At 70.5% G+C, this 56,212-nt stretch carries 51 protein-coding genes and 1 tRNA gene; 26 read left to right on the top strand and 26 right to left on the bottom strand.

Features of this window, described 5'->3' with window-relative positions; all coding sequences use genetic code 11:
• Positions 1-65: 65 nt before the first annotated feature.
• From ACIA5G_RS48245 to ACIA5G_RS48235, 3 genes are read right to left on the bottom strand one after another with little or no spacing between them, the layout of a single operon-like run.
• Positions 66-266: a hypothetical protein gene (locus ACIA5G_RS48245; protein WP_285484913.1), complete on the bottom strand. Its 201-nt coding sequence runs from the start codon at positions 264-266 to the stop codon at positions 66-68.
• 7 nt (positions 267-273) lie between these two features.
• Positions 274-1,383 (bottom strand): fatty acid desaturase family protein, encoded by a 1,110-nt coding sequence (locus tag ACIA5G_RS48240; RefSeq protein WP_395936255.1) that lies wholly within the window; start codon positions 1,381-1,383, stop codon positions 274-276.
• A gap of 11 nt (positions 1,384-1,394) precedes the next feature.
• The gene (locus ACIA5G_RS48235; protein ID WP_395936253.1) at positions 1,395-2,465 is read right to left on the bottom strand and encodes a ferredoxin reductase; all 1,071 of its coding nucleotides are present in this window, start codon (positions 2,463-2,465) and stop codon (positions 1,395-1,397) included.
• Between the two features lie 91 nt (positions 2,466-2,556).
• Between ACIA5G_RS48235 and ACIA5G_RS48230 the strand changes: the two genes are divergently transcribed.
• The 5 genes from ACIA5G_RS48230 (at position 2,557) to ACIA5G_RS48210 (ending at position 6,867) form a co-directional block, all read left to right on the top strand.
• Positions 2,557-3,210 carry a TetR family transcriptional regulator gene (locus tag ACIA5G_RS48230; RefSeq protein WP_395936251.1) on the top strand — a complete coding sequence of 218 codons (654 nt, stop codon included), beginning with the start codon at positions 2,557-2,559 and terminating at the stop codon, positions 3,208-3,210.
• A 123-nt stretch (positions 3,211-3,333) separates the two neighbouring features.
• The gene (locus tag ACIA5G_RS48225) at positions 3,334-4,446 is read left to right on the top strand and encodes a Re/Si-specific NAD(P)(+) transhydrogenase subunit alpha (RefSeq protein ID WP_395936249.1); all 1,113 of its coding nucleotides are present in this window, start codon (positions 3,334-3,336) and stop codon (positions 4,444-4,446) included.
• Positions 4,443-4,754, top strand: a complete 312-nt coding sequence (locus ACIA5G_RS48220) for an NAD(P) transhydrogenase subunit alpha (RefSeq protein WP_284746529.1) — start codon at positions 4,443-4,445, stop codon at positions 4,752-4,754. The genes ACIA5G_RS48225 and ACIA5G_RS48220 overlap by 4 nt, the downstream gene beginning before the upstream one ends.
• On the top strand, positions 4,751-6,139 hold the full coding sequence (locus tag ACIA5G_RS48215) for an NAD(P)(+) transhydrogenase (Re/Si-specific) subunit beta (protein ID WP_395936247.1): 1,389 nt from the start codon (positions 4,751-4,753) through the stop codon (positions 6,137-6,139). The genes ACIA5G_RS48220 and ACIA5G_RS48215 overlap by 4 nt, the downstream gene beginning before the upstream one ends.
• Positions 6,136-6,867, top strand: a complete 732-nt coding sequence (locus ACIA5G_RS48210; RefSeq protein ID WP_395936245.1) for a lipoate--protein ligase family protein — start codon at positions 6,136-6,138, stop codon at positions 6,865-6,867. The genes ACIA5G_RS48215 and ACIA5G_RS48210 overlap by 4 nt, the downstream gene beginning before the upstream one ends.
• Positions 6,868-6,949: 82 nt before the next feature.
• Here ACIA5G_RS48210 and ACIA5G_RS48205 read toward each other — a convergent pair whose 3' ends face one another.
• On the bottom strand, positions 6,950-7,414 hold the full coding sequence (locus tag ACIA5G_RS48205) for a histone-like nucleoid-structuring protein Lsr2 (RefSeq protein ID WP_395936243.1): 465 nt from the start codon (positions 7,412-7,414) through the stop codon (positions 6,950-6,952).
• A gap of 138 nt (positions 7,415-7,552) precedes the next feature.
• Here ACIA5G_RS48205 and ACIA5G_RS48200 point away from each other — a divergent pair, with 138 nt between their 5' ends.
• Entirely contained in the window at positions 7,553-8,947 is a 1,395-nt protein-coding gene (locus ACIA5G_RS48200) for a dihydrolipoyl dehydrogenase family protein (protein WP_395936241.1), read from the top strand.
• A gap of 1 nt (position 8,948) precedes the next feature.
• On the opposite strand, the gene ACIA5G_RS48195 is transcribed toward ACIA5G_RS48200, so the two are convergent.
• Positions 8,949-10,985: a hypothetical protein gene (locus tag ACIA5G_RS48195; RefSeq protein ID WP_395936239.1), complete on the bottom strand. Its 2,037-nt coding sequence runs from the start codon at positions 10,983-10,985 to the stop codon at positions 8,949-8,951.
• Between the two features lie 273 nt (positions 10,986-11,258).
• Between ACIA5G_RS48195 and ACIA5G_RS48190 the strand changes: the two genes are divergently transcribed.
• On the top strand, positions 11,259-11,762 hold the full coding sequence (locus tag ACIA5G_RS48190) for a DUF3145 domain-containing protein (protein WP_395936237.1): 504 nt from the start codon (positions 11,259-11,261) through the stop codon (positions 11,760-11,762).
• A 70-nt stretch (positions 11,763-11,832) separates the two neighbouring features.
• Positions 11,833-12,426, top strand: a complete 594-nt coding sequence (locus ACIA5G_RS48185) for a hypothetical protein (protein ID WP_395936235.1) — start codon at positions 11,833-11,835, stop codon at positions 12,424-12,426.
• A 51-nt stretch (positions 12,427-12,477) separates the two neighbouring features.
• Here the strand turns inward: ACIA5G_RS48185 and ACIA5G_RS48180 are convergent, their stop codons facing one another.
• The 5 genes from ACIA5G_RS48180 to ACIA5G_RS48160 form a co-directional block, all read right to left on the bottom strand.
• Positions 12,478-13,728 carry a beta-ketoacyl-[acyl-carrier-protein] synthase family protein gene (locus tag ACIA5G_RS48180; RefSeq protein ID WP_395936233.1) on the bottom strand — a complete coding sequence of 417 codons (1,251 nt, stop codon included), beginning with the start codon at positions 13,726-13,728 and terminating at the stop codon, positions 12,478-12,480.
• 29 nt (positions 13,729-13,757) lie between these two features.
• Entirely contained in the window at positions 13,758-14,003 is a 246-nt protein-coding gene (locus tag ACIA5G_RS48175; protein WP_037820481.1) for an acyl carrier protein, read from the bottom strand.
• 77 nt (positions 14,004-14,080) lie between these two features.
• Entirely contained in the window at positions 14,081-15,064 is a 984-nt protein-coding gene (locus ACIA5G_RS48170; protein WP_395936231.1) for a beta-ketoacyl-ACP synthase III, read from the bottom strand.
• The gene (locus ACIA5G_RS48165; protein WP_395936229.1) at positions 15,061-15,984 is read right to left on the bottom strand and encodes an ACP S-malonyltransferase; all 924 of its coding nucleotides are present in this window, start codon (positions 15,982-15,984) and stop codon (positions 15,061-15,063) included. The genes ACIA5G_RS48170 and ACIA5G_RS48165 overlap by 4 nt, the downstream gene beginning before the upstream one ends.
• A gap of 183 nt (positions 15,985-16,167) precedes the next feature.
• Positions 16,168-17,379 carry a PucR family transcriptional regulator gene (locus tag ACIA5G_RS48160; RefSeq protein ID WP_395936227.1) on the bottom strand — a complete coding sequence of 404 codons (1,212 nt, stop codon included), beginning with the start codon at positions 17,377-17,379 and terminating at the stop codon, positions 16,168-16,170.
• Positions 17,380-17,499: 120 nt separating this feature from the next.
• On the opposite strand from ACIA5G_RS48160, the gene ACIA5G_RS48155 reads away from it, so the two are divergent.
• The 5 genes from ACIA5G_RS48155 to ACIA5G_RS48135 all read left to right on the top strand — a co-directional run bounded on the left by ACIA5G_RS48155 (position 17,500) and on the right by ACIA5G_RS48135 (position 22,190).
• Positions 17,500-18,408 carry an ABC transporter ATP-binding protein gene (locus ACIA5G_RS48155; RefSeq protein WP_395936225.1) on the top strand — a complete coding sequence of 303 codons (909 nt, stop codon included), beginning with the start codon at positions 17,500-17,502 and terminating at the stop codon, positions 18,406-18,408.
• On the top strand, positions 18,405-19,625 hold the full coding sequence (locus ACIA5G_RS48150; protein ID WP_395936223.1) for an ABC transporter permease: 1,221 nt from the start codon (positions 18,405-18,407) through the stop codon (positions 19,623-19,625). The genes ACIA5G_RS48155 and ACIA5G_RS48150 overlap by 4 nt, the downstream gene beginning before the upstream one ends.
• Before the next feature lie 305 nt (positions 19,626-19,930).
• Positions 19,931-20,707, top strand: a complete 777-nt coding sequence (locus ACIA5G_RS48145) for a hypothetical protein (protein WP_395936221.1) — start codon at positions 19,931-19,933, stop codon at positions 20,705-20,707.
• Between the two features lie 75 nt (positions 20,708-20,782).
• The gene (locus ACIA5G_RS48140) at positions 20,783-21,496 is read left to right on the top strand and encodes an MOSC domain-containing protein (protein ID WP_395936219.1); all 714 of its coding nucleotides are present in this window, start codon (positions 20,783-20,785) and stop codon (positions 21,494-21,496) included.
• A gap of 55 nt (positions 21,497-21,551) precedes the next feature.
• The gene (locus tag ACIA5G_RS48135; protein WP_395936217.1) at positions 21,552-22,190 is read left to right on the top strand and encodes a nicotinamide riboside transporter PnuC; all 639 of its coding nucleotides are present in this window, start codon (positions 21,552-21,554) and stop codon (positions 22,188-22,190) included.
• Here the strand turns inward: ACIA5G_RS48135 and ACIA5G_RS48130 are convergent.
• Entirely contained in the window at positions 22,171-23,787 is a 1,617-nt protein-coding gene (locus ACIA5G_RS48130; protein ID WP_395936483.1) for an L-lactate permease, read from the bottom strand. The genes ACIA5G_RS48135 and ACIA5G_RS48130 overlap by 20 nt on opposite strands.
• Before the next feature lie 257 nt (positions 23,788-24,044).
• Positions 24,045-24,635, bottom strand: coding sequence for a TetR/AcrR family transcriptional regulator (locus ACIA5G_RS48125; protein WP_395936215.1), 591 nt, complete (start codon positions 24,633-24,635; stop codon positions 24,045-24,047).
• Between the two features lie 83 nt (positions 24,636-24,718).
• On the opposite strand from ACIA5G_RS48125, the gene ACIA5G_RS48120 reads away from it, so the two are divergent.
• Positions 24,719-25,462 (top strand): SDR family oxidoreductase, encoded by a 744-nt coding sequence (locus ACIA5G_RS48120; RefSeq protein ID WP_395936213.1) that lies wholly within the window; start codon positions 24,719-24,721, stop codon positions 25,460-25,462.
• Between the two features lie 10 nt (positions 25,463-25,472).
• Here ACIA5G_RS48120 and ACIA5G_RS48115 read toward each other — a convergent pair whose 3' ends face one another.
• The gene (locus ACIA5G_RS48115; RefSeq protein ID WP_395936481.1) at positions 25,473-26,684 is read right to left on the bottom strand and encodes an alpha-hydroxy-acid oxidizing protein; all 1,212 of its coding nucleotides are present in this window, start codon (positions 26,682-26,684) and stop codon (positions 25,473-25,475) included.
• Positions 26,685-26,765: 81 nt separating this feature from the next.
• Positions 26,766-29,561: a pyruvate dehydrogenase (acetyl-transferring), homodimeric type gene (aceE, locus tag ACIA5G_RS48110; RefSeq protein ID WP_395936211.1), complete on the bottom strand. Its 2,796-nt coding sequence runs from the start codon at positions 29,559-29,561 to the stop codon at positions 26,766-26,768.
• 418 nt (positions 29,562-29,979) lie between these two features.
• Between aceE and ACIA5G_RS48105 the strand changes: the two genes are divergently transcribed.
• The 3 genes from ACIA5G_RS48105 (at position 29,980) to ACIA5G_RS48095 (ending at position 31,066) form a co-directional block, all read left to right on the top strand.
• The gene (locus ACIA5G_RS48105) at positions 29,980-30,411 is read left to right on the top strand and encodes a DUF3052 domain-containing protein (protein ID WP_395936209.1); all 432 of its coding nucleotides are present in this window, start codon (positions 29,980-29,982) and stop codon (positions 30,409-30,411) included.
• 72 nt (positions 30,412-30,483) lie between these two features.
• Positions 30,484-30,945: a peroxiredoxin gene (locus ACIA5G_RS48100; RefSeq protein ID WP_395936207.1), complete on the top strand. Its 462-nt coding sequence runs from the start codon at positions 30,484-30,486 to the stop codon at positions 30,943-30,945.
• 46 nt (positions 30,946-30,991) lie between these two features.
• Positions 30,992-31,066, top strand: a tRNA-Val gene (locus tag ACIA5G_RS48095).
• Between the two features lie 23 nt (positions 31,067-31,089).
• Here ACIA5G_RS48095 and ACIA5G_RS48090 read toward each other — a convergent pair.
• On the bottom strand, positions 31,090-32,616 hold the full coding sequence (locus ACIA5G_RS48090; protein ID WP_395936205.1) for a GMC oxidoreductase: 1,527 nt from the start codon (positions 32,614-32,616) through the stop codon (positions 31,090-31,092).
• Positions 32,617-32,667: 51 nt separating this feature from the next.
• A complete protein-coding gene (locus tag ACIA5G_RS48085) occupies positions 32,668-34,137 on the bottom strand; it encodes an MFS transporter (protein ID WP_395936203.1) in 1,470 nt (489 codons plus the stop codon).
• Between the two features lie 111 nt (positions 34,138-34,248).
• Here ACIA5G_RS48085 and ACIA5G_RS48080 point away from each other — a divergent pair, with 111 nt between their 5' ends.
• Positions 34,249-34,830, top strand: a complete 582-nt coding sequence (locus ACIA5G_RS48080) for a short chain dehydrogenase (protein ID WP_395936201.1) — start codon at positions 34,249-34,251, stop codon at positions 34,828-34,830.
• Here the strand turns inward: ACIA5G_RS48080 and ACIA5G_RS48075 are convergent, their stop codons facing one another.
• The gene (locus tag ACIA5G_RS48075) at positions 34,831-35,307 is read right to left on the bottom strand and encodes a carboxymuconolactone decarboxylase family protein (protein WP_395936479.1); all 477 of its coding nucleotides are present in this window, start codon (positions 35,305-35,307) and stop codon (positions 34,831-34,833) included.
• A gap of 125 nt (positions 35,308-35,432) precedes the next feature.
• On the opposite strand from ACIA5G_RS48075, the gene ACIA5G_RS48070 reads away from it, so the two are divergent.
• Positions 35,433-35,897 (top strand): MarR family winged helix-turn-helix transcriptional regulator, encoded by a 465-nt coding sequence (locus ACIA5G_RS48070; protein ID WP_395936199.1) that lies wholly within the window; start codon positions 35,433-35,435, stop codon positions 35,895-35,897.
• On the opposite strand, the gene ACIA5G_RS48065 is transcribed toward ACIA5G_RS48070, so the two are convergent.
• Both ACIA5G_RS48065 and ACIA5G_RS48060 read right to left on the bottom strand, forming a co-directional pair.
• Positions 35,894-36,310, bottom strand: a complete 417-nt coding sequence (locus ACIA5G_RS48065; RefSeq protein ID WP_395936197.1) for a cupin domain-containing protein — start codon at positions 36,308-36,310, stop codon at positions 35,894-35,896. The two genes, ACIA5G_RS48070 and ACIA5G_RS48065, sit on opposite strands and share 4 nt — an antisense overlap.
• A gap of 14 nt (positions 36,311-36,324) precedes the next feature.
• Positions 36,325-37,815, bottom strand: a complete 1,491-nt coding sequence (locus tag ACIA5G_RS48060; protein WP_395936195.1) for an AMP-binding protein — start codon at positions 37,813-37,815, stop codon at positions 36,325-36,327.
• Between the two features lie 79 nt (positions 37,816-37,894).
• Here ACIA5G_RS48060 and ACIA5G_RS48055 point away from each other — a divergent pair, with 79 nt between their 5' ends.
• The gene (locus ACIA5G_RS48055; RefSeq protein WP_395936193.1) at positions 37,895-38,845 is read left to right on the top strand and encodes an SDR family NAD(P)-dependent oxidoreductase; all 951 of its coding nucleotides are present in this window, start codon (positions 37,895-37,897) and stop codon (positions 38,843-38,845) included.
• Here the strand turns inward: ACIA5G_RS48055 and ACIA5G_RS48050 are convergent.
• Positions 38,829-39,440 (bottom strand): TetR/AcrR family transcriptional regulator, encoded by a 612-nt coding sequence (locus ACIA5G_RS48050; protein WP_395936191.1) that lies wholly within the window; start codon positions 39,438-39,440, stop codon positions 38,829-38,831. The genes ACIA5G_RS48055 and ACIA5G_RS48050 overlap by 17 nt on opposite strands.
• A 67-nt stretch (positions 39,441-39,507) precedes the next feature.
• Here ACIA5G_RS48050 and ACIA5G_RS48045 point away from each other — a divergent pair, with 67 nt between their 5' ends.
• Positions 39,508-39,984: a DUF1453 domain-containing protein gene (locus ACIA5G_RS48045; RefSeq protein ID WP_395936189.1), complete on the top strand. Its 477-nt coding sequence runs from the start codon at positions 39,508-39,510 to the stop codon at positions 39,982-39,984.
• On the opposite strand, the gene ACIA5G_RS48040 is transcribed toward ACIA5G_RS48045, so the two are convergent.
• A complete protein-coding gene (locus ACIA5G_RS48040) occupies positions 39,981-41,150 on the bottom strand; it encodes an aminotransferase class V-fold PLP-dependent enzyme (RefSeq protein ID WP_395936187.1) in 1,170 nt (389 codons plus the stop codon). The two genes, ACIA5G_RS48045 and ACIA5G_RS48040, sit on opposite strands and share 4 nt — an antisense overlap.
• Positions 41,151-41,195: 45 nt before the next feature.
• On the opposite strand from ACIA5G_RS48040, the gene ACIA5G_RS48035 reads away from it, so the two are divergent.
• Positions 41,196-41,828 carry a GntR family transcriptional regulator gene (locus ACIA5G_RS48035; RefSeq protein ID WP_395936185.1) on the top strand — a complete coding sequence of 211 codons (633 nt, stop codon included), beginning with the start codon at positions 41,196-41,198 and terminating at the stop codon, positions 41,826-41,828.
• The gene (locus ACIA5G_RS48030) at positions 41,825-42,577 is read left to right on the top strand and encodes a metallophosphoesterase (protein WP_395936183.1); all 753 of its coding nucleotides are present in this window, start codon (positions 41,825-41,827) and stop codon (positions 42,575-42,577) included. The genes ACIA5G_RS48035 and ACIA5G_RS48030 overlap by 4 nt, the downstream gene beginning before the upstream one ends.
• Here ACIA5G_RS48030 and ACIA5G_RS48025 read toward each other — a convergent pair.
• From ACIA5G_RS48025 to ACIA5G_RS48005, 5 genes are all read right to left on the bottom strand, one after another.
• Positions 42,567-44,192 (bottom strand): CocE/NonD family hydrolase, encoded by a 1,626-nt coding sequence (locus tag ACIA5G_RS48025; RefSeq protein WP_395936181.1) that lies wholly within the window; start codon positions 44,190-44,192, stop codon positions 42,567-42,569. The genes ACIA5G_RS48030 and ACIA5G_RS48025 overlap by 11 nt on opposite strands.
• Positions 44,193-44,266: 74 nt before the next feature.
• Positions 44,267-45,658 carry an aspartate ammonia-lyase gene (locus ACIA5G_RS48020; RefSeq protein ID WP_395936179.1) on the bottom strand — a complete coding sequence of 464 codons (1,392 nt, stop codon included), beginning with the start codon at positions 45,656-45,658 and terminating at the stop codon, positions 44,267-44,269.
• A complete protein-coding gene (locus ACIA5G_RS48015) occupies positions 45,658-46,578 on the bottom strand; it encodes an asparaginase (protein WP_395936177.1) in 921 nt (306 codons plus the stop codon). The genes ACIA5G_RS48020 and ACIA5G_RS48015 overlap by 1 nt, the downstream gene beginning before the upstream one ends.
• On the bottom strand, positions 46,575-47,993 hold the full coding sequence (locus tag ACIA5G_RS48010; protein ID WP_395936175.1) for an amino acid permease: 1,419 nt from the start codon (positions 47,991-47,993) through the stop codon (positions 46,575-46,577). Before ACIA5G_RS48010 ends, ACIA5G_RS48015 begins: the two co-directional genes overlap by 4 nt.
• Positions 47,990-48,637, bottom strand: coding sequence for a FadR/GntR family transcriptional regulator (locus ACIA5G_RS48005; protein ID WP_395936477.1), 648 nt, complete (start codon positions 48,635-48,637; stop codon positions 47,990-47,992). Before ACIA5G_RS48005 ends, ACIA5G_RS48010 begins: the two co-directional genes overlap by 4 nt.
• Before the next feature lie 475 nt (positions 48,638-49,112).
• Here ACIA5G_RS48005 and dnaE point away from each other — a divergent pair, with 475 nt between their 5' ends.
• The 3 genes from dnaE to ACIA5G_RS47990 all read left to right on the top strand — a co-directional run bounded on the left by dnaE (position 49,113) and on the right by ACIA5G_RS47990 (position 55,880).
• Positions 49,113-52,697, top strand: coding sequence for a DNA polymerase III subunit alpha (gene dnaE, locus ACIA5G_RS48000; protein WP_395936173.1), 3,585 nt, complete (start codon positions 49,113-49,115; stop codon positions 52,695-52,697).
• 73 nt (positions 52,698-52,770) lie between these two features.
• Complete coding sequence (locus ACIA5G_RS47995; protein ID WP_395936171.1) at positions 52,771-54,255, top strand: MFS transporter; 1,485 nt, start codon at positions 52,771-52,773, stop codon at positions 54,253-54,255.
• A 431-nt stretch (positions 54,256-54,686) separates the two neighbouring features.
• The gene (locus ACIA5G_RS47990; protein WP_395936169.1) at positions 54,687-55,880 is read left to right on the top strand and encodes a low temperature requirement protein A; all 1,194 of its coding nucleotides are present in this window, start codon (positions 54,687-54,689) and stop codon (positions 55,878-55,880) included.
• Positions 55,881-56,212 lie beyond the last annotated feature (332 nt).

The raw sequence follows: 56,212 nt of genomic DNA, 5'->3' as shown, positions 1-56,212 counted from the left end.
CAACGGAGGCGCTTCGCGCCGCAGTGCTGATTCAACGCAACGAAGGCCGCCTTGGGGCGCTCGGGCTAAACGCTGTCCGGGTCGTCGTCCCGGGCCTTCTGCGCGGCTTCGCGCATCTCGATGACGTCGGTGAGCCAGTCACCCGTCTCGCGGGCGATGTCGCGGATCGCGCCCGTGATGATCGAAGCGATGTTCCCGACGTGTGTCGCGGCCGATTCGGTGATCACCTGCAGGGTGTCCTTGTCTCGTTCGAACTGGCCCACCATGTCACCCTCACGCTGCTCGGAGCTGCCGGTCGGGTTCCACGGTAGTCGGCGACGGCGAAGTCCGCGGGAGAGCGAACTTCACGATCTTCTTCGCGACGGACCAGAGCTGCTTGTGCAGCGGCCCGGTGTGGTACGGCAGGCCGTACTTCTCGCAGATCGCGCGCACCTCGCCGGCGATCTCCGGGTAGCGGCGCGCCGGGATGTCCGGGAACAGGTGGTGCTCGATCTGGTGCGACAGGTTCCCGCTCATAATGTGGAACAGCGGGCTGCCGGTGATGTTCGCCGAGCCGAGAATCTGCCGCAGGTACCACTGCCCGCGTGACTCGTTCTCGGTCTCCTCCTCGCTGAAGCTCTCGACGTCGGCGGGGAAGTGGCCGCAGAAGATGATCGCGAACGCCCACAGGTTGCGGGTCAGGTTCGCGGTCGCGTTGCCGAGGAACGTCAGCGGCGCCAGCGGCCCGGTCAGCAGCGGGAACAGCACGTAGTCCTTGCCGACCTGGCGCCCCGCCTTGCGGACGATCTTCTTCAGCACCGGCACGTTCTCGGCCCAGCTGCGCTCGCCCTTGACCACCCGCTCGATCTCGAGGTCGTGCAGCATCACGCCCCACTGGAAGAACAGCGCGAGCAGCGTCGCGTACACCGGGTTGCCCAGGTAGTACGGGTGCCACTTCTGGGCGGTGTCCATCCGCAGGATGCCGTAGCCGACGTCGCGGTCCTTGTCGACGATGTTCGTGTACGTGTGGTGGATGTAGTTGTGCGAGTGCCGCCAGTTCTCGGCGGGCGCCACCGTGTCCCACTCGAAGCGCTGCGAGCTCAGCGCCGGGTCGCGCGTCCAGTCGTACTGGCCGTGCATGACGTTGTGGCCGATCTCCATGTTGTCGAGGATCTTGGCCACCGACAGCGCGCCGACACCGGCGAGCCACGCGGGCGGGAAGAACCCGGCGAACAGCAGCGCCCGGCCGGCGACCTCGAGGCCGCGCTGGGTCTTGATGATGCTGTGGATGTAGTCGACGTCTTCCTGGCCCAGGGACTCGACGGTCCGCTGCCGCAGCGCGTCGAGCTCGCGGCCGAACTCTTCGACCTGTTCCGGGGTCAGGCGGTCCTGCAGACCGGTCATGGCAGTTCTCCTCAGGCGTCGATCTCGACGTCCCCGACCGGGACGGAGATGCAGAGCTGGATTTCTTCGTCTTCTTCGCCGGAGATCTCGCCCGTCTTGGCGTTGCGGACGCGCCCGGCGGTCTTGAGCTGCGTGCAGGAGAAGCAGATGCCCATCCGGCAGCCGTGCTCCGGCGACAGCCCGGCTTCCTCGGCCTGCTCCAGCAACGGCTTCCCGGAGTTGGCGCACTCGCGGCCGCTGCGCTTGAAGCGCACCTGGCCTTCGGCGTTCTCCGTGTCGAAGGTCAACGCGGGCGGCGTGAACTCTTCGGTGTGCACGCGTTCACCCAAATGATCACGGACGGCGTCCATCAGCGGCTTCGGGCCGCAGACGAACGTCTCCGCGTCGCGGTGCCACGGCACGGCCCGCTCCAGGTGCTCCGGCGAGAAGAACCCGCGCAGGTCACCCCCGGAACGCGCGTGGGTGTACGCGTGCACCACCCGCAGCCCGGGGTGGCGGGCAGCGAGCTCGGCCAGCTCGGTGCGGTACAGCACGTCGGCCGGGCCGTTCGAGTACTGCAGGAACACGATCTCGCCGGTGTGGCCCTCGTCGACCAGGGTGCGCGCCATGGCGAGCACGGGGGTGACCCCGCTGCCGCCGCCGATCAGCAGCACCCGGTCCGGCCGGGTGGCCGGCAGCGTGAACGTGCCGTCCGGAGTGGACAGACCGACCACCGAGCCGACGCCGACCGCGCGGTTCAGGTGCCCGGAGACCAGGCCCTGCTCCTTGACCGTGAACTCCAGCTCGCCGCCGTACTGCGAACCGCACGGCGAATAGCAGCGCGTGCGCCGGACGCCGTCGATCTCCACCTGCAGGCGGACGTACTGGCCGGCGGTGAAGCCGGGCCACGCGCGGCTGGGCTGGACGGTCAGGGTGACGCTGTCCGGCGTCTGCTTGCGCACCGCCGTGACCAGCCCGCGGATCTCGCGGCGGACCAGCATGGGGTCGACGAGCTCCAGGTAGCGGTCCATCCCGTGCGGCGTCAGCAGCGCCTCGGCCAGCGAGGCGAGGCTGCGCACCCGCCGGGGGATGAGCGCCGTCATCGGACCTCCTCGGTTACAGTGAACGACTGTACACTGAACAGTGCACTGCAGGAGTGGACGACCTGTCAACGCAGAACGCGGAGGATGTGACGTGAGCAACGCAGTGGACATCCGTACGCTGGACCCCGTGTCCGAAGAACCGGTGAGCCGCCACGAGCGCAAGCTGCGCACGCGCCAGGCGTTGCTGGACACCGCGCTCGAGCTGCTCGCCGACCGGCCGTTCGCGAGCCTTTCCCTGCGCGAGGTCGCCAAAGGTGCCGGTCTGGTGCCGACGGCGTTCTACCGGCACTTCGCTTCGATGGAGGAGCTCGGCGTAGCGCTCGTCGAAGAAGCGACCCGCACGCTGCGCGGCATGATGCGCTCCGCACGCGCCGATCCGGACACCTACCAGGGCATGATCAGCGCCTCGGTGGCCACCGTGCACCAATTCGTCCGGGCGAACGAGGACCATTTCCGGTTCCTGACCCGTGAGCGCTACGGCGGCGGCCCGCTCGCGCGCTCGATCGCCGTCGAACTGCGCATGTTCTCCGGCGACCTCGCGATCGACCTCGCCCGGTTCACGCCCTTGCGCGCGTGGAGCACCGAAGACCTGCACATGCTGGCCGACTTGATCGTTTCCGTAATGCTGACGACGATTGTCGAACTGCTGGAAGCCCGCCCAGGTGAGGACCCGAAAATCACCGGAACGGCGGAAAAACGGCTGCGTCTGGTCCTGCTCGGCGTGCCGCACTGGAAAACCAGCTGAACAATTCCCGCACGACGCTCGTATCTTCTGGCACATCCCCGAGACTTGCGACTCACGTCACTGGGGACTGTCGGTCCGGCGTGGTACAACCCTCGGATCGTGCCTCGCCGATGAGGAGGTCGTGTGGCGGACAGCGAACAGGTTCAGCAGCTCACCGTGGGTGTGGTGGCCGAGTCACGCCCCGGGGAGCACCGGGTGGCCATGGTGCCCAAACTGGTCGGGAGACTCGTGCAGCGCGGGCTGCGCGTGCTCGTCGAACCGGGCGCCGGGGCCGGTGCGCACCTGAGTGACGACGCGTATACCCAAGCGGGCGCCGAACTCGGCGACGCCTGGGGAGCGTCCGTCGTCGTCAAGGTGAACCCACCCGCACCGGAAGAGGTTGCCAAGCTGAGCCGGGGCACCGTGCTCATCGGCTTCCTCGACCCGCGCGGCAACCCGGAGGGGCTCGCGAAGCTCGACGAAGCGGGCCTCAAAGCGTTCGCCATGGAGGCGGTTCCGCGGATCTCCCGGGCCCAGGCGATGGACGCGCTGTCTTCGCAGGCCAGCATCGGCGGTTACCGCGCGGTGCTGCTCGCGGCGCAGAAGCTTCCGCGCTTCTTCCCGATGCTCACCACCGCGGCGGGCACCGTGCCGCCGGCCAAGGTGCTGGTGCTCGGCGCCGGTGTGGCCGGCCTGCAGGCGCTGGCCACCGCGAAACGGCTCGGCGCGCAGACCACCGGCTACGACGTGCGGCCCGAGGTGGCCGAGCAGGTCAAGTCGCTGGGCGCCCAGTTCCTGGACCTCGGCATCGAGGCCGTCGGCGAAGGCGGGTACGCCCGCGAGCTGACGGCGGAGGAGCGCGAGGAACAGCAGCGGCGGCTCACCGAAGCCATCACGAGGTTCGACGTCGTGATCACCACCGCGCTGGTGCCGGGCCGCAAGGCGCCGACACTGGTCACCGCGGACGCGGTCAAGGGCATGCCGGCCGGGTCGGTCGTCGTCGACCTCGCCGGTGAAACCGGCGGCAACTGCGAGCTGACCAAGCCGGGCGAGGACGTCGTGGAGCACGACGTCACCATCTCGTCCCCGCTGAACCTGCCCGCCGAAATGCCTTCGCACGCCAGCGAGCTCTACGCGCGCAACGTCACCGAGCTGCTGGAGCTGCTCGTGACGAAGGAAGGCGCGCTGGAGCTGAACTTCGAAGACGAGATCGTCGCCGGTGCCTGTGTGGCCGGGCGCGAAGGGAGTGCGACGTGAGCCCACTCGTGCAGAACCTGGCGGTGCTCGTGCTCGCCGGGTTCGTCGGCTTCGCCGTCATTTCGAAGGTGCCCAACACCCTGCACACCCCGCTGATGTCCGGCACCAACGCCATCCACGGCATCGTGCTGCTGGGCGGCCTGGTCGTGCTCGGCCTCGGCGTCGACGGTGTGTTCAACAAGATCCTGCTGGTGATCGCGATCGCCTTCGGCACGATCAACGTCGTCGGTGGCTTCCTGGTCACCGACCGGATGCTGTCGATGTTCAAGGCCAAGAAACCCGCTCCCGGTGAGGAGGACGACAAGTGACCGACTTCGTCGCGATCCTCTACATCGTCGCGTTCGCCCTCTTCATCTACGGCCTGATGGGCCTCACCGGCCCGCGCACCGCGGTCCGCGGCAACTGGATCGCCGCGGTCGGCATGGGCATCGCGGTGATCGCCACCCTGCTCACCCCGGGCATGGGCAACTGGCTGCTGATCGTCCTCGGCGTCGCGATCGGCGCGGTGGTCGGCGTGCCGTCCGCACGCAAGGTCAAGATGACCGCGATGCCGCAGATGGTGGCGCTGTTCAACGGCGTCGGCGGCGGCGCGGTCGCGCTCATCGCGTGGGTCGAGTTCAACTCCACCGACGGTTACGCGCACGAGCCGGCGTACATCGCGATCGCGTCGCTGTTCGCCGCGATCATCGGGTCGATCTCCTTCTGGGGCTCGAACGTCGCGTTCGGCAAGCTGCAGGAGCTGATCAGCGGCCGCCCGATCACCATGGGCAAGCTGCAGCAGCCGGTCAACGCGCTGCTCCTGCTGATCGCGGTCGCGTGCGCGGTCTTCATCATCGCCGGCGGCGACTCGTGGCTGCTGATCGTCGGGCTGCTCGTCGCGGCCGGCATCCTCGGCCTCACGGTCGTGCTGCCGATCGGCGGTGCGGACATGCCGGTGGTGATTTCGCTGCTCAACGCGTTCACCGGGCTGTCGGCGGCGGCGATGGGCCTCGCGCTGGACAACACGGCGCTGATCGTGGCGGGCATGATCGTCGGCGCGTCCGGCTCGATCCTGACCAACCTGATGGCCAAGGCGATGAACCGGTCCATCCCGGCGATCGTCGCGGGCGGCTTCGGCGGCGGCCCGGCGGTTGCGTCCGGCGGAGGTACGAAGGAAGAGCGCCCGGTGCGCTCGACGAGCGCAGCCGACACCGCGATCCAAATGGCCTACGCCAGCAAGGTGGTCGTGGTGCCGGGGTACGGCATGGCCGTGGCGCAGGCGCAGCACACCGTCCGCGAGATGGCGAAGCTGCTGGAGAAGAAGGGCATCACGGTCGCCTACGCCATCCACCCGGTGGCCGGCCGGATGCCGGGGCACATGAACGTGCTGCTCGCCGAGGCCGACGTGCCGTACGAGCAGCTCAAGGAGATGGACGAGATCAACTCCGAGTTCGCCCAGACCGACGTCGCGCTGGTGATCGGCGCGAACGACGTCACCAACCCGGCCGCGCAGACCGACCCGAGCTCGCCGATCTACGGGATGCCGATCCTCAAGGTCAACGAAAGCCGGTCCGTGATCGTCTTGAAACGCGGGATGGCCTCCGGCTTCGCCGGGATCGACAACGACCTGTTCTACGATCCGAAGACCAGCATGCTCTTCGGCGACGCCAAGACGTCGGTGGGCGAGATCGTGGAGGAACTCAAAGCGTTATGACAACCGGGTCGGACGTGCGTGCGGCGTTCACCGATCCGGCCGAAAACCTCGCTTTCGACGAAGCGCTCCTCCGGGTTGCGCCCGAGTCACCGGTCGTGTGGCTCTGGCGCAACCCGGTTTGCGTCGTCGTGGGCCGCGGGCAGCGGATCGCGCGTGAGGTGCACGTCGAGGCGTGCGAGCGGGACGGCGTCCCGGTGCTGCGGCGGGCCAGCGGCGGCGGCACCGTGTTCCACGACCCGGGCAACCTGAACGTCACGCTGGTCCTGCCGGGGCCCACCGACCGGCCGCTGGAAGCGCTCGGCCAGGTGATGAGCGCCGCCGTCGACCAGCTGGGGCTGGTGCCGCGGATCGGCGACCGGGGGCTGTTCGTCGGCGACGCCAAGCTGTGCGGCTTTGCCGTGTTCCGCACCAAGACCGGGCTGCTGGCCCACTCGACGCTGCTGGTCGAGACGTCCGCCGGGCTGGTCGGCCGCTACCTGACGAGCGCGCCGCCGGACCCGCGCCCGCTCGACTCCCACCGCAGCCCGGTCGCGTCGCTGGCCGAGCACGGGCTGCGGCCCGGCTTCCCGGCGGTCGAGGCGGCGGTGCGGGCGGCGGCGTCACACCTGCTCGGGACGCTGGTGCCGCGCCCGCCGTCGGCGGCCGAGCTGGCCCGGCAGCGGACGCTGCTGCACACCCGCTACCGGTACCCGGCCTGGCACGCGGACGGTTCCCAGCGCGCGGCTTGACCCCGTAGACGCCGTGAAGGGCACCTTCAGGGCGTCTATGTCCCTGAAGGTGCCCTTCACGGCACTTCTGTCTACTGTGGACTTACTTCTCGGCCGCCGAGAACGTGACGGTGGGCACCTTGCGGGCGGCCGCCCGGGTGGTCTTCTTCGGCTCCGCCGCCTTCCGGGTGCGGGTGGTCTTCGCAGGCTCGGCCTTCGCGGCGGTCTTCTTCACAGTGGCCTTTGCGGTGGCCTTCGGCGCTGCGGCCTTGGCGGGCGCGGCCTTGGTGGTGGCCGTCGTGCGGCGGCCGGCGACCGGCCTCGCCGTCTTGGGGGCGGCCTTCGCCTTGGGCTTCTTCGCGCCCGGGACGAGCCGCGGGCGGCTCTTGCGGCCGCCGGTGCGCCGGCCGGCGTCGGCGTAACGCTGCAGGAGCTCGCGCAACGCCTCGGCGTTGGCGAAAGTGAGGTCGATGTCGTAGTCGATGCCGTCCAGCGAAAACCCGACGGTCTCCCCGGCGGGGTCTCCGGTCAGGTCATCCAGCACCCGCACAGCCGTGTTTCTGGCCACGACAAACCTCCCGTGCTCGAACGTGGTTGTTCGCGCGCACCGGGCCGACGGCACCCGGTGCCGCCGATAGCTTGCAGCTTCGCTGTCGAGGATAGCCGCTGGCTTGCGCGATCCGGCGCGGTGGTGTGCGCTGAACCCATGTCCGGACAGACTTTTGACGTAGTGGTGATCGGCGCGGGCCCGGTGGGGGAGGTGGCCGCCGAACGAGCGGCTCGCGGCGGCCTCAAGGTCGCCCTCGTCGAGCACGAACGCTTCGGCGGCGAATGCTCCTATTGGGCCTGCATCCCCAGCAAGGCGTTGCTGCGGCCGGGAAATCTCCTCGCCGCGGCGAAACGCGTGCCGGGGGTGCCGGTCGGCGACCGGATCGACCCCGCCGCGGTGTTCGCCCGCCGTGACTGGTTCACCGGCAAGGGCGACGACTCGGGACAGGTCGACTGGGCCCGCGGCGCCGGCATCGAGCCGATCCGCGGGCACGGCGAGATCACCGGTGAGCGGGAGGTGACCGTCGGCGGTGACCGCGTGCTGACCGCGCGGCACGCGGTGATCGTCTGCACCGGGAGCGTGCCGAGCAAGCCGTCGATCCCCGGCCTCGACACGATCCGGCCGTGGGGTTCGCGGGAGGCGACGTCGGCTTCGTCGGTGCCCGGCCGCCTCGGCGTGCTGGGCGGCGGGGTGGTCGGCGTCGAGATGGCGCAGGCGTTCGCGTCGCTCGGCTCGGAGGTGCACCTGGTGATCACCGGCGAGCGGCCGCTGCCGCGCAACGCCGCGTTCGCCGGTGACCTCGTGCTGCACGGGCTGCGCGAATCCGGCGTGTACGTGCACACGGAGTCGGGGGTCGAGCGGGTCACCGCGGGGTCGGACGGGACCGAGCTGACGCTGAAGGACGGCGAGACGATCGTCGTCGACGAGTTCCTGGTGGCGACCGGGCGCCGGCCCGCGACCGCCGGGCTCGGCCTGGAGGCCTTCGGTGTGGAGCCCGGGCGCGCGCTGGAGGTCGACGACACCGGCCGGGCGTCCGCAGTGGACGGTGGCTGGCTGTACGCGGCCGGCGACGTCACCGGCCGGGCCCCGCTGACCCACCAGGGCAAGTACGGCGCCCGCGCGGCCGGCGACACAGTGGCCGCGCTGGCCGCGGGTGAGCCGGTGTCTTCGGAGCCGTGGAGCAAGTTCACCGCGACCGCGGACCACAGCGCGGTGCCGCAGGTGGTGTTCACCGACCCGGAGGTCGCGGCCGTCGGCCTGGCGGACGCGCGGCCCGGTTCGGCCGACCGCGTGGTCGACATCGACATCGCGGTGGCGGGCTCGTCGCTGCACGCGGACGGGTACACCGGCAAGGCCCGGATGGTCGTCGACACCGAGCGGAACGTGCTGCTCGGCGTGACGTTCGTCGGCCAGGACGTCTCGGAGCTGGTGCACTCGGCGACGATCGCGATCGTCGGCGAGGTGCCGCTGGACCGGCTGTGGCACGCGGTGCCGTCGTTCCCGACGATCAGCGAGGTGTGGCTGCGGCTGCTCGAGGCCTACGGGCTCTGAGTCACTGCGCGGGCAGGTCCAGGGCGGCCTTGGCGGCCCGGGCGAGGCCGGGATCGTCCGGAGTGGACGGTCCCGGCGCCCACACGGCCTGCACGACCCGGACCGACGTGCCCTCGACCTTGCTGGCGTAGGCGGCGTTCTCGAACCGCGGCGGCTGGGTGTCGCCCCACTTGCCGGTCTCGGTGGCGAGGTCGAGGATCCCGCCCCCGCCGGGCGTGTCGGTGACGGCCTTGAAGGCGGCGGCCTGGCCGGCGTCGGGGAAGGCGACGATCCCGACGGTCACGGCCCCGGGCCGCCCGTCGACGGTCGCGGCGTAGCTCGCCCGCCGCACGCCCGAGCAGCTGGTGCGCTGCAGGCTGGCCTGCGCATCCCCGAAGGCGTGCGACGCACACCGCTGATCACCCCCGGCGGCGCGCAGGGCGAACTGGAGGCTCTCGACGGGAGCGGCAGTGCCCGAGGAGGCGGGCGGCGGGGTCGCAGGAGCGGGCGGCCCGGCCGGCGCGGCAGCGGTGTCGTCCCCGGTGGTGGCCACGGCGATGGCGGCGACGACCAGGATCGCGAGCAGGCCGATGGCGCCGAGCGGGATCCACCGGACGGTCCTCGACGCCGGGGTGGCGGGGCGGGGTGCGGGTTGGGGTCGAGGCCTGGGCGTGGGGAAGGACGGCGGCTGGGGTTCTTGGACGGGCTTCGTGCGCTCGGTTGGGGTGGGGAGGCGGAGGTTTTCGGTTCGTTCGGGGTCCGGGGTGGCGGTTTCCGGAGCGGCTGTGCGAGGGGAGCCCGGGAATCGTGGTGGGGTGGTGTTTTCGGTGCCGGGGAACGCCGGCTGTGCGGGGGTTTCGGCCTCGTCCTTGGCGGGGGACGGGATTGTTTCGGTGCGCTCGGATTCCGCGAGCGGGCTTGGCGCCTCCGCGGCGTCCGAAGCAAGAAGGCCCAGTTCTGGTGCGGCCTCCGCCACCGGCAAGCCGGCGGGGAAAGGTGCGCTCGTAGTGGGGGAACTCGCTTGCGGGGGAGTGGGTTCGGCGGTGGGAAGTTCAGGTTCGGGAGCAGCCTCGGCGGACGACAGGTCGGCGGCAGGCTCCGGCTCGGCTTCGGTCGAAGAGGGAGAAGAGGCCGCAGCGGAACCGGCTGCCGCGGATTCAGCGGCGGTGAGACCGGACACAGTGGAATCCGCCGCGGGTGAATCTGGCTTGGCTGAACCTGGCGCAGGTGAACCCTCTGCGGCGGAACCGGCCGCGGGTGAATCGGCTGCGGGTGAGGCTGAACTCTGCCCGACCGATTCTCGCTCGGTTGCATCTTGCGCCGGCGAAGCTTGCGCCAATGAACTCGGTGCAGCTGATCCCCAGACGGGTGAAGCTGCCGAACCCGCACCAGCCCCAGCCCGACCGGCAACCGCCGCACCACTGTCCCAAAGGGACTCCGGCGGCGAATCGTCACTGAACCGGCTGAATCCCTCTCCCAGCAGCACCTCGTCCGAAAGCTCCGGCGCCTCCGGAGCCAGCCCCCGGATCAACGCCCGCACCTGGTCCACCGACCGGGGCCGGTGCGCCGTCGCCAACGACACCGTGGCCGCCAGCATCGTGGTCGGGGTGGGGTGCAGGACGCGGACCGGGCCCGCCAGATCACTGGCCGGCTGGTCGACCGTCTCCACGTACGGTCCTACCGCGACGATCGTGCCCACCGGGCCGGTGCCCGGGACCAGGGAAGCGATCCGCTGCTCGCACGCCTGGGACAGGTCCAGCGCCTCGGTGGCGGGGTTGACCGCGTCGTCGTCGGCGATCAACGGCCAGCCGTCGGCCTTCCACGAGGCTCCCAGCGGGGCTTCCAGCCGCAGCGCCGGGTCGGGGAGGTCGACGCCGATCACGATGATCACCCCGTGTGGCAACAGGACCACCGCTTCGATCGGGCGCTCGGTCACCGAGCCGACCCCGACCAGCGCGATCCCGCCGATCACGGTGCTGCCCCGGCCGAGGGACGCCAGCGCCGCCCGGATGTCGTCGGCCACCCGGGACTGCTGCCGCTCCAGGCGCACCAGTCGCACCGAAACCCCTCCCTGCTCCTCGTTCCGGGTCATCACGCTAGCGCGCCTGGCCGTATCCACGGTGCGACACGGGGACAGTGCGGGTGTGAGCCCACCGAAAGTGGTGCTGCGGGTGACTTGTGGTGTTCATGTGGCCAAACAGCACGGTTGGGGTGCAGAATGTGCTACAACGCATCGGAGGCGGTATTCGGGAGCCGCACTGAGGCCGCGCTGCAGCTCGATGTCAGGGCGTAGGGGAAGACGTCCCTCGTCGAGCAACAAGCGGAGGTAGCAGTGAGCACCCGTGGCAGCACCCGAGGTGTGGTGTACGTCCACTCGTCGCCGCCTGCGGTGTGTCCGCACGTCGAGTGGGCTATTTCGGGCACCCTGGGTGCCCGCGTTGACCTGAAGTGGACGGCGCAGCCGGCCAGTCCGGGTCAGCTTCGCGCCGAATGCGGCTGGCGCGCGCCCGCGGGCACCGGCGCCAGATTGGCGTCCGCCCTCAAGGCGTGGCCGATGATTCGGTTCGAGGTCACCGAAGAGCCCAGCGCGGGCCTCGACGGCGAGCGGTTCTGCTTCGCGCCCGGCCTCGGCCTCTGGCACGGGCGGACGAGCGCCAACGGCGACATCGTGGTGGGCGAAGACCAGCTGCGCGCGCTCGTGGCGATGACCCGCGGAGGTGAGTCCCTCGCGCACAAGCTCGACGAACTCCTCGCCGCGAGCTGGGACGAGGCGCTCGAGCCCTACCGTCACGCCGGCGACGGCGCCCCGGTGACCTGGCTGCACCAGGTGGGCTGATCGGCGAACCCGCCCGGCCTGCCCGCAGCAGGCCGGACGGGGACACCGCCGGGCCGGTACGCTTTCCGGCGTGACCGCCCCCGCCCCCAGCTCCCGCCAGCGCTGGCTGGTGCCCGTCGTGGTCGTGGTGCTCTCCGTGACCGTGGGTGCCGGCCTGCTCGCGCGCGAGCTCTACCGCCGGCCGGACCAGCCCGCCGACGACACGTCCGCGCCGGCGCCGGCGCCGTCCTCGGCCAGCGGCGGCGCACCGGTCGCGGCGGACGCCGTCGAGATGACCGACGACGCGCGGGCCCACCCCCAGGCCGACGCCGTCCGCAAGCTGCTGCAGCAGTACTTCCAGGCCATCAACACCAAGCAGTACCCGCTGTGGATCTCCGTGGTCAGCGCCCAGCGCGTCGCGGAGCAGTCGCAGACGGCCTGGCGCAACGGCGTCCGCACCACAAAGGACAGTGACGCGCTCGTCTACCGGATCGAGCGCGGCTCCGGCACGTCGCTGCGGGTCCTGGTCGGGTTCACCAGCGTCCAGGACCGCGAGGACGCGCCCCTGTTCTTCCCGGAGCCGTGCATCAAGTGGCGGCTGGTGCTGCCGGTGATCGTCGAGAAGGCGTCGCTGAAGATCGACTCCGTCGACAAGGGGCCGCAGCCCGAACACGAAAAGTGCTGACACGAGAAGGGGCCCGGCCGAAGCCGGGCCCCTTCTCGTTCGTCAGTGCGCTCAGGCCGCCGGGGTGAACAACAGTGCGGTGTTGTGCCCGCCGAACCCGAACGAGTTGCTGATCGCCGCGGTCAGCTCGACCTTGCGCGCCTCGCCCGAAACGACGTCCAGCTGCACCCGCGGGTCCAGGTCGGTCAGGTTCAGGGTCGCCGGCACGATGCCGTGGTAGAGCGACAGGATCGTGATGATCCCCTCGACCGCGCCGGCGCCGCCGACGAGGTGGCCGAGCGCGCCCTTCGGCGCCGTCACGACCGGGTGCTCCCCGACCGCGTTGCGGATCGCCGCCGCCTCGCCGATGTCACCGACCACAGTGGACGTCGCGTGCGCGTTCACGTGCCCGACGTCCGCCGGGGTCACCCCGGCCATCTTCATCGCCGCGCGCATCGCCGCGATCTGGCCGATGCCCTCGGGGTGGTTGCCGGTGATGTGGTAGGCGTCGGAAGTGATGCCGTGCCCGGCGATCGTTGCGTAGACGCGCGCGCCGCGCGCCTTCGCCAGGTCCGCGCGCTCCAGGATGACCACGCCGGAACCCTCACCGAGGACGAAGCCGTCCCGGTTCGCGTCGAACGGGCGCGACGCCGCACCCGGGTCGTCGTTGCGGGTGGACACCGTGCGGGCCTGGGCGAACCCGGCCAGCGTGATCGGGTGGATGCACGCTTCGGCACCCCCGGCGACCACGACGTCGGCGCGGCCGGAGCGGATCATCTCCACCCCGCTCGCGATGCCTTCGGCGCCCGAAGCACAGGCCGAGGCCGGCGAATGCACCCCGGCCCGTGCCTTCAGGTCGATGCCGACGTGCGCGGCCGGGCCGTTCGGCATCAGCATCGGCACGGTCAGCGGCGACACCTTGCGGAGACCCTGCTGGTGCAACAGGTCGTTCTGGGTGAGCAGCGTGACGGGACCGCCGACGCCGGTGCCGATCGACACGCCGAGGCGGTCGGGGTCCACGTCGGTGTGCTCGTCGGTCGGCTCGGCGTACCCGGCGTCGGCCCACGCCTGCCGGGCGGCGATCAGCGCGACCTGCTCGCAGCGGTCCAGCCGGCGGGCCTGGACCCGCGGCAGGACTTCGGAAGGATCGACGGCCAGCATGCCGCCGATCTTGACCGGGAGCCCGAGCTCCTCGACCCAGTCCTCCTCGATCCGGCGGACCCCGCTCGCCCCGGCCAGCAGACCGTCCCAGGTGGACGTGACGTCCCCGCCGAGCGGTGTGGTGGCGCCGAGACCGGTGATCACGACGTCGATGTTGCTCATGCGAGTCTCCTCAAAGTGGCGGAGAGGACCTACTTGGAGTTGGCCGACACGTAGTTCACCGCGTCGCCCACGGTCTTCAGGTTGGCCAGCTCGTCGTCCGGGATCTTGACGCCGAACTTGTCCTCGGCCTGCACGGCGATCTCGACCATCGACAGCGAGTCGATGTCCAGGTCGTCCACGAACGACTTCTCGGCGGTGACGTCGTCCTGAGCCACACCGGCCACCTCTTCGACGATCTCGGCGAGGCCGGCGAGGATCTCAGTGTTGTCAGCCATGGGGTAGTTCCCTTCTCGGTGTTACTTGGGGTCTTGGTACCCGTGGGCGAGTGCCCGCGGGGAGCGTAACGGGCGGATCAGGGGCAGACGAACGCCTGCCCGGCGTAGGACAGGCCCGCGCCGAACCCGACCGCCAGCACCACGTCGCCGGACTTCGCCGTCCCGGCCTTGCGCATGTGGTCCAGCGCGAGGGGGATGGACGCCGACGAGGTGTTGCCGGAGTACCTGATGTCGTCGGCGACGACCATGTCGTCACGGGCGCCGTTGGCCCGCAGCTTCTTCGCGATCGCCTCGACGATGCGCAGGTTCGCCTGGTGCGGGATCAGCACGTCCACATCGGACGGCTTCAGCCCGGCGACCTCGAGCGCGCGCATGGCGATCGGCGCGATCTGGGTGGTCGCCCACCGGAAGACCGACTGGCCCTCCTGGTAGATGAACTTCTCCTCGGTCATCCCGATCAGGTCGACCAGGTCGCCGGCGCTGCCCCAGGAGACCGGGCCGATCTGCGGCTCGTCGGACGCGCCGACGACCGCGGCGCCCGCGCCGTCGGCGAAGATGATCGCGTTCGCGCGGTCGGTGGGGTCGACCGAGTCGGTCAGCTTCTCCGCGCCGATCACGAGCACCTTCTTGGCCGAGCCCGCGCGGACCAGGTCCGAGGCGACACCCAGGCCGTAGCAGAAGCCGGCGCACGCGGCGTTGAGGTCGAACGCGCCGGGGTTCGGGATGCCGATCCGGGCGGCCACCTGCGCGGCGGCGTTCGGGATCTGCGTCGGCATCGTGCAGTTCGGCAGGATGACCGTGTCCACTTCGGACGGGTCGACACCCGCGTCGGCCAGTGCGGCGGTGCCGGCGGCGACCGCCATGTCGGTGAGCAGCTCGTCCTTCTCGGCGAAGCGGCGCTCGATGATCCCGACACGCGTCTGGATCCACTCGTCGTTGGTTTCCATGATCTTCGAGAGGTCGTCGTTGGTGACGATCTTCTCGGGCTGGTAGCTGCCGACGCCCAGCACACGGCTGCCGCGGGAGCCCGGGTTGAGGCTCAGGGCCGGTCGGTCGGTCACGAAGCGTCCTCCTGGCGCAGCGCCGCCAGCTCGGCCGGCGTCTTCAGCGCGGTGGTAGTGGTCACGACGCCCTTGAGCTGCCGCTTGACCAGGCCGGTCAGCGTGCCCGCGGGCGCGAGTTCGACGGTGCGGGTGACGCCGAGCGAAACCAGGCCGTCCATCGTCAGGTCCCAGCGGACCGACCGGGTGACCTGCTTGACCAGCCGGTCGAGGTACTCGGCCCCGCTGGTGACGACCGTGCCGTCCGCATTGGACAGCAGCGGGCGGGTGGGGTCGGCCGGCGTCAGCTCGGCGGCGTGGGCGCGCAACGCCTCTTCGGCGGGCGCCATGTACTGCGTGTGGAACGCGCCGGCGACCTTGAGGGCGCGGATCTTCGTGCCTTCGAGGGGTTCGGCGACGATCTTCGTGATGGCGTCGGCGGCACCGGAGGCGACGATCTGCCCCGCTCCGTTGCGGTTCGCCGCGGTCAGGCCCTGTTCTTCCAGCCACGCGACGACCTGCTCGGGGTCCCCGAGCATGACCGCGGCCATCGACGTCGGCTCCAGCGCGCACGCCTTCGCCATCTCGGCGCCCCGGACGGCGGCGAGCGCGACGGCGTCTTCGGGCTTCAGCACCCCGGCGATCGCGGCGGCCGCGAGCTCGCCGACGGAGTGCCCGGCGACCGGCGCGTCCGCGGGGACCGGCGCGGTGGCCTGGAGGTGCTCGAAGGTGAGCAGCGACAGCGCGACGATCAGCGGCTGCGCGATCGCGGTGTCCTGGATCTCCTCGGCGTCCGCCTCGGTGCCGAGGCGGAGCAGGTCGAGCCCCGCGCGCTCGGACCACTGGGCGACACGATCGCGCGCGCCGTCGAGGTCGAGCCAGGGCGTGAACATACCGGGGGCCTGGGACCCCTGGCCGGGAGCGAGGACTGCTGCTGTCACCCTCTAAGACAACACGTTCGCGGTGCTTCGGCGTGATGCCGACGCTCACAGTGTCTGTGCGACGTCTTTGTCGGAACCCTCCAAAGACGCGCCGGAGAACCTCGCGCGTAACCCGGAAGCCTTGTCGGGTTCAATCACCTTTCGCTGTTAAGTCCATCACGTGACGGGGCTCTCGCCGGAGCGTCACCAGAGGCCGCGGGCGCGGGCCAGCCGGCCCACCGTCAGCGCGATCCGCAGCACCAGCGCGTCCCGCGGATCCGTCGGCTGGCAGCCCGTCAGGTCGGCGGCCTTCCGCAGGCGGTACCGGACGGTGTTCGGGTGGACGAAAAGTGTCTTCGCGCACGTCTCCAGCACCCCGCCGGCCTCGAGGTACGCCTCGACCGTGCGCTGCAGTGTCGGGCCGGCCTCTTCCAACGGCCGGGCGATCGTGTCCACCAGCAGGCGTTCCGCCTCCGCGTCGCCCGACAGCGCGCGCTCGGGGAGCAGGTCCGCCGAGCGGACCGGGCGGGGCGCGCCCGGCCAGCCGACCACCGCGCGCAGCCCGGACAGCGCCTCCGTCGCGCTGTGGTGGGCCTCCGCGAGCGTCGCCACGGTCGGGCCCGCGACCACCGGGCCGTCGGCGAACGCCACCGACATCTTGGAAAGGATTTCGCGTTCCTTCACGCCACCCTCGGTCGGCCCGCCCACCACGACCACCAGCCGGGAGCCCTGCACCGACAGCAGCACCGGACGGCCGACGCGGGCGGCGCGGCTGCGGACTTCGAACACCACCGTCGGCGGGTCCTCCGACGGCGGGTTGCCCACCAGCACCGTCGCCGCGGCGGACGGTTCCCAGCCCAGCGCCGTCGCGCGCGAGAGCACCGACTCTTCGGCGTCCCCACGGACGATGCCGTCGACGACCAGTGCCTCCAGCCGGGCGTCCCACGCGCCGCGCGCTTCCGCCGCGGCGGCGTAGGAGTTCGCCGCCGCGAACGCGATTTCCCGGCCGTAGCGCAGGATTCCTTCGATCAGGGCCGCCCGCTCGGCTTCGTTCGCGGCGAACTCCGGCAGTTGCTCTTCGAAGACTTCGATGGCGAGCCGCACCATGCCGACCGCCTGGCGCAGGCTGACCCACCGCGAAAGCTCGGCCGGCGCGTCGCGGAACGCCTCGGTCGTGAGCTTCAGGGCCTCCTTCGAGTCCCGGAGCCAGCTGACAAAACCGGCGGCGCCGGCCTGCGTGATCAGCAGGACGCTCGCACGCTGGTCGGCGGGCAGCCGGGCGAACCACGGCAGCCGGCGTTCCATCACCGCGATGCTCGCGCTCGCCAGGCTGCCGGACGCGTGCTCGAGCCGCCGGAGCGTCTTCGCGGACAGTCCGTGATGCTTCGGCACACGCCGTGTGGTGGGTTCGGCCATTTCGAGCCGATCCTACGTGGCCCGCAACTTTCGTAGCCCCGGACGGCAACGCCGGACGGTATGCGGTGCGTGGACGTACTGCCTAGGATCGAGCGGTACCACAGGAATGGGGGAACCGGAATGACCGGTTTAGAGATCGACGCGGTCTCCAAACGCTACGGCGACGTAGTCGCTTTGCGCGAAATGACCTTCGACGTCCGGCCGGGCGAATTGTTCGGCTTCGTCGGCAGCAACGGCGCCGGCAAGACCACGACCATGCGGATCGCACTCGGCGTGCTTTCCGCCGACGCCGGGCAAGTGCGTTACGACGGCGAGCCGGTGACGCACGAAACGCGGCGCCACATCGGGTACATGCCGGAAGAACGCGGCCTCTACCCGAAGATGAAGGTCGCCGAGCAGCTGACCTACCTCGCGCGGCTGCACGGCATGTCCACGGCCGACGCGCGGTCGTCGGCGGAGAAGTGGACCGAACGGCTCGGGGTCGCCGCGCGCCGTGACGACGAAGTGCAGAAGCTCAGCCTCGGCAACCAGCAGCGGGTCCAGCTGGCCGCGGCACTGGCGCACGAGCCGCGGATCCTGGTGCTCGACGAGCCGTTCTCCGGCCTCGACCCGGTCGCGGTGGACGTGATGAGCCAGGTGCTCCGCGAAAAGGCCGCCGAGGGGGTGCCGGTCGTGTTCTCCAGCCACCAGCTCGACCTGGTGGAGCGGCTCTGCGACCGCGTCGGGATCGTCCGGAGTGGACACATGGTGGAGGTCGGCACGGTCGGCGAGCTGCGCTCCGGCGGCGCCGTACGGCTGCGGGTCGACGTTCCTGCGGCCGGCGACGATTGGGCCGACGGCCTGCCCGGCGTGAAGGTGCTCGGGCGCAAGGGCACGGTGACCGAGCTCGAGCTCGGCGAGGGCGCCGACGACCAGGACGTGCTCAAGGCGGCGCTGGCCACCGGGCCGGTGCGCGAATTCGCCCGCGAGCAGCCGACGCTGGCCGACCTGTTCCGTTCCGTCGTCACGACCGAGGAGGTCCCGGCATGAGTACTCCGCTCCCGGACGTCCGGATGAGCCCGGCCGCCGCGGTGGGCCTGGTCGCCTCCCGCGAGATCACCACCCGGGTCACGTCCAAGGCCTACCGCGTCAGCACCGTGATCATGCTGCTGCTCATCGTGGTCGGCATCGTGCTGATCAAGCTGTTCACCGGTGGTGGCGGCGCCGACTCGAAGGTCGGCTACACCCCGGCGACCGCCGCGTTCGCCGCGCCGCTGCAGGCCGGCGGCAAGGCGGTCGACGAGTCCATCGAGACCACCCAGGTCGCCGACGAGGCCGCCGGGCGCGCGAAGCTGGCCGACGGTTCGATCGACGCGCTGCTCACCGGCGACGGCAAGAGCGTGCACGTCCAGGTGAAGAAGGACCTCGACGGCAAGCTCGCGAACGTGCTGCAGCTGCTGTCCCGCCAGGTCGCGCTCGACCAGCAGATCACCGCGCTGGGCGGCGACCCGGCCCGGTTCGAGGCCGCCGTCGCGGCCGCGACGTTCGTCGAGGACCCGCCGCTGGAGAAGCCGTACGACTACAACGGCCAGCAGCTCGTGCTGGGCATCGTCGCCGGCGTCCTCATCTACCTCTCGCTGATGATCAACGGCCAGGGGGTCGCCCAGGGCGTCGTCGAAGAGAAGACGTCGCGGGTGGTCGAACTGCTGCTGTCGACGATCAAGCCGTGGCAGCTGATGGCCGGGAAGGTGCTCGGGATCGGGGTGGTCGGGCTGATCCAGATGGTGGTGATCGGCGCCGGCGGCATCATCGCAGGACTGGCGACCGGCGTGCTCACGATTTCCGTTTCGGCGGCCGTCGGCACGGTCGTGTGGCTGATCGTCTGGTACCTGCTCGGGTTCTTCATGTACTCGATCGTGTTCGCCGCGCTCGGTGCGCTGGTTTCGCGCCAGGAGGACGTCGCGGGCGCGACGATGCCGGCGCTGATGTTCGTGATCGCCGGGTACGTGGTCGGCATTTCCGTGCTGCCGTCGGATCCGGGCAACACGTTCGTCGAAGTGCTTTCGGTGATTCCGGTGTTCTCGCCGACGTTGATGCCGATGCGGCTCGCGATGGGCGGGGTGCCGGTTTGGGAAGCCGTGTTGTCGGTGGGGCTGGTGGTGCTGCTGATTCCGGGGCTGATCTGGCTCGCCGCGCGGATCTACCGCAACGCCGTCATGCGCAGTGGCGCGAAGGTGAAACTGCGGGACGCCCTGCGCGCTGCCTGACGTTCTTCGGCTGTTCATCCGGCCCTCGGGAGCTTCGGCTTCCGGGGGCCGGATTTGTATACCCGGTAAATGCTCGAGGCCGCCCGGCGCTTGCGGTTTACGCTGCGCCGGACGGCCTCGTCTCCCCGGTCCCCACCGGTAGAACCAGTATGGCCACCAACGATCTTCGCGCGCCAGTCGTCTCACTCGATCGTGGGGCGCACGAGTTGCCGCCGCTGGGTACCTGATCAACGATCCGGTGCACAACAGCGCGCACCACCCGAATCGCGGCGCGATTCGGTGCGAAACACCAAGAGGGAGTCGACATGGGCCAGCAACTCAAGGACGGACTGGGGCAGGCGTGGAACCTGGTGGCCACGTTCGTCCCGAAACTCGTCGGTTTCCTGATCATCCTGCTGATCGGCTGGTTGATCGCGAAAGCCGTCTCGAAAGGGCTGAGTCTCGTCCTCGGAAAGGTCGGGTTCGGCAAGCTGATCGAGAAGACCGGCCTTTCCGGCAGCATCGGCCAGCAGAAGATCGACGCGGCCGGGATCCTCGTGAAACTGGTCTACTACTTCATTCTGCTGATCGCGCTGCAGCTGGCGTTCGGTGTGTTCGGGCCGACCAACCCGGTCAGCCAGCTGCTCAACGACATCATCGCGTTCCTGCCGCGGATCGTGGTCGCGCTGGTGCTGATCGTGGTCGCCGCGGCCATCGCGAAGGTCGTGCGTGACGTCGTTTCGTCGGCGATGTCGGGCCGCCCGGCCGGCCGTTACCTGGCCACCGGCGCCTACTGGCTGATCATGGCGTTCGGCATCATCGCCGCGCTCGGCCAGGTGAACATCGCGACCGCGATCACCGGCCCGGTGCTGATCGCCGTGCTGGCCACCATCGGCGGTGTCATCGTCGTCGGCTTCGGCGGCGGCCTGATCAAGCCGGCGCAGGACCGCTGGCGCGGCTGGATGGCGAACATGCAGCAGCAGCTGGCCGAGACGCCGGCCCAGCGGACCGGCGAGATGGGCACGAGCGCGCCCCCGCGGGTGCCGGTCGGCGCCGACAACACCCCGACCCCGCCGGCGGGCACCCCGCGTCCGCAGGTCTGAGCAGCGGGACGAGGTGACGGGACGGGGCCCGGCGGACGAGGAAGCCGCCGGGCCCGTTCCCGTTACGCTGGGGTGATGGGGGTCGTGACGGCGTTGTGGCGCTACCCGGTCAAGTCGATGACGGGGCAGCGGCTGACCGAGGCGAAGCTCGGCGAGCGCGGTCTCGACGGCGACCGGCTGTACGCGGTCCGCGATCCGGACGGGAAGTTCGGCAGCGGCAAGAACACCCGCCGGTTCCGCCGGATGGCGGGCCTGCACACCTTCGCCGCGCGGTACGACGGCGACGTGCCGGTGGTGACCCTCCCGGACGGGCGCACGGTGCGCGGCGACGCCGTCCACGGGGAGATCGCCAACGCGCTGGCCCGCCCGGGCGTCCGGCTCGTCCGGGAGGCGGAGATCCCGCACCACGACGAAGCCGCCGTCCACCTGCTGACGACGTCGTCGCTGGCTTGGCTGGCCGAACGTGCTCCCGGCGTCGAGATCGACGCGCGGCGGCTGCGGCCGAACATCGTGCTCGACACCGGCCCCGCACCGGCGCTCGCCGAGGAGGCCTGGCTGGGGCAGCGGATCCGGATCGGCGAAGTCGAGCTGGAAGTCCTTCGCCGGGCCGTCCGCTGCGTGATGGTCGAGCTGCCCTGGGCCGGGCTCCCGGCCGCACCCGGCCTGCTGAAGACGATTTCCGAAGCCAACGACCTGAAGTTCGGCGTGCACGCCCGGGTGGTCCGCGGCGGCACGCTGCGCGTCGGCGACTCCCACGCCTCGGGATGTCTCACCGCTCACAGTTCCTAGGGAATTCACTTCGCCCGGAGCATGTTGGGAGCGGTAGGACGAAAGGGGGCCTGACGTGGAGTTCTTGCTGCACCACGGGATCACGGTGCTCGGCCAGTGGATCTCGATCGCGGAGCTCGCCGGGCAGGTGTTCGCGCTGGCGGTCGTGTTCCTCGCGCAGCGTCGCACCCTGTGGACGTGGCCCGTGCAGGTCGGGGCCACCGTGCTGCTGTTCGCCGTCTACGTCTCCGCGCACCTCGGCGGGCTCGCCGCCCGGCAGGTCGCCATCCTCGCCATCTCCGTCTACGGCTGGTGGGCCTGGACGCGCCGCCAGGACCCGGTGTTCGGCGTGGTCGTGCGGCAGGGCCGGCTCGTCGAACGGCTGGCCATGCTCGGCGCGTTCGTCGTCGGCACCACCGTGATGGCGCTGGTCCTCGACGCGCTGCACGCGTCGTGGGCGCCCTGGCCGGACGCCGCCATCTTCGTCGGCACACTAGTTGCCTTCGGGGCGCAGGGTGCGGGGCTCGTCGAGTTCTGGCTGGTCTGGCTGGTCGTCGACGCGATCGGCGTGCCGCTGCAGATCTCGTCCGGGCTGTACTTCTCGGCCGCGATCTACATCGTCTTCGCCGGGCTCGTCGTGCACGGCTGGTGGAGCTGGAACCGGTCGGCGAAGCAGAGCGTCGCCGCCCGGGACGTCATGGCAGCATCCAGCTGAGCACCGGTGTGCTCTGACCCCACACGATCAGGCACATCACGAGCAGCAGCCCGATGCTCCACGGCAGCACCTTCCGCAGGAGCTTGCCCTCTTCGCCGGGCAGGTTGGCCGCGACACACGCGATGGTGAGGTTCTGCGGCGAGACCATCTTGCCGAGGACCCCGCCGGAGCTGTTGGCCGCGGCCAGCAGGTCCGCGGGCAGGCCCGTCTTGTTCGCCGCCGTCACCTGCAACGCGCCGAACAGCGCGTTCGCGCTCGTGTCGGAACCCGAGACGGCGACGCCGAACCAGCCCAGCACCGGGGACAGGAACGCCAGGCCCGCGCCGGCGGCCGCGATGAACGTGCCGATCGTGCTCGTCTGGCCGGACAGGTTCATCACGTAGGCCAGCGCGAGCACCCCGGTGACGGTGAGGATCGCGAACCGCAGCTCCTTCACCGTGGCCAGCCACTCGCTCACGGCGCCGCTCGCCGACACGGCCAGCAACGCCGTCGTGATGATGCCCGCCAGCAGCACCAGGGTGCCGCCTGTGTTGAGGAACGGCAGCGAGAAGGTGTTGCCGGACACCGGTTTCCCGTTCGGCGCGGCGACGTTCAGCCCGGGCCAGTGGAATTTCCACGTCGCCTTGTCGAGCAGCTTCTTGACCGGCGGCAGCACGGCGACGGAGAAGATCACGATGATCATGAGGTAGGGCAGGTAGGCCTTCACGACGTCGTTGCGCGAGTCCTCCGGCGGCGCTTCGGCGGTCGCCGTCCCGCCGGTGCTCCCGCCGATCCGGACGGCTTCCGGCACCGGACGGCGGGTCTGGGGGAGCGCCACCAGCGCGGCCGCGCCGGCGAGCGCGGCGCCGATGTCGGCCAGCTGCGGCGAGACGTAGTTGGACGCCAGGAACTGCACGAGCCCGAACGCGACCCCGCAGACCAGCGCGGGCAGCCAGGTGTCCTTCAGGCCGCGCTTGCCGTCGACGATGATCACCAGCAGCAGCGGCACGACCAGGGCGAGCAGCGGCGTCTGGCGCCCGACGATCGAGGAGACCTGCTCCAGCGGCAGCCCGGTGACCTGGGCGAGCGTCACGACGGGGGTGCCCATGGCGCCGAACGCGACCGGCGCGGTGTTCGCGACCAGCGCGACGACGGCGGCCTTCACCGGGTGGAAGCCGACGGCCACCAGCATCACGGCGCTGATCGCGACCGGCGCGCCGAACCCGGCCAGCGCCTCCATCAGCGCCCCGAAGCAGAACGCGATGATCAGGGCCTGGATGCGCGGGTCGTCGGAGATCCGGCCGAACGAGCGGCGCAGCACGTCGAAGTGCCCGGTCCGCACGGTGAGCCGGTAGATCCACAGCGCGTTGACGACGATCCACATGATCGGCCACAGCCCGAACGCGGCGCCCGACAGCGCGCCGGAGACGGCCTGGACGATCGGCATCCCGAACGCGGCGATCCCGACGACGAGCGCGACGAGCAGCCCGATCAGGGCGGCGTGGTGCGCCCGCATCCGGACGGCGCCGAGGAGGACGAGGACGGTGGCCAGGGGCAGCACGGCGACAAGCGCCGACAGGCCAAGAGAACCGAGGGGAGTCACGTCTTGAATGAACAGGGCCTGCACGAACACGGGCGACCTCCGTTTTCCACGATGCGAAAACGGCCTTTCGGCGGAGTGCCCGTGATCCTCCTCACAAACCACTCGTTACGTCAAGAACTTGACGCCACACGGACCAATCGGTCAGCCGGTAACCCGGAACTCGCGTGATCCGGGACGTGACTCGCGTGATCGGGGGCGGAACTCGCGGGTTCCGGGCCCGATCACGTTGATGACGGCTCTGATCACGCGAGATACGGCTCTGATCACGCGGGTTACGGCTTCGGGAGCAGGGCGAGGGCGGTTTCGGCGATCGTGTGGAGCTCGGCGGGGCTGGAGCCGCCCTTGCCGAGGGCCTCGATGCCGCGGTTGACCGCCAGCAGCAGGCCCGCCAGGTGGGCCGGGTCGTGGTCGGCGGCGATGTCACCGGCACGCTGGGCCGCCGCGATGCAGTCCGTCAGCTGGTCCTTCAGCTCCTGGAACACCCGCTCGGAGCGGGCGGCGATCGCTTCGTCGTGCTGCGCGCACTCCGCCGTGCTCTTCGCGATCAGGCAGCCGCGCCGGTCGCGGTCCGCCGCGGTGGCTTCGGCGATCCCCAGGGCGTGCTCGCGGAGCCGCTCGTAGGCCTCGCTGTCCGGGCCGGACAGCGCCCGTCGTGTCCCCTCGGCGGCTTCGGTGCAGTAGTCGTCGTAGACGCGCAGGAACAGCGCGTGCTTGTCGCCGAAGGCGCCGTAGAGGCTGCCTTTGCCGAGGCCGGTGGCGGTGGCGATGTCGTCGACCTTCGTGCCCGCGTAGCCGGAAGACCAGAACTTGTCCCGGGCGGCGCGCAGCACCGCGGCCTCGTCGAAGCTCCGGGGTCTCGCCATGGGGCCAGCCTACCCATTCTTGACTATCTCGTCCAGAACGGCGTACGTTCTGGACGAGATAGTCAAGAACTCGGAGGAGCATCGTGAACCTGCAGGACAAGACAGCTGTGGTCACCGGCGGCGGCACCGGCATCGGGCTCGCCGTCGCGAAGCGGTTCGCGGCCGAAGGCGCGCACGTCTTCATCACCGGGCGGCGCAAGGAGGTCCTCGACGACGCGGTCGCCGAGATCGGCGGCAGTGTCCAGGCGATCCGCGCGGACTCCTCGAACCTCGCCGACCTCGACGCGCTCTACCGCGCCGTCGCCGAGCGCGGGAAGGGGCTCGACGTGGTCGTGGCCAACGCCGGCGGCGGTGTGAGCCAGCCGCTGGGCGAGATCACCGAGGCGCAGTTCGACGCCACCTTCGGCACGAACGTCAAGGGTGTCGTCTTCACCGTGCAAAAGGCGTTGCCGCTGCTCAACGACAACGCCTCGATCATCATCACCGGCTCGACGACGTCCACGCGGGTGGCGCCGGGAATGAGCCTCTACGCGGCGACGAAGGCGGCCGTCCGCAACTTCGCCCGCACGTGGGCCCTGGACCTGGCGGGCAAGGGCGTCCGCGTCAACGTGCTGGCCCCGGGACCGACGCACACGCCGGGCCTGCTGGGCCTGGCCGACCCCGGCGCGGAGCAGGAGTTGCTGGCCGGGATGGCCGCGGCCGTCCCGCTCGGCCGGGTCGGTGACCCGTCGGAGATCGCCGCCGCGGCGCTGTTCCTGGCCACCGGCGAGTCGAGCTTCGTCAACGGCGTCGAGTTCTTCGTCGACGGCGGCCAGGCGCAGGTCTGACCCGCTTCGTTCAACGCAAGGTCGCGTGTGAGGGCGTGAGGTCGGCGAGGGTCCGGACGCCCAGCAGCTGCATCGTGCGGACCATCTCGGTGCGGAGGATGTCGACGCAGCGCTGGACCCCGCGCTCACCGCCGGCCATCAGGCCGTACAGGAACGCGCGGCCGACCAGCACCGCGTCGGCGCCGCGGGCGATCGCCGCGACGATGTCGCCGCCGGAGAGGATGCCGGTGTCGATCCAGACCTCCGCGCCGCCCTGGAGCTCGTCCAGCACCGCCGGGAGGAGCTCCAGGGGTGTCGGCGCGCGGTCGAGCTGGCGGCCGCCGTGGTTGGACAGCAGCACCGCGTCGGCGCCGTGCTTGACGACGTCGCGCGCGTCGTCGACGTTCTGCACACCCTTGACCACGAGCTTCCCCGGCCAGGTCTGGCGGACCCAGTCGAGGTCGTCGAAGTTCAGCGTGGGGTCGAACAGCTTGTTCAGCAGCTCGGCGACGGTGCCGTCGAAATGGCTCAGTGAGGCGAAGTGCAGCGGCTCCGTGGTGAGCAGGTTGAACCACCAGGCCGGGTGCGTCGCGCCGTCGAGGAACGTCTTGAGGGTGAGTGCCGGCGGGATGGTCAGGCCGTTGCGGACGTCCCGCAGGCGCGCGCCGCCGACCGGGGTGTCCACGGTCAGCATGAGCGTGTCGTAGCCCGCCGCCCACGCCCGATTCATCAGATCTTCGCCGGCGCCGTGGTCACGCCAGACGTAGAGCTGGAACCACTTGCGGGCCTCCGGCGCGGCCGCGGCGAGGTCCTCGATCGACGTCGTCGCCATCGTGGACAGGCCCATCGGGATGCCGTTTCGCTGCGCCACCCGGCCCACCGCGGCTTCACCCTCGTGGTTCATCATCCGGGTGAAACCGGTGGGGGCGAAGGCGAACGGCAGCGCCGACGTCTTGCCGAGGATCTCGCGCGTCGTGTCCACATCGGACACTCCGCGCAGCACGTTCGGGTGGAACTCGATCCGCCGGTAGGCCTGCCGCGCGCGGCGCAGGCTGTCCTCGAGCTCGGCGGCGCCGTCGGTGTAGTCGAAGGCCGCCCGCGGCGTCCGCTTGCGCGCGATCATCCGCAGGTCGGCGATGGTGTGCGCGTTCGCGAGGCGCCGGTCGGTCGGGTTGAACACGATCGGCTTGGGCCGCAGGAGCTGCTTCAGCTCGTCGGGCTTCGGCAGCCGGCGCTTCGTCACCTTCATCAACTCCTATCGGCCTGCACGGCGAGCAGGACCCGGCAGACATCGGATGTCTGCCGGGTCCTTTTTAGCACCAGGTCACGCGCTGCCGGAATCCGACGTCTGCGGCCCGGCGGCCGCGATGTCGTCGAGCCGGTACTTCGTGGCCGCTTCGAGGACCTTCGCCTGGTCGACCTCGCCGCGCTTGGCCAGGATCGACAGCGCGCCGACGGTGATCGACTCGGCGTCGACCAGGAACTTCCGCCGCGCCGCCGGCCGGGTGTCGGAGAACCCGAACCCGTCGGTGCCCAGCGTGAGCATGTCGGTCGGCACGTACGGGCGGATCAGGTCCGGCACCGCGCGCATCCAGTCCGACACCGCCACGACCGGGCCGTTCGTGTCCTTCAGCGCCTCCGTGACGTACGGCACGCGCGGCTCGCTGCCCGGGTAGAGCAGGTTGTCGTGGTCGATCTCGACGGCCTCGCGCCGCAGCTCGGTCCACGACGTCGCCGACCACACGGCCGCCCGCACGCCCCACTCCTCGGCGAGGAGCCGCTGCGCCTTCAGCGCGTCCGGCATCGTGACGCCCGAGACGAGGATCTGCACCTCGGGGCCTTCGCCCTCGGGTGCGCCGGCGTACCGGTACAGACCCTTGAGCAGGCCGTCGACGTCGAGGTTCTCCGGCTCGGCGGGCTGCTGGTACGGCTCGTTGTAGATCGTCATGTAGTAGAAGACGTTCTCGCCGTTGCCGTCCGGGCCCGTCTCGCCGTACATCCGGCGCAGGCCGTCCTTGACGATGTGCGCGATCTCGAACGACCACGACGGGTCGTAGGCCACCGCGGCCGGGTTCGTCGCCGCCAGCAGCAGCGAGTGCCCGTCCGCGTGCTGCAGGCCCTCACCGGTCAGCGTGGTGCGGCCGGCGGTGGCGCCGATGACGAACCCGCGGGCCATCTGGTCGGCGGCGGCGTACAGGCCGTCACCGGTCCGCTGGAACCCGAACATCGAGTAGAAGATGTAGATCGGGATCATCGGCTCGCCGTGCGTCGCGTAGGACGTGCCGACGGCGGTGAACGACGCGGTCGAGCCCGCCTCGTTGATGCCCTCGTGCAGCAGCTGGCCCTTCTCGGACTCCTTGTAGGCCAGCATCAGGCTCGCGTCGACCGACGTGTACGTCTGGCCGTGCGGGTTGTAGATCTTGGCCGTCGGGAACATCGAGTCGAGGCCGAAGGTGCGGGCCTCGTCCGGGATGATCGGGACGACGCGCTTGCCGATCTCGGAGTCCTTCGCCAGCTCGCGGACCAGCCGGACGAACGCCATCGTGGTGGCGACCTCCTGCTTGCCGGAGCCCTTCCGGAGGCCTTCGTAGACCTTGTCGCCGGGCAGGACGAGCGCCTTCGACGACTTCGGGCGGCGTTCCGGCAGGAAGCCGCCGAGCGCCTTGCGGCGGCCGACCATGTACTCGATCTCGGGCGAGTTCGCGCCCGGGTGGTAGTACGGCGGCAGCTTCGGGTCGCGCTCGAGCTCCTCGTCGCTGATCGGGATCCGCTGCGAGTCGCGGAACAGCTTGAGGTCGTCGAGGGTGAGCTTCTTCATCTGGTGCGTGGCGTTGCGGCCCTCGAACGCCGGGCCCAGGCCGTAACCCTTGATGGTGTGGGCCAGGATCACCGTCGGCTGGCCGTGGTGCTCCAGCGCCGACTTGTACGCCGCGTACACCTTGCGGTAGTCGTGGCCGCCGCGCTTGAGGTTCCAGATGTCGCCGTCGGAGAGGTCCTTGACCAGGTCCTTCGTCCGCGGGTCGCGGCCGAAGAAGTGCTCGCGGACGAAGGCGCCGTCGTTGGCCTTGTACGTCTGGTAGTCGCCGTCCGGCGTCACGTTCATCAGGTTGACCAGGGCGCCGTCGCGGTCGGCGTGCAGCAGCGAGTCCCACTCGCGGCCCCAGATGACCTTGATGACGTTCCAGCCGGCGCCGCGGAAGTACGACTCCAGCTCCTGGATGATCTTGCCGTTGCCGCGCACCGGGCCGTCGAGCCGCTGCAGGTTGCAGTTGATCACGAAGGTCAGGTTGTCGAGACCTTCGCCGGCCGCGATGTGGATCAGGCCGCGCGACTCCGCCTCGTCCATCTCGCCGTCGCCCAGGAACGCCCAGACGTGCTGGTCGTTCGTGTCCTTGATGCCGCGGTCACGCAGGTAGCGGTTGAACCGCGCCTGGTAGATCGCGTTCATCGGGCCGAGGCCCATCGACACCGTCGGGTACTCCCAGAACTCCGGCATCAGCCGCGGGTGCGGGTACGACGGCAGGCCGCCGCCCGCGCCGGCGTGCGAGAACTCCTGGCGGAAGCCGTCGAGCTGCTGCTCGCTCAGCCGGCCCTCGAGGAACGCGCGGGCGTAGGTGCCGGGGGAGGCGTGGCCCTGGAGGAAGACGTGGTCGCCGCCGCCGGAGTGGTCCTTGCCGCGGAAGAAGTGGTTGAACCCCACCTCGTAGAGCGCGGCGGAGGAGGCGTAGGTCGAGATGTGCCCGCCGACGCCGACGCCCGGGCGCTGCGCCCGGTGCACCATGATCGCGGCGTTCCACCGGATGTAGGCGCGGTAGCGGCGCTCGATCTCCTCGTCGCCGGGGAACCACGGTTCGTTCTCGGTGGGGATGGTGTTGACGTAGTCCGTCGAGGTCAGCGCCGGGACGCCGATGTGGCGTTCCCGGGCGCGCTCCAGGATGCGCAGCATCAGGTACCGGGCCCGCTGCTGACCTCCCCTGGCCAGCGCCTCGTCGAAGGAGTCCAGCCACTCGGCGGTCTCCTCCGGGTCGATGTCGGGCAGGTGCGCAGCCAATCCGTCACGGATTACGCGTACGCGTGCCGGGGTCTCCTTGCCGGAGGCGCCGTCGTTCTGCGGGGCCAAGGGGTCTCCTTGCGAAAAGTTGTAGCCGGTGGTGCTCGTACGCGGGGGTGTGCGACTCTCCATCGTCGTCTTCCGTCCCGGCTTCCGCACCGCTACTTGGCGGTAACATCGGCCGACCCGGTCGAGCCACTCCCTGCGCGCGGTGTATCGCGCGCGCGTTTTCTTCCTCCCCACCCTAAGGGACGGCTCCTGGCGAGGTGCCAGACCGGTGGCCGGAGGCACCCGAAACGCCGTCGCGGCGGGTGCCCGGCGGCCCGTATCCTGCGACACGAGTTGTCAAAGATCCGGTGTGGACGGTTGCGCGCAGCGCCGCACCAGTGTTCGCTATCGGCAACCGGGTAGCCGAGTGTGGCGCAGCCGTACCCTCCACGAGGGTGCGCGACCGCCACGCTCCGTCGTAGTTGGAGGAGTGACAGCAGTGGTCGCCGCGGGAGACGCTGATCAGAGCAGCGTCGCCGAGAGGCTCGGCATCAAGCCCGAGATGGTGGTCCAGGAGATCGGCTGGGACGAGGACGTCGACGACGACGTCCGCGCGGCGATCGAGGAGCAGATCGGCGGGGACATCCTCGACGAGGAAGCGGACGAGGTCATCGACGTGGTGCTGCTGTGGTGGCGCGAAAACGACGGTGACCTGGGCGACGCGCTCATCGACGCCAGGGGCCCCCTGGAAGAGACCGGCGTGATCTGGGTCCTGACCCCCAAGACGGGGCAGCCCGGGCACGTCGAGCCGAGCGAGATCGCCGAAGCGGTGCCCGCCGTCGGCCTGGCTCAGACCGCCAACATCAGTGTCGGCCCGAACTGGATCGGCACCCGGCTGGTGTCCCCCAAGTCGAAGTCGAAACAGCGCTGAACCGGCCCCGCCCGGCTGACACGATAGGGTTGTCGTCGCAGGCACGTGTCCGTACGGGAGAGGAAACGCGGTATGACCGTCGAGGTCGGTTCTGAGGCCCCTGACTTCACGCTGAACGACTACAACAAGCAGCCGGTGCAGCTGTCGTCCTTCCGGGGTGACAAGCCGGTGCTGGTGGTCTTCTACCCGTTCGCGTTCAGCGGCATCTGCACCGGTGAGCTGTGCCAGCTCCGGGACGAGTTCGCCGACTACGACAACAAGGGTGTCCAGGTCCTGGGCGTCTCGGTCGACACGCCGTTCTCACTCAAGGCGTGGGCCGAGAAGGAGGGCTACCAGTTCCCGCTGCTGTCCGACTTCTGGCCGCACGGCGAGGTCGCGAAGGCGTACGGCGTCTTCAACGAGCAGGCGGGCCTGGCGGTCCGCGGCACGTTCCTGATCGACACCTCCGGTGTGGTCAGGTTCGCCGAGGTCAACGCCCCGGGCGAGGCCCGCGACCAGCAGAGCTGGAAGAAGGCCGTCGCCGAACTGGCGTGAGGTTCCCCGGCGGCGGCTCCCGGTTTTCCGGGGGCCGCCGCCGTCGGGGCGCATAGCTCAGCGGAAGAGCACTCGGTTTACACCCGAGCGGTCGCAGGTTCGAACCCTGCTGCGCCCACCAGCGGAAACGGGACGCCCGCTACCTCACCGACGCACAGCGCCGGTGAGGGCTCCCAGCTCGGCCGCGATCCGCGTTGCGGCCCGCCAGGCCAGCGCGACCGTGGTGAGCGTGGGGTTCGACGCGGTCGAGGTCGGGATGACGCCGTTGCCGCCGACGTACAGGTTCCGCACTCCCCAGACCTTCAGGTCGGGGTCGCAGACCGAGTGCCCGTCGTCGGTCGCCCCCATGCGGACGGTGCCCTGGTAGTGCAGGGATGCGCCGCCGGCCGCCAAGGCGGGCTCTTCGGCGAGGGTGCCGACCAGCTCCGCGCTCCGGTGGGAGAGGCCGCGCAGGGCCTCGATCGTTTTGAGGTCGCGAGCGGTGTGCGAGTAGCGGATGGACATGCGCGGCATGCCGTAGTGATCGGTCTCGGTTTTGCTGAACTCGACGGCGTCGGTGGCCTGCAGGTCCTTGGCGCCGTACCAGCTGACGACGCCGAGGCGGTCGTCGATGCGCCCGCCGGCGCCGAACCCGTACGGCGAGTTCGCGATCGACATCACGCCGCCCTGGATGGGCCGGTCGTCGGAAAAGGGGATCAGGACGTAGCCGCGGCCCTCGATGCCGGACGCCTCGCCGCCCGCGAATGCGTGGTCGAGGCGGACGAAGGACACCATCTGCAGGTGGTCGTTGAGGTAGCGGCCCAGCGCGGGCGGGCGCACGCCCGAGGCGAACAGGACCTGCGGGGTGCGCAGACCGTCGGCGCAGACGACGACGTGCCGGGCCCGGACCACCGACACCTCGCCCGTGCGCCGGTCCTCGAGCTCGGCCCCGGTTGCGACACCGTCCTCGACGACGACCCGGCGCACCAGCGTCTCCGCGCGCAGCTCGAAGCCGGGTGCGGTTTCCTCGATGTCGCCGAGGATCACGCCGGTGCCCGAGAAGCGCAGCTCGGCGCCGTCCCACTGGGCGGCGATCGGCATGAAGCCCACCGGCGGCAGGCCCGGGCCCTCGAACGCCTCGGCCATCGTCTTGCGCAGAGCACCGGCGACGCCCTGGTCGCTGCCGAAAACCGTGACGCCGAGCAGGGCTTCCGCGTGGTCGAGCGCGGCGTCGAGTTCTCCGGCCGCGATGAAGGGGACGCGCTCGGACTCCCGCGGGCGCGGGCATCCCCCGGCCCAGTGGACCCCCATCCCGCCGACACCGCTCGCCATGCTGGCGGCCGGCAGCCCCACCTCACCGTCGGCGAGCACCGGCCGGGGGTCCACGAAGAACAGGCCGGGCAGCACGACCTGCCGGAACTCCATCGACGGGTCGACGCCCTCGGCGATGTCGGCCAGCGCCGTCGCCCGCTCGATGCCCGCGTCCGGTCCCTGGGTGAGCAGCTCCGCGGCCCGCCGGTCGGCCCGCGAAAGGTTGTGCGTGTGCTCACCACGCCGTCCCGGCAGCCGCGGACCGACCTCGGCCATCAGGATCCGGGCGCCCGGCACCGCGTCGCCGATCGTCCGTGCGTAGGTCGCGCCCGCCGGGCCACTGCCCACGATGAGGACGTCGACGTCGGGAGTTGCAGTCATTTCAGGAAGCCTTTCGCTCACTGTGCCTGCGCCGCTACGGACGCTTGCGCGTCACGTCGACGACCCGGCGGTCTCGGCCTGCACATCGACCAGCTTGGCCCGAGCGACTCGAATGCCGCTCATCGCCGTCACCAGCACGGCCAGGCCCGCGAACAGCGCCGCCGCGATCACGCCCGTGACGTTCAGCGCGCTCGTGAACGCTTCCTTCGCCTGCTGGGCAACGTCCGCACGCGCGACGTCGGCCGCGAGGGTGGTGCCCGCCGGGAACACGCCGTGGTAGACCGCCGTCGCCGTCAGGCCGATCAGGGCCATGCCCAGCGAGCCGCCCAGGTAGTTGCCGGTGTCGGCCATCGACGCCGCCGATCCCGCGCGCTCCGGCGGGACCGAGCTCATCACCAGGCCGATGCCCAGCGCGAACAGCGGGCCGGTGCCCAGCGTCAGCACCGTGATGCCCGCCACGACCAGCCCCGCGCCATGGCCGAAGACCAGCAAGAGGCTGCCGGCCGCCGAGACGACCAGGCCGCCGGCGATCGCCGTGGCCGGGGTCATCCAGCGGGTCAGGGACGGCGCCGTCATCGTGCCCGCCGCGACGCCCAGCCCCATCGGCGCGAACAGCACGGCGGAGGCGATCGGCGAGTGGTCGAGGACGCTCTGCAGGTACTGCGTGACGAGCAGGCCGACCCCGGCCATCGCGACCCCGGCGAACACCAGCGCCACCAGCACGGCGGTGAACGGGCGGTTCCGGAACAGCCGCAGGTCCAGCAAGGGTGACGACGTGCTCAGCTGGCGGCGCGCGAACACGGTGCCCAGCGCGGCCCCGGCGGTGATGGCGACGAGCGGCACGGTCAGTTCGCCGGTGGTCAGCTGCTTGAGGCCGAACACGATCAGCAGCACGGCGGCCAGCGAAAGCGCGACCCCGGCGAAGTCGAGCCGGCCGGCCGCGGGGGCCTTGAACTCCGGCAGCAGGAACGGGCCGGCGACGAGCAGCACCCCCACCGCCGGGACGGCGACCAGGAAGACCGAACCCCACGGAAAGTGCTGCAGCAGGAACCCGGCCAGCACCGGCCCGGCCGCGCCGCCCGCGAACTGGCAGGTGGCCCAGATCGAGATGGCCTTCCCGCGCTGCTTGCCGTCGCGGAACATGTTGGTGATCAGGGCGAGCGTCGACGGCATCAGCGTCGCCCCGGCGATGCCGAGCGCCCCGCGCGCGAGGATGAGCATCTCCGGGCTGGTCGAGAACGCGGCGACGACGGAGAGAACCGCGAAGGCGCCCCCGCCGGCGAGCAGCAGCCGCCGTCGCCCGATCCGGTCGCCGAGAGTGCCCATCGTGATCACGAACCCGGCGACGACAAAGCCGTAGCTGTCGGTGATCCACAACTGCTCGGTGGCACTCGCCCCGAGGTCGGCGCTCAGCTGCGGCAGCGCGAGGAACAGCGAGGTCATGTCCATCGCGACGAGCAGGGTGGGCAGCACGAGCACTGTCAGCCCCAGCCACTCCCGCCGTCCGGCCGGCTTGTCCATGTCGACTCCTTCTCGGTGGTGCGAACACCCAGGGGTCGGAGCCGGCCGCGCCGTCCGGACACGGGGCGCGGAAGATTTTTTCGGAGTTGTGCACCCCGCTAGCGTCAAAGCGTGAAGATCGTCGTGCTGGGGGCCACCGGACTGGTCGGCCGCGCCGTTGTCGCCGCGCTCGAACCTCGGCACGAGGTCGTGCCCGTCTCGCGGACCTCCGCGATCCGGGCCGACCTCGCCGATCCCGCGTCGCTCGACGCACTGTTCTCGGTCGATGCCGGCGCCGTCGTGTGCTGCGCCGCCAACGTGCCGCTGCGGCCGCTCACCGAGCTGGGTGACGAGCAGGTGCTCGACGACCTGCGCGGCAAGCTGCTCGGCCAGGTCGCGCTCGCCCGCCGCGCCGCGGCCCGCCTGCCCGCCGGCGGCTCGATCACCCTCACCGGCGGGACTTTCACCGAGCCCTTGCCCGGCAGCGGCCTTGGTGCGCTGGTCAACGCCGGGCTCGAGGGGTTCGTCCGGTCGGCCGCCGCCGAGCTGCCGCACGGGCCGCGGATCAACGCCGTGAGTCCCGGCTGGATCAGCGAAACCCTGGTGGCGATGGGTGAAGACGGCGGCCGGGGGACGCCGGTGGCCGTGGTCGCCGAGGCCTACCGCGCGCTCGTCGAGGGCGAGGCGCACGGCACCACCGTCGTCCCGCGGTGATCAGGCCGCCGAGACCTCGTGCAGCGGCGCGCCGGTCAGGCGGTTCGCGAACGTCGACAGCGTGTACGTCCCGATCCCCAGCACGACTTCCAGCGCGTTCCGAGCCGTGTAACCCGCGCGGGTGAAAGCCGCGAGCTCCTCGGCAGGCACGTCGCCCGTTGTGTCCATCACCGTCAGGACGAATCTGCGTAGCGCCTCCAACTGCGGCGAAGGCAGGGGAGACTGCGCCCGCAGCGCCGCCACCAGCTCCGGTGAAGCGGCCATGCCTTCCAGCGCGGCCGTGTGCATCTCGACGCAGATGTGGCAGCCGTTGCGCACCGCCACCGTCATGACCAGCACTTCGCGGTCCAGCGCCGGCAGCGTGGTGGACTCGAAGATCGCGTTCAGCTTGAGGAAGCCGTTCAGCAGTTCCGGGGACGTCGCCAAGCGGGCGACGGCGGGCGGGACACGGCCGAACTTCTTCGCGGTGGCCGCCATCGCCGGGCGGGCGGCGGGGGGTGCAGACTCCGGGGTGTGATCGGGGAACAAGACGTCTCCAGACGTAGGATCGACAATGTGGTTGTCGAAACCGTAAACCTGGTTGTCGAACTTGGCAAGGGGTCATGACCGACGCACCCGGCTACGAGCTGCCCTTCCTGCTCTTCGGCGGCTTCCGCACGCTCATCGACCGCTTGCACGCCGAGCTCGCCCGCCGCGGCCACCCCGACGTCCGGCCGTCGTACGGCTTCGCCATGCAGGCCATCGGGATCCCGGGCGCGACGGCGTCGGAGATCGGCCGCCGCCTCGGTGTCTCGAAGCAGGCGGCCGGCAAGACGGTCGAGCGGCTCGAGGCGCTCGGGTACGCCGAGCGCGCCGACGACCCGGACGACGCGCGCCGCAAGATCGTCCGGCTCACCACGCACGGCGTCGACGCGCTCACGAAGTCGGCGGAGATCTTCGACGACCTGCGTGCGGACTGGGCGCGCACCGTCGGGGCCGAGCGGATCACCGCCCTCGAGACCGACCTGCGCGCGGTGGTCGGCCCCGCGGCGTACCGCCTGGACGCCGCGGGCTGGTTCTCGAGCTAGAAGCCGCAGCCGGGGTCCGGCGCGTCCTCCGAAAGCGGGCTGCCCGCCGGGAGCACGTACAGGACCTCCAGCACCAGCGGCGTCGACCCGAGGTTGCGGCCGATGTGCACCTGGTCGGGGTGTTCGGTGAACGCGCGCCCGGTGCCGAAGATGCCGTCGATGCTGCAGTCGGCGAGGTTGTGCGTGAGCGTGCCGGCCTTCACGTAGGCGTAGAGCGTGCCGTCGTGGAAGTGCCAGCCGGTGTACCCGCCGGGCTGGACGGTGATCTCCCGCAGTGTGTAGTCGGTGTGCCCGATCGTCTTCTGGGCGAGGATCGTGCCGGTGACACCGCTGCCCGGCGTGGCGGACGCGGTCGCGGGCACCAGGACCGCGGCGAGCGCGGCGGCGGCGAGCACGGTCAACGGCTTGCGCATCGGGAGTCTCCTTGTCAGTCCCGCCGCAGGGTGCGGCGCAGCATCTTGCCCGACTCCGTCCGCGGGAGCCGCTCGGTGAAGTCGAACCGTTTCGGGGTCTTGAAGCCGGCCAGCGCCGCCCGGCAGTGCTCGGCCAGGCGCGCAGCCAGGGCGTCGTCCCCGGCGACACCGGGCACCGGCTGGACGACGGCGATCACCCGCTGCCCCCACTCGTCGTCCGGCTCGCCGATCACCGCCGCGTCGGCGACGTCCGGGTGGGAGAGCAGCCGCGCCTCGATCTCGGCCGGGTAGATGTTGACGCCGCCGGAGAGGATCAGGTCCGTGCGGCGGTCGAGCAGGAAGACGCGGCCTTCGGCGTCGCGGTAACCGAAGTCGCCGACCGTGAGGAACTCCCCGGACCGGGCCGCGGCCGTCTTTTCCGGGTCGCCGAGGTAGTCGAGCGCGGTGTGCGCCGAGCTGAAGTAGATCGTGCCCGGCTCGCCGTCCGGCACTTCCTTGCCGTCCTCGTCGACGACCTTCAGCCGCACACCGGTCAGCGGCCGGCCCACGGTGCCCGGCGCCGCCAGCCACTCCGGCGCGGGGACACCGCAGATCAGGCCCTCGGACGCGCCGTAGTACTCGTGCACCACCGGGCCGAGCCACTCGATCATCCGCTCCTTGACCTCGCGCGGGCACGGCGCGGCGCCGTGGATCACGCTGGTCAGGCTCGACAGGTCGTACCGCGCGCGGACGTCTTCGGGCAGCCGCAGCATCCGGTGGAACATGGTCGGCACCAGGTGGGTGCTCGTCACCTGATGGCGTTCGACGAGCCGCAGCGTCTCCTCGGCGTCGAAGCGGTCCATCAGCACCGCGCTGTGCCCGAGGTGCATCGCGTTGACGGCGAACGAGCCGGGCGCTGCGTGGTAGAGCGGGCAGGCGACGAGATGCACACCCGGCCCCGGCCGGACGTCGAACATCGCCAGCAGGTCGCGGTGGATTTCGTGCAGTGACGGCGGTTTCCCGCTGAGCGCGCGCCGGACGCCCTTGGGACGTCCGGTGGTGCCCGACGTGTAGAGCATCGTCTGCCCGGCGGTCCGCGGCTCCGGCGCGGTGGCCGGCTCGTCCTCGCCCCACGACGCGTAGTCGCCCCAGCCCGCCACCGGGCCGATCGCGAACCGCGTCACGCCGGGCAAGTCGCATTCGCGCGCGACATCGGCATCCGCAACGACAACACGCGCGCCGCTGTTGGCCACCACGTAGGCGATTTCTTCGGCCGAAGACCGGTAGTTGACCGGCGTGAAGTACATCCCGGCCTGCAGCGTGGCGAACAGCAGCTCGAAGTAGGGGAGTCCGTTGTGGACGATCGCGACCACGCCGTCACCCTCGCCGAGCCCCAGCCGGCGCAGCGCGTGCGTCAGCCGGTTCGCCCGTGCGGCCAGCTCGCCGAAGGTCGCGGACGTCCCGTCCGGCGCGAGCACCGCGAGCCGGTCCGGATGCTGGTCGGCGACGTCGTAGAAGGTGCTCACGCTCCGCACGCTACCGCGCACTGATCCGTGGATCACGTGGGCTTGCGCTGGAGTTCACTCCAGGTTCTAGCTTCGGGTCATGGCCACTGCACAGCACAAGATCGGCTCGGGTTTCGGCGCCACCAGCACCGCGGCCGACGTCCTGGCCGGGATCGACCTGACCGGCAAGCTCGCGATCGTCACCGGCGGCTATTCGGGGCTCGGGCTCGAAACGACGAGGGCGCTGACGCAGGCCGGCGCGCACGTCGTCGTCCCGGCCCGGCGCCGCGCCACAGCGGAAGAGGCGTTGCGGGGCATCACCGACGTCGAGGTCGACGAACTCGACCTGGCGGACCTCGACAGCGTGCGCGCGTTCGCCGAACGCTTCGTCGCGTCCGGGCGGGGGATCGACGTCTTCATCGGCAGCGCCGGGATCATGGCCGCGCCGGAGACCCGCGTCGGGCCGGGCTGGGAGGCGCAGTTCGCGACCAACCACCTCGGGCACTTCGCCCTGGTGAACCGGCTCTGGCCGGCGTTCAACCCCGGCGCCCGTGTCGTTTCGGTGTCTTCGCGCGGCCACCACTTCGGCCCGGTGCGCTTCGACGACCTGAACTTCGGGCAGGGTTACGACAAGTGGCTCGCCTACGGCCAGGCGAAGACGGCGAACGTGCTCTTCGCGGTGCAGCTCGACAAGCTGGGACGCGAGCACGGTGTCCGCGCGTTCGCCCTGCACCCGGGCCGGATCATGACCGATCTCGTGCGGTACCTCGACCGCCAGGAGCTCGTCGACGCCGGGATGCTGGACGCCGACGGTGAGGTGACCGGCGACGTCAAGACGCCCGAACAGGGTGCCGCGACGCAGGTCTGGGCCGCGACGTCCCCGCAGCTCGACGGCCTCGGCGGCGTCTACCTCGAGGATTGCGCCATCGCCGAGATCGCTCCCGCCGATGGCGCCCGGTCGGGTGTCCGCGACTACGCGGTCGACCCGGCGCAGGCCGAGCGCCTGTGGACGGTTTCGGCCGGGCTGACCGGCGTCAACGCGTTCGCCTGAGGCTTTCCAGGTGCCGCCGCAGGACGTCGGTGGCGAGCCGCGGCGGCAGGCGGTCCGGCTGGGTGACACCGCCGAGGCTCAGCCCGTCGATCAGGGCGGCCAGCCGTTCGGTTTCGAGGGGGAGGTCGAGGCCGGTACGCAGGGAGCCGAGCGCGTCGGCCTCGGTGAGGCAGCGCCGCGCGACCGCCCGGGTGCCTTCGTGCACGCGTCCCGCCTCGGCGGCAAGGTCCGGCCGAGTCCGGGCGGCGACGGTGAAGGCGAGCCAGACCTCGGCCTCGGCGGCGCGGGTCTCGTCGAGCGGCAGGAACTCGGCCAGCAGCCGGACGGTCGCCTCGAACCGGTCCCCGGTCCCGGCGAAGATCTCCGCCGCGCGCCCGGCGATCCGGGTGGTCACGCGGTCGGCGAGGACGCGCATCGCGAAGACGATCATCTCGTCGTGCGTCGCGAAGTAGTGCCGCACCGAGCCGATGACCAGCCCGGCCTTGGTGGCGACCGCGCGCAGGGACGCCTGGTCTACGCCATCCCGGCGGATCACCCGGAAGACGGCGTCGGCGATTTCGAGGCGGCGGGCTTCGGGGTCGACGATCTTCGGCACGTTGCCTTTATAGCACAGCCATGCTATCAATCTTGGTGGCAAGCTCGTGCTATAAAAGGGGGAGTTCATGAAGGGCTGGCTCATCGCCGCGGCCGTGGTCGCCGTGGTTGTGGTCCTGGTCGTGCGGCGGCTGCGGGGAGAGCCGCTCGTGGCCCGGGAGGTGTTCGGCGCGCCGGTGGTCCTGATCGCCATCGGCGCGTACGGCCTGACGAAGCTGGGGCTGACCGCCGTCGACGCGCTGTGGCTCGGGCTGGGCTCGGTGATCGGGCTCGGCTTCGGGGCGGTCCGCGCCGTAACCACCGTGCTGTTCGAGCGTGAAGGGGTGCTCTGGCAGCGCTACACACCGTGGACGTTCGGGGTCTGGGTGGTGTCGATGGCGGTGAACTTCGGCTTCGGCGTGCTCGCGACGTCGGCCGGGATGCACGAGGAGGCCCGGCCGATGACGCTGTCCATCGGCGTGAGCCTCCTCGGGGAAACGCTCGTCGTGGCCCGGCGGGCGAAGGGGACCGGACTCCCTTACGCCCCGCCGAAAGCCCGTCTCTAGAGCTTCTCGACCTGCTTGACCAGCAGGTCGATCTCGTCCTCGGTGTTGTAGTAGTGCACCGACGCCCGGACCATGTCGGGCAGCTCGCGCGCGGTGAAGTCGTACTGGGCCGACGTCCTCGACGACACCGAGACGTTGATGTTCGCCTCGGCGAGGCGGGCCTTGACGTCCGCGGCCGGCGTGCCGTCGAGGCTGAACGTCGTGATGCCGCACTTCTTCGCGCCGACGTCGTGCACGCGGGCGCCGGCGTCGGCGAGCCGGCTCCGCAAGGTCGCGGCGAGGTCGGCGACGCGCGTCTCGATGGCCGGCAGGCCCCAGCCGAGCGCGTAGTCGATGGCCGCGCCGAGGCCGTACACGGCGGCGAAGTCCCGCTCCCACACCTCGAAGCGCTTGGCGGTGGGGTCGACGACGTACTCGGTGGGGGACACCCAGCTGGCGGAGTGCAGGTCGAGCATCGCCGGCTCCAGCCGCTCCCGCAGCCGCGGGTGCACGTAGAGGAACCCGGTGCCGCGCGGGCCGCGCAGGTACTTGCGGCCGGTCACCGAAAGCGCGTCGCACTTCAGGCGCGAAACGTCGAGGTCGACCTGGCCGGCCGACTGGCAGGCGTCGAGCAGGAACGGGATGCCGGCCGCCTCGGCGACCGCGCCGATCTCCTCGGCCGGGTTGACCAGGCCGCCCTGGGTGGGCACGTGGCTGATCGCGATGAGCTTGACGTTGCCGTCGACCCGTCGCTTCAGCTCTTCGACGTCCAGCTGCCCCGATTCGTCGTCGCCGATCACCTCGACCACCGCGCCGGTGCGGCGGGCGACCTGCAAGAACGCGATGGCGTTGCTGGCGTACTCGGCGCGGGAGGTGAGGATCCGGTCCCCGGCGCCGAAGGGCAGCGCGTAGAACACGGCCTGCCAGGACCGCGTCGCGTTGTCCGTGATCGCGATGTCGTCGGGCACACCGCCGATCAGCCGCGCGGCGGACGTGTACACCGCGGCCAGCTCGTCCCTCGTTTCGGCGGCCGCTTCGTAGCCGCCGACCAGTGCTTCGTGACGCAGGTAGCCGACCACGGTGTCCGTCACGACGGCCGGGGGCAGCGCGGAGCCCGCGTTGTTGAGGTGGACCACTTCGGCGCAGCCGGGCGTTTCACGGCGGGCGCGTGCGACGTCGAAGGTCATAGGAACTGAATACAGTAGCTGCTTTCTGTATGCAATACTGCCGCCATGGCCCGGACCCCTCTGCGCAGCGACCTCATCGAGGAGATCACCACCCGCGTGCTCGACGGGCGGTTCGCCGCCGGCGCCCGCGTCAACGAGGTCCACCTGGCCCGCGAGCTGGGGGTCAGCCGGACGCCGCTGCGGGAGGCGCTGATCGGGCTCGCCGACCGTGGCCTGCTCGTCTCCGCGCCGGGCCGCGGGTTCCTGGTGCCGCCGTTCGACCCGGACGAGGCGCGCCGGCTCTACCCGCTGGTGGCCGAACTCGAGGCTCTCGCGCTGCGCTGGACGTCGCCGCTGGAGCTGGCCGGCCTGCCGGACGCGCTCGACGCCGTCGCCGACGAGATGGCGGAGACGCTGGAGCGGGGCGGCGATCTGTCCGAAGTGGACGACCGGTGGCACGCGCTGCTGCTGTCCCGCTGCCCGAACCCGCACCTGCTGCGGCTGATCGGGCAGACCAAGCCGCTGCTCAAGCGGTACGAATCGTGCTACTTCGGCGGTGCCGCGCGCGCCGGGGAGAGCATCGGCGAGCACCGCCGGATCGCCGCGGCGCTGCGGGACGGCGACCTGCCGGCCGCGTCCGCGGTGCTCGTCCGCAACTGGGTGAAAGCGCTGGCGTACCTGGGGAAGGACGAAAGATGATCATCGCGCACCTGAGCGACCTGCACCTCGACGGCGAAGCACGCGCGGAAGAACGTGTTGCTGCCGTGATGGGCTATCTGGCCGGACTGGCCGTCGACGCGGTCGTCGTCACCGGCGACATCGCCGACCACGGCGCGGCCGCGGAGTACGCGCGCGCCGCCGAGCTGCTGAAGCACCCGGCGCCGGTGCTGGTGTGCCCGGGCAACCACGACGTCCGCGCGGAGTTCCGCGCCGGCTTGCTCGGGCTGCCGCCGTCCGACGAGCCGATCGACCTCGCGCAGGAGGTCGGCGGTGTGCTGTTCGCGATGTGCGACTCGACGATTCCCGGCCGCGGCGCGGGTTTCCTCGCCGACGAGACGATCGAGTGGCTCGACGGAGTCCTTTCCGGGGGTGACGGCCCGGCGTTCGTCGCGTTCCACCACCCGCCGGTGGCGGTCGGCATGCCGCTGGTCGACGCGATCCGGCAGTCGGGCGAGGAGCGGCTGGCTTCGGTGCTGCGCCGCCATCCCCGCGTGGCGGCGCTGCTGGCCGGGCACGTGCACACCGGCGCGTCGACGACGTTCGCCGGTGTGCCGCTGCGCATCGCCCCCGGCGTGGTTTCGAGCTCACTGCTGCCGGTCGAGCCGGGCGGCGGCCGCGGCTGGGACGAAGGCGGAGCGCTGGACCACGACTGGCCGCCGTCGCTGCTGCTGCACGTCCTGCACGACGACGGCCGGGTCACCACGCACCACCGCGTCGTCAGCCGGTGAACACCGGCAGCGTGATCCGCGACGGCCGCGCCGCGTCGTGGAAGATCTCGAACCGGTTCGGCTTGCCGTCCACCGCTTCGGTGATCGGCTCCCCGGTCCCGTGGTTGCGCGCGAAGCGGGGGAACGCGCCGCCCGCGACCTGGATCCGCAGCCGGTGGCCGCGGCGGAAGCGGTAGGCCGTCGGGTCGAGCGTGATCTCCGCCGGCACCACGCCGTCCGCGTCGGCCGCCGGGAAGCCCGGCCGCAGCCGGAGGATGCCGTCGGTGACGTTGCGGGACACGCCGCTCGTGTCGACATCGCAGAGCCGGACGTAGACGTCGGCGTGCCCGAGCTCGGTGCGCACGTGCACGGTCGCGGACACCTCGCCGATGACGTCCAGCTCCGACGGCAGCGGCTCGCCGGTGAACACCAGCACGTCCGGCCGCGCTTCGACTTCCTGGTTGTCCTTCTGCTTCCAGTCGCCGGTCAGCAGCGGGCCGCCGACCGCCGGGGTCGGGTCCGCCGGGTCGTAGGTGAACGTCGTCGGCAGCGCCTCGCCGCCGACGCTCTCGCCGAGCCCGCCGATCGGCCGCAGGTGGGACGCGGTCGCCGTCGCGGGCGGCGGCCACGACTCGAAGTCCAGCCAGGTGCCGGCGCCCTGCAGGAACAGCCGGACCGGCGCGCGCTGCAGCTGCGTGCGGTCGCCGAGCAGGTGGGCGCGCAGGAAGCCGAGCTGGTCCTGGATCATCGGGCGCATGCTCGCCGGCTCGCCGTGCGCCCACGGGCCGATGGTGAGGCGGGGCTGCTTGCCCGCCTCGGCGAGCCGCCGGAAGTCCTTCAGCTGCGAGCCGATGAACAGGTCGTACCAGCCGGTGACCATCGACACCGGCACGTCGAGCTGCTCGACTTCGGCGCTGTGGTCGGACATGGCCCAGTAGGCGTCGTCCGGCACGAAGTGCTCGGTGATGTCCTGGAGGAACTGCACCGGCTTCCCGATCGCGGCGACGTCGGCGCGGCTCAGCGGCAGGAACGACATCGCCTTCCGCGTCTTGCGCTTCTGCAGCGGGTTCGGGAGCGCGGCGAAGCGTTCTTCCTGCCGGCCGATCATCGCCGACCACGACACCATGTTGTCCGCCGCGAGCACCCCGCCCGGGTAGAACGTCGAGACGAACTCCGACGCCGTCACGCCGAGGCACATCGCTTTGAGGGGCGGGTCGAGGTACGGCCCGACCGCCCACTGCGTGTGCCCGAGGTAGCTGGCGCCCGCCATCCCGAGCTGCCCGTCGCACCACGGCTGCGCGCGCAGCCACTCGGCGGTGGCGACGCCGTCTTCGCGCTCGAGGTGGAACGGCCGGAACTCGCCGCCGGAGCCGAACGAGCCGCGGGTGCTCTGGATGACCGTCTGCAGGCCGTGCCGGGCGAACGTGTCGCCGAAGAGCTTCGAAAGCAGGCCCTTGCGCCCGTACGGCGTGCGGATCAGCACCACCGGCGCGGACGTCGTGCCGGCCGGGGCGTACCGGTCGGCGAGCAGCGTGACGCCGTCGGGCATCGGCACCGGCAGGTCGCGGGTGATGACCGGTTTCGGGCCCTCGGCCGGGGGCAGCCCGAGCATCTTGTCGACAAGTCGGTCCAGCACGCGTGTCCGCCTTCCGAAGTGGAGTCGTACCTTCCGGATCGACGATACCGGCTGCTGAACGCGCCCGCCGCCCGCTAACTCAACCGGGCGAGGGTCTCCGGGCGCAGCAGCTTCGCGAGCTCCTCGGCGGGGAGCAAGCCCTTCTCGACCACGAGCTCGGCGACACCCCGCCCAGTCTCCAGGGCTTCCTTCGCGATCTCCGTCGCGGCCGCGTAGCCGATGGCCGGGTTCAGCGCGGTCACCAGGCCGATCGAATTCTCGACGTACCCGCGCAGGACGTCGACGTTCGCCGTGACCCCGGCGACGCACCGCTCGGCCAGCACCCGGCAGGCCGCGCCCAGGTGCGTGATGCTCTCCGACAGCGAGTGCAGGATGATCGGCTCGAACGCGTTGAGCTGCAGCTGCCCGGCCTCGGCGGCCATGGTCACGGTGACGTCGTTGCCGATCACCTCGAACGCGACCTGGTTGACCACCTCGGGGATCACCGGGTTGATCTTGCCGGGCATGATCGACGACCCGGCCTGCACCGGCGGCAGGTTGATCTCGTTGAGCCCGGCGCGCGGCCCGGACGACAGCAGCCGCAGGTCGTTGCAGCTCTTCGACAGCTTCACGGCGATCCGCTTGAGCACACCGGACAGGTGCACGAACGCGCCGCAGTCCTGGGTCGCCTCGACCAGGTCCGCGGCGGTGACGACCGGCAGGCCGGTGATCTCGCGCAGGTGGCGGCACGCGGCTTCGGCGTACCCCGGCGCGGCGTTGAGCCCGGTGCCGATCGCGGTCGCGCCGAGGTTGATCTCGTGCAGCAGCGCCACCGCTTCGGTCAGCCGCAGCCGGTCCTCGCCGAGCATCACCGCGTAGGTGCCGAACTCCTGGCCGAGCGTCATCGGCACGGCGTCCTGCAGCTGCGTGCGGCCCATCTTCAGCACGTCGTGGAACTCGACGGCCTTGGCCGCGAACGCCTGCTCCAGCACGATCATCGCGTCGGACAGCTCGTGCACGGCGATGATCGTCGCGACGTTCACCGCGGTCGGGTAGGCGTCGTTGGTGGACTGCCCGAGGTTGACGTGCTCGTTGGGGTGCACCACGTGGTAGTCGCCCTTGGCGTGCCCGAGCAGCTCGAGGGCCCGGTTGGCGATCACCTCGTTGGCGTTCATGTTGGTCGACGTCCCGGCGCCGCCCTGGATGACGTCGACGACGAACTCGCCGTGCAGCGCGCCTTCGCGGATTTCCCGGCAGGCCCGGCCGATGGCGTCCGCGATCTCGGGTTTCAGCAGGCCCAGCTCGGCGTTGGCGCGCGCCGCGGCCTCCTTGACCGAGGCCAGGGCCGCGATCAGGTGCGGGTAGGCGGCGATCGTGGTGCCGGTGATCGGGAAGTTCTCGCGGGCCCGTGCGGTGTGCACACCCCAGTACGCGCCGGCGGGGACGTCCTTGTCGCCCAGCAGGTCGTGTTCGCGGCGAATGGTCATCACAGGCTCCCTGCTGTAGCGGCCAGTTTTCCGGTGACACGCAGGTTTTCCGGGCCGCCGGGCACGGTCACCCCGCACAGCTGCAGCGCGGCGGCCAGCACCGGCAGGCGCGCCCGGTCACCGCCGTCGGCGATCTTGAACGCGATCGCCGTGCCGTCCGGCAGCGCGGCGACCTGGACGGCCTCGAAGCCGTCCTTCGCGATCAGCCCGGGCACCGCGCGCATGACGGCGGTGACGTCGCGGCGGCTGCCGCCGACCAGGTCCGGGTGCGCGCGGATGCCCTCGGCCACCAGGTGGTCCGGGGTGCCGGGCGCGGCGGTGGCGATCTTCGACACGGCCGTGGCGAGCCCGCGCAACGTCGTCGCGAACAGCGGCGCGCCGCAGCCGTCCACCGCGACCCGCGCGACGGGCCGGCCGGTCAGGTCTTCGAAGGTGGCGGCGATCGCGCGCTGCAGCGGGTGGGCCGGGTCGAGGTAGCCGTCCGGGCGCCAGCCGTTCAGGTCGCACGTCGCGAGCATCGCCGCGTGCTTGCCGGAGCAGTTGTGCGCCAGCCGGCTCGGGGCCTGGCCGGTGGCGAGCCAGCGGTCGCGCTCGACCGGGTCGTACGGGAAGTCCGCCGGGTTGCCGAGCACGTCCGGCGAGCGCCCGTCGAGCACCGCCGACGCCGCGTCGAGGTGCATCGGCTCGCCGGAGTGGCTGGCCGCCGCGATCGCGAACCCGGCGGGGGAGAGGCGCAGCCCGAGCCGCGCCATCGCCGTGGCCTGCAGCGGTTTCGCCGTCGACCGCGGGTACATCGGGGCGTCCGGGTCACCCGCCGCGAAGCGCGTGGTGCCGTCCGGGGCGAGCACGATCGCGGAGCCGTGGTGGACACCTTCGACCAGCCCGTCGCGCACCAGCTCGACCAGGGGTTCGTGGTTCACACGCCCTCCTCGTCGAACGCGCGCATGTCGATCCGCTTGCGCACCACGAACCAGCCCACGACCAGCGCGACGAGGATCGCGGGCAGCGCCAGGAGGGTGATCCGGCCGGTCTCGTCGAAGCCCATCAGCACCACGACGGCGGCGAGGAACACCAGCGTCGCGATCTCGGTGTACGGCGAGAACGGCAGCCGGAACGAGGGCCGCTCGAAACCGTCGCGCTTCGCCTTGCGCACGAACAGCAGGTGGCAGAGCACGATGATGGCCCAGGTGGCGAGGATGCCGATCGCGGCGAAGTTCAGCACGATGTCGAAGGCGTCCTTCGGCACCAGGTAGTTGAGCCCGACGCCGAGCACGCAGACGGCCGCGGTGAGCAGGATCCCGCCGTAGGGCACGTGGTTGCGGTTCATCACGCCGGTGAACTTCGGCGCCGAGCCGGCCATCGCCATCGAACGCAGGATCCGGCCGGTGGAGTAGAGGCCGGAGTTCAGGCTGGACAGCGCCGCGGTGAGCACGACCAGGTTCATCACGCTGTCCGCGGCCGGCACGCCCAGGTGCGAGAGCACGGTGACGAACGGGCTCTGGTCCTTGGTGTAGGAGCTCCACGGCAGCAGCATCGCCAGCAGCACGACCGAGCCGACGTAGAACACCGCGATGCGCCACATGATGGAGTTGATCGCCTTCGGCATGATCTTCTCCGGGTTCTCGGTCTCGCCCGCGGCGACGCCGACCAGCTCGACCGAGGCGTAGGCGAACACCACGCCCTGCACGATCATGACCATCGGCAGCAGCCCGGCCGGGAAGATCCCGCCGTGGTCGGTGATCAGCTGCGGCCCGCCGGCGACGCCGTCGATCGGCGTCTGCGTGGCCAGCAGCACGATGCCGATCACCATGAACAGCACGAGCGCGGCGACCTTGACGATGGCGAACCAGAACTCCATCTCGCCGAACAGCTTCACCGAGACCAGGTTCAGCGTCAGCACGACGGCCAGCGCGATCAGCGCGAGCACCCACTGCGGGATCGGCGTGAAGAACGACCAGAAGTGCGCGTAGAGCGCGATCGCCGTGATGTCGGCGATGCCGGTCGTCGACCAGTTCAGGAAGTGCATCCAGCCGGCGACGTACGCGCCCTTCTCACCCATGAACTCACGCGCGTAGGAGACGAAGGCGCCGCTGGAGGGCCGGTACAGGATCAGCTCGCCGAGCGCGCGGACGACGAAGAAGGCGAAGAGCCCGCAGACGGCGTAGACGATCGCCAGCGCCGGCCCGGCTTGGGCGAGCCGCCCGCCGGCGCCGAGGAACAGCCCGGTGCCGATGGCGCCGCCGATCGCGATCATGTTCACGTGCCGGGGCTTCAGGGCCTTGTGGTAGCCGGCGTCACCGGCGTCCACGGACTGGGTGAGGGTCTGTTCGGTCACTGGTCCCCGTTCACGATGCTGGTGAGCGTGTTTTCGACGTGCGTGAGGTGCGCGGTCATCGCGGCGACGGCTTCCGCTTCGGAGCCGCTCTCGATCGCCGTGACGATCTCCCGGTGCTCGGCGTTCGACTGCGTGCGCCGGCCGCCGAGCTGGTTGAGGAAGGCGGACTGGCGGGCCAGCGCGTCGCGGATCTCCTCGATCACCTTCCCGAAGACGGGGTTGCCCGAGGCCTGGGCGATGGTGATGTGGAAGAGCGAGTCGAGCGCGACCCAGGCGGTGTTGTCGGTCTCGGCGTCCATCCGGTCGAGCAGGTGGGCGAGCAGGTCGAGGTGGTCCTGGTCGCGTCTCAGTGCGGCATAACCGGCGACCGGGATCTCGACGTGGCGCCGCACCTCGATGAGGTCGCGGGCGGAGTAGGGCCCGAAGGTGGGGTTGTCGGCGGGCCCGGTGGCGGTGACGAACGTGCCCTTGCCGGTCTTGGACTCGGTCATGCCGAGGGCTTGAAGGCCGCGCAGAGCTTCCCGGACGACCGACCGGCTGACCTCGAACTCCCTGCTCAGGGCGGCTTCGGACGGCAGCTTGCCGCCGACGGCGTACTCGCCGTTTTCGATCAGCCGCCGCAGGTGGGCCAGCACGGCTTCCATGGCGCTGATCCGCCGGGGACCACCTTGTCCGGCTGTCTGGCTGTCAGACAGGTTCATCCGGCTGATGCTCGGTGCCGGGAGCGGCGGTGTCAACGCGAGCCCGGGCGGCTGTGGTCCACCTCACCGGACGTCATGAACGACTCGTTCATGACGTCCGGCGCTATGAACGAGTCGTTCATGGCATCGGCCGAGCCTTCTTCGACCCCTCCCGTGAGCGCCAACTCCCAAGCGGACCGGAGACCACCCGGACGCAACGGCGCGAACCCGCTCCACGACCCCTTCCCGTGACCGTCCGGCAGCGGCGCGTGGCGGTGATCATCACCGCCCGAAGAGGGGGCGCGTCGCAACGGCGGAACGGCTCCCGCGAGGAGCAGAATCGACCGCGGGCAGCACGTTCGAGGACTGTCGGTGCCACGGGTTAGGGTGAGGGACCCGGGCGCAGCCGGTCCCATTCACCTAGGGGAGGTTTTCGCTGGTGTCGAACGATTCCTTCGTCCACCTGCACGTCCACACCGAGTACTCGATGCTCGACGGTGCGGCGAAGATCGCTCCCCTCTTCGCGGAAGCGGCGCGCCTCGGCATGCCCGCGGTCGGCATGACCGACCACGGCAACATGTACGGCGGCGACGAGTTCTACCAGCAGTCGAAGAAGCACGGCCTCAAGCCGATCATCGGCATCGAGGCCTACGTCGCGCCGGAGAGCCGGTTCCACAAGAAGCCGGTCTTCTGGGGCCAGTCGAACCAGCGCGGCTCCGACGAACTGGGTGAGGGCGGCGACGTCTCGGGCGCCGGTGCGTACACCCACATGACGATGCTCGCGCAGAACGCCACCGGCCTGCGGAACCTCTTCAAGCTGTCCTCGCTGGCCAGCATGCAGGGTTACTACCGCAAGCCCCGGATGGACCGCGAGCTGATCTCGGAGAACCACTCGGGGATCATCGCGACCACCGGCTGCCCGTCGGGCGAGGTGCAGACCCGGCTGCGGCTGGGCCAGAAGGAAGCGGCGATCCAGGCCGCGTCCGACTACAAGGACATCTTCGGCGCGGACAACTTCTTCCTCGAGCTGATGGACCACGGCCTGCCGATCGAGCGGTCGGTCCGCGAGGGCCTCCTCGAGGTCGGCCGGCTCCTCGACCTCAAGCCGATCGCGACGAACGACTCGCACTACGTCACCAAGGACCAGGCGGACACGCACTCCGCGCTGCTGTGCGTCCAGGCCGGCAAGACCCTCAACGACCCGACCCGGTTCAAGTTCGACGGGGACGGTTACTACCTCAAGGCCGCCGCCGAGATGCGCGAGTACTGGGACAAGGAGGTCCCCGGCGCGGCCGACAACACGCTGCTGATCGCCGAGCGCGTCGAGTCCTACGAAGACGTCTACGCGCACAAGGACCGGCTGCCGTTCTTCGAGGTGCCGGAAGGCTACGACCAGGGCGGCTGGCTGCGCGAAGAGGTCGCGAAGGGCCTGGCGTGGCGTTTCCCGGGCGGTCCGCCCGAGGGGTACGACGAGCGGATCGAGAAGGAGCTCGACGTCATCATCGGGAAGGGCTTCCCGGCCTACTTCCTGATCGTCGCCGACCTCATCAGCTACGCCCGCAAGGTCGGCATCCGCGTCGGCCCCGGCCGTGGTTCCGCCGCCGGCTCGCTCGTCGCGTACGTCCTCGGCATCACCAACCTGGACCCGATCCCGCAGAAGCTGCTGTTCGAGCGGTTCCTGAACCCCGAGCGCGTCTCGATGCCCGATATCGACATCGACTTCGACGACCGCCGGCGCGGCGAAATGATCCGGTACGCCACGGACAAGTACGGCGCGGACAAGGTCGCCCAGGTCATCACCTTCGGCACCATCAAGACCAAGGCGGCGATCAAGGACTCCGCGAGGGTCCACTTCGGCCAGCCGGGGTACGCGATCGCGGACAAGATCTCCAAGGCGCTGCCGCCGCCGATCATGGCGAAGGACATCCCGCTCTCGGGCATCGTCGACTCGAAGCACGAGCGCTACGGCGAAGCCGCCGAGGTCCGCGCGCTCGTCGAGACCGACGAAGAGTGCAAGACGATCTTCGAGACCGCCCGCGGCCTCGAGGGCCTGATCCGCAACGCGGGTGTGCACGCCTGCGCGGTCATCATGTCGTGCGACCCGCTGACCGACGCGATCCCGCTCTGGCAGCGTGACGACGGCTCGATCATCACCGGCTGGGACTACCCGTCGTGCGAGGCCATCGGCCTGCTGAAGATGGACTTCCTGGGCCTGCGGAACCTGACGGTCATCGGCGACGCGATCGACAACATCAAGGCCAACCGCGGGATCGACATCGACCTCGACACCCTGGGCGTCGAGGACCCGGAGACCTACAAGCTGCTCGCCCGCGGCGACACGCTCGGCGTGTTCCAGCTGGACGGCGGGCCCATGCGCGACCTGCTGCGCCGCATGGAGCCCACGGTGTTCGACGACATCGTCGCGGTCGGCGCGCTCTACCGCCCCGGCCCGATGGGCATGAACGCGCACAACGACTACGCCGACCGGAAGAACAACCGGCAGAAGGTCAAGCCGATCCACCCGGAGCTCGACGAGCCGCTGCGGGAGATCCTGGCCGACACCTACGGCCTGATCGTGTACCAAGAGCAGATCATGCACATCGGCCAGAAGGTGGCCGGCTACACGATGGGTCGCGCGGACGTGCTCCGCCGCGCGATGGGCAAGAAGAAGAAGGAAGTCCTCGACCTCGAGTACGAGGGCTTCGAGGCCGGGATGAAGGCCAGCGACCTGGTCCCGGGCGGGTTCTCCGCCGAGGCCGTCAAGGCGCTCTGGGACACGATCCTCCCGTTCGCCGGCTACGCGTTCAACAAGAGCCACGCGGCCGCGTACGGCCTGGTCTCCTACTGGACGGCGTACCTCAAGGCGAACTTCACCCCCGAGTACATGGCCGCCCTGCTCACCTCGGTCGGTGACAACAAGGACAAGTCGGCGGTCTACCTGTCCGAGTGCCGCCGGCTCGGCATCAAGGTGCTGCCGCCGGACGTCAACGAGTCGGCCCTGCGGTTCGCGGCCGTCGGGGAAGACATCCGCTTCGGCATGGGTGCCGTCCGCAACGTCGGCGCGAACGTCGTCGAGTCGGTCATCAAGACCCGCGAGGAGAAGGGCAAGTACGCCTCCTTCACCGACTTCCTCGACAAGTCCGAGCTCGTGGCCTGCAACAAGCGGGTCATCGAGTCGCTGATCAAGGCGGGCGGGTTCGACTCGCTCGGCCACACGCGGCTCTCGATGATCCAGGTCCACGAAGACGCGGTCGAAGCCGTCGTCCCGCTCAAGCGCCAGGAGGCGATGGGCCAGTTCGACCTGTTCGGCTTCGGCGGGGACGACGACGAAGCGGCGCCCTCGTCGTCGCCGCTCGCGCACCTGAAGTTCGGTGAGGAGGAGTACCCGCGCAAGCAGCTGCTCGCCTACGAGCGCGAGATGCTCGGCCTGTACGTCTCCGCGCACCCGCTGGACGGTGCCGAGCGGATCCTGCGCAAGCACGCCCCGAAACCGATCGCCGGCATCCTCGCCGACCCGCCCCGGGAGGGCGAGATCGTCATCTCCGGGCTGATCACCGCGCTCGAGCGGCGGGTCAACAAGAAGGGCGAGCCCTGGGCGATCTGCACGGTCGAGGACATGGACGCGTCCCTCGAGGTGCTCTTCTTCCCGAAGTCGTACGCACTGTTCTCGAGCGAGCTGATCGAGGACAACGCGGTGCTGGTCAAGGGCCGGATCAACTGGCGCGAAGACAAGATGTCCGTCTTCGGCGGCGGCCTCGCGACGCTGGACCTGTCCGAAGTCGGCACGGGCAACGGCGACGACGAGCCACCCCTGATGCTGCTGGCGGCGGCGGAGAAGATCGACCAGTCGGTGGTGAGCGAGCTGCGGTCCACGCTGCTCGCCCACAAGGGTGAAACCCCGGTGCACCTCAAGCTGGTGGGCCGGAACCAGACGGTGTTCGCGCTCTACGACTACCCGGTGAAGGTCAGCTCGATGCTGATCGGCGAGCTCAAGGGCATCCGCGGGATCACGGCAAGTACGTAGGTTCACCGCGAAACGGGCGGGACCGCGGGCGCACAACGCGCGCGGATCCCGCCCTTCGTGTTTCCTGGGCAGGATGACTTCGTACGAACCCGATCCTCGCCGCTGGAAGGCGCTCGCCGTCTCGCTCACGGCCGGGTTCATGGGCCTGCTCGACGTCAGCATCGTCAACGTCGCGCTGCCGTCGATGCAGTCCGGCCTGCACGCGAGCAGTGGCGGGATCCGCTGGGTCGTCTCCGGGTACGCGCTGGCGTTCGGGCTGGTCCTGGTCACCGGCGGCCGCCTCGGGGACGCGTTCGGCCGCCGGACCATGTTCCTCGGCGCCCTCGCCGCGTTCGTCGCCACCAGCGCGCTGGCGGGCGCGGCGCCGAACGAGACGATGCTGGTGCTCGCGCGGCTCGCCCAGGGGGTGGCGGCGGGCATGCTCACCCCGCAGAACACCGGGCTGATCCAGGACCTCTTCCGCGGCGCCGAGCGCGGCCGCGCGTTCGGGATGTTCGGCGCCGTGGTCGGGATCTCGACGGCGGTCGGGCCCATCCTGGGCGGCGTGATCCTCGCCGTCTTCGGCGGCGAAGACGGCTGGCGCTGGGTGTTCTACGTGAACGTCCCCATCGGCGTCCTCGCGTTCGGGCTGGCCCTGCGGCTGCTGCCCCGCAGCGAAAAACGGCACCTGCGGATCCGGGACGAGATCGACTTCGTCGGGATCGTCCTGCTCGCGGTCGCGGTGCTCGGCGTGCTGCTCCCGGTGGTCGAGTCCGACCAGGGCGGGCTCGTGCGGCTGTGGTGGCTGTTCCCCATCGCGCTCGTCTTCGGGACGGCTTTTGTGCGCTGGGAGCACCGGGTGGTCCGGCACGGCCGGTCACCGCTGCTGGACACCCGGCTGTTCACCGGCACCCCGGGGTACGCCGTCGGAGCGTCGGTCGGCGCGCTCTACTTCTGCGGGTTCGCCGGGATCTGGCTGGTTTTCGCGATGTTCTTCCAACAGGGTCTCGGTTACTCACCGTTGCAATCCGGGTTGTCGGTTACGCCGTTCGCGCTCGGCTCGGCGGTGTCCGCGGCGATTGCCGGGCGACTGGTGCCGCGCTTCGGGCGCAAGCTCACCGTCACCGGGCTGGCGCTCGTCGCCCTCGGCCTGCTGGCGGTCGCGCTGATCGCCGAGCTGGTCCCGCCGGCCGCGGCGGGCTGGGCGTTCGCGCTCCCGCTGCTGGTCGCGGGGGTGGGCGGCGGGATGGTGATCTCGCCGAACACGACGTTGACGCTGGAATGCGTGCCGGTCCGGATGGCCGGCGTCGCGGGTGGCGCTTTGCAGACCGGACAGCGGATCGGCACGGCGATCGGCACCGCCGTGCTGGCGTCGGTGTTCGGTGCGGTGGTCGGTGCGGCGAGCGGATATCCGACGGCGCTCACCGTCGCGCTCAGCTGCGCGGCCCTCCTGACGTGCGGCGCACTGGCGCTGGCCGTCGCCGAGCTCCGGGCGCGGCGCCACCGTGAGCAGGCTTCCGAACAGGAACGCGAAGCCCGGGAGGCGCACACCTCCGCAGCGGACGTCCAACGGGGCTGAGAAACTACTGTCCGCAGATTTGCGATGCTCCATCCGAGTGACGAGCACGGAAAGACACTGGTGCTACGCAGAGCAACCGGGTAGATCTTATGGAGCCTTCACTGCGCGGCTTCGGCTACCGACAGTGGCGATCGGTCGGCCACCCGGGGATGGGGTGACCGGCTTGAGCGATCGAGGCGTCCGGAGTTTGCGGGAATGGACACACTCGGTCACCTTCCGTCCAGTGAATGTCGGCGTCCGCGGGGGACCGTCCGGCATTCGCGGAAGGGCTGCCCATCGGTGCCCGCCGGCGCGTGACGGCGGCGGGCGGGCCCGGGTGAGGGGGAACCGGGCCCGTCCGTCTTCACCCCCGGCTCGTGTCGCACTCGCCTGTTCCGCGGTGATCATGCTGGGATGAACGCGTTCGTCCGAGGCAGACGCGGGGAGTCCCGATGACCGAGCAGCCGTTGCGGCCGGGAAGCCGGCTCCGGATGTGGTACCGGCCCATGCGGTCGCGCGACCGCAGTGAGCACCACCGCGTCGCGACGCCGCTGGAGCTGTTGTTCGACCTGTGTTTTGTGGTCGCCGTCGGCCAGGCCGCCGCCCAGCTGCACCACGCGCTCGCCGAGGGGCACGTCGGCCACGGCGTGTTCTCGTTCGTGCTGGTGTTCTTCGGGATCTGGTGGGGCTGGCTGAACTTCAGCTGGTTCGCTTCGGCGTTCGACACCGACGACGTCCCGTACCGGCTGGTCACGCTGGTGCAGATCGCCGGCGGCCTGACCGTGGCGGCCGGGGTGGAGCGCGCCTTCGAGGGCGACTTCCGCGTGATGGTCGCCGGCTACGTCCTGATGCGGCTCGCGATGGTCGTGCAGTGGCTGCGAGCCGCGCGGTCGGATCACGGCTGCCGCCCGGCGGCCCTGCGCTACGCCGCCGGGATCGCCGTCTGCCAGGTGCTGTGGGTGGGCTACCTGTGGCTGCCGCACGGTCTGCAGCCCGTCGCGTTCTTCGTGTTCGCGATCCTGGAGATGGCCGTCCCGGTCTGGGCGGAGAGCCGGGCGGGGACCACGTGGCACCCGCACCACATCGCCGAGCGGTACGGCCTGTTCACCCTGATCGTGCTCGGCGAGGTGATCCTCAGTGCGACGAACGCGATCAAGGAGGGCGCCGCGGAGCCGGGGCACATCGGCGCCCTGATCTCGCTGGCCGCGGCCGCGCTGGTGCTGGTGTTCTCGATGTGGTGGTTGTACTTCGACCGGCCGGGGCACGCGCGGCTCGTCCGGCGGCCGACCATGTTCACGTCGATGAGCTGGGGGTACGGCCACTACTTCATCTTCGCGTCCGCCGCGGCCGTCGGCGCGGGCCTCGAGGTGGCGGTCGCCTACGACACCCACACGTTGCACGGCCTCGGGGGCGTGGGCGCGGCGATGGCGACCACGCTGCCGGTGGCGGTCTTCCTGCTGAGCGTGTGGCTGCTGCACATCGGCCCGACCAACGAGTGCCGCCCGATCGCCATCGGCTTCCCGGTCACGGCGGTGCTCGTCGTCGTCGCGTCGTTCGTGCCGGCCCCGATCCACGTCGCCGCCGGGCTGGTGGCCGCGCTCGTCGTCCTGACGGTCGTCGCGACCCACGGCGAGCCCCAGCCGTAGCGCGCCGGATCGGTGCAGGTCAGCGGCCTGGCGCGAAAAAAGGGACCCCCCTGTGCGAGGCCGTTTCGGGGCATGTAAAGTTCTCCAAGTCGCCAGGGAAACCGGGCGGCCGCCGGGGCCACGAACCAAGCTCCCACGAAGGTGGTAGAGTGGGTGGTCCTGAACCGAGGTGGTAGCCTCGGAACAAAGCTTGAAACAAACATCGAGGATCTCAGTCGCGGATAACGCGGGTAGATTCAGAGTGTGTTGCTTGAGAACTCAACAGTGTGCTAGTGAACTAAGCCAGTAGAGCTTATTTTATGAACCTCGTATGAGGTTCCTTTGAGAGCAGT

This window comes from Amycolatopsis sp. NPDC051758 (assembly GCF_044453095.1).
In the GTDB taxonomy this organism is placed as follows: Bacteria; Actinomycetota; Actinomycetes; order Mycobacteriales; family Pseudonocardiaceae; genus Amycolatopsis.
The sequence above is the reverse complement of the archived record's forward strand: the minus strand, read 5'-3'. Positions and strand labels throughout refer to the sequence as shown.

Bases quoted from the DNA above. Each gene is read 5' to 3' on its own strand.
- ACIA5G_RS48145 (WP_395936221.1), top strand. From the start codon at position 19,931: ATGGGCCAGCAACTCAAGGACGGACTGGGGCAGGCGTGGAACCTGGTG.
- ACIA5G_RS48210 (WP_395936245.1), top strand. From the start codon at position 6,136: ATGACAACCGGGTCGGACGTGCGTGCGGCGTTCACCGATCCGGCCGAA.
- ACIA5G_RS48035 (WP_395936185.1), top strand. From the start codon at position 41,196: ATGGCCCGGACCCCTCTGCGCAGCGACCTCATCGAGGAGATCACCACC.
- ACIA5G_RS47995 (WP_395936171.1), top strand. From the start codon at position 52,771: ATGACTTCGTACGAACCCGATCCTCGCCGCTGGAAGGCGCTCGCCGTC.
- ACIA5G_RS48200 (WP_395936241.1), top strand. From the start codon at position 7,553: ATGTCCGGACAGACTTTTGACGTAGTGGTGATCGGCGCGGGCCCGGTG.
- ACIA5G_RS48045 (WP_395936189.1), top strand. From the start codon at position 39,508: ATGAAGGGCTGGCTCATCGCCGCGGCCGTGGTCGCCGTGGTTGTGGTC.
- ACIA5G_RS48175 (WP_037820481.1), bottom strand. From the start codon at position 14,003: ATGGCTGACAACACTGAGATCCTCGCCGGCCTCGCCGAGATCGTCGAA.
- ACIA5G_RS48055 (WP_395936193.1), top strand. From the start codon at position 37,895: ATGGCCACTGCACAGCACAAGATCGGCTCGGGTTTCGGCGCCACCAGC.
- ACIA5G_RS48150 (WP_395936223.1), top strand. From the start codon at position 18,405: ATGAGTACTCCGCTCCCGGACGTCCGGATGAGCCCGGCCGCCGCGGTG.
- ACIA5G_RS48245 (WP_285484913.1), bottom strand. From the start codon at position 266: ATGGTGGGCCAGTTCGAACGAGACAAGGACACCCTGCAGGTGATCACC.
- ACIA5G_RS48235 (WP_395936253.1), bottom strand. From the start codon at position 2,465: ATGACGGCGCTCATCCCCCGGCGGGTGCGCAGCCTCGCCTCGCTGGCC.
- ACIA5G_RS48005 (WP_395936477.1), bottom strand. From the start codon at position 48,637: ATGGAAGCCGTGCTGGCCCACCTGCGGCGGCTGATCGAAAACGGCGAG.
- ACIA5G_RS48030 (WP_395936183.1), top strand. From the start codon at position 41,825: ATGATCATCGCGCACCTGAGCGACCTGCACCTCGACGGCGAAGCACGC.
- ACIA5G_RS48155 (WP_395936225.1), top strand. From the start codon at position 17,500: ATGACCGGTTTAGAGATCGACGCGGTCTCCAAACGCTACGGCGACGTA.
- ACIA5G_RS48070 (WP_395936199.1), top strand. From the start codon at position 35,433: ATGACCGACGCACCCGGCTACGAGCTGCCCTTCCTGCTCTTCGGCGGC.
- ACIA5G_RS48160 (WP_395936227.1), bottom strand. From the start codon at position 17,379: ATGGCCGAACCCACCACACGGCGTGTGCCGAAGCATCACGGACTGTCC.
- ACIA5G_RS48090 (WP_395936205.1), bottom strand. From the start codon at position 32,616: ATGACTGCAACTCCCGACGTCGACGTCCTCATCGTGGGCAGTGGCCCG.
- ACIA5G_RS48240 (WP_395936255.1), bottom strand. From the start codon at position 1,383: ATGACCGGTCTGCAGGACCGCCTGACCCCGGAACAGGTCGAAGAGTTC.
- ACIA5G_RS48040 (WP_395936187.1), bottom strand. From the start codon at position 41,150: ATGACCTTCGACGTCGCACGCGCCCGCCGTGAAACGCCCGGCTGCGCC.
- ACIA5G_RS48065 (WP_395936197.1), bottom strand. From the start codon at position 36,310: ATGCGCAAGCCGTTGACCGTGCTCGCCGCCGCCGCGCTCGCCGCGGTC.
- ACIA5G_RS48085 (WP_395936203.1), bottom strand. From the start codon at position 34,137: ATGGACAAGCCGGCCGGACGGCGGGAGTGGCTGGGGCTGACAGTGCTC.
- ACIA5G_RS47990 (WP_395936169.1), top strand. From the start codon at position 54,687: ATGACCGAGCAGCCGTTGCGGCCGGGAAGCCGGCTCCGGATGTGGTAC.
- ACIA5G_RS48125 (WP_395936215.1), bottom strand. From the start codon at position 24,635: ATGGCGAGACCCCGGAGCTTCGACGAGGCCGCGGTGCTGCGCGCCGCC.
- ACIA5G_RS48020 (WP_395936179.1), bottom strand. From the start codon at position 45,658: ATGACCATTCGCCGCGAACACGACCTGCTGGGCGACAAGGACGTCCCC.
- ACIA5G_RS48075 (WP_395936479.1), bottom strand. From the start codon at position 35,307: ATGGCGGCCACCGCGAAGAAGTTCGGCCGTGTCCCGCCCGCCGTCGCC.
- ACIA5G_RS48180 (WP_395936233.1), bottom strand. From the start codon at position 13,728: ATGAGCAACATCGACGTCGTGATCACCGGTCTCGGCGCCACCACACCG.
- ACIA5G_RS48140 (WP_395936219.1), top strand. From the start codon at position 20,783: ATGGGGGTCGTGACGGCGTTGTGGCGCTACCCGGTCAAGTCGATGACG.
- ACIA5G_RS48100 (WP_395936207.1), top strand. From the start codon at position 30,484: ATGACCGTCGAGGTCGGTTCTGAGGCCCCTGACTTCACGCTGAACGAC.